Origin of the sequence: Amycolatopsis sp. NPDC057786, assembly GCF_042797905.1 — a bacterium.
Taxonomy (GTDB): Bacteria; Actinomycetota; Actinomycetes; order Mycobacteriales; family Pseudonocardiaceae; genus Amycolatopsis.
Genome location: NZ_JBHVKW010000060.1, coordinates 1 through 52,215, shown reverse-complemented (window position 1 = coordinate 52,215; position 52,215 = coordinate 1). Strand labels below are relative to the sequence as shown.

At 67.8% G+C, this 52,215-nt stretch carries 47 protein-coding genes, 2 tRNA genes and 2 pseudogenes; 25 read left to right on the top strand and 26 right to left on the bottom strand.

Annotated features, from left to right (window positions below; translation table 11 throughout):
• Positions 1 to 115: 115 nt before the first annotated feature.
• The 3 genes from ACFVM3_RS26725 to ACFVM3_RS26715 all read right to left on the bottom strand — a co-directional run bounded on the left by ACFVM3_RS26725 (position 116) and on the right by ACFVM3_RS26715 (position 3,816).
• Positions 116 to 1,474 (bottom strand): cellulose binding domain-containing protein, encoded by a 1,359-nt coding sequence (locus tag ACFVM3_RS26725; protein WP_378442728.1) that lies wholly within the window; start codon positions 1,472 to 1,474, stop codon positions 116 to 118.
• An 11-nt stretch (positions 1,475 to 1,485) separates the two neighbouring features.
• Positions 1,486 to 3,123 (bottom strand): glycosyl hydrolase family 18 protein, encoded by a 1,638-nt coding sequence (locus ACFVM3_RS26720; RefSeq protein WP_378442727.1) that lies wholly within the window; start codon positions 3,121 to 3,123, stop codon positions 1,486 to 1,488.
• Between the two features lie 261 nt (positions 3,124 to 3,384).
• Positions 3,385 to 3,816 (bottom strand): RpiB/LacA/LacB family sugar-phosphate isomerase, encoded by a 432-nt coding sequence (locus ACFVM3_RS26715; protein WP_378442726.1) that lies wholly within the window; start codon positions 3,814 to 3,816, stop codon positions 3,385 to 3,387.
• Positions 3,817 to 3,876: 60 nt separating this feature from the next.
• Between ACFVM3_RS26715 and ACFVM3_RS26710 the strand changes: the two genes are divergently transcribed.
• Complete coding sequence (locus ACFVM3_RS26710; RefSeq protein ID WP_378442725.1) at positions 3,877 to 4,506, top strand: TetR/AcrR family transcriptional regulator; 630 nt, start codon at positions 3,877 to 3,879, stop codon at positions 4,504 to 4,506.
• Here ACFVM3_RS26710 and ACFVM3_RS26705 read toward each other — a convergent pair.
• On the bottom strand, positions 4,503 to 5,048 hold the full coding sequence (locus tag ACFVM3_RS26705; protein WP_378442724.1) for a DM13 domain-containing protein: 546 nt from the start codon (positions 5,046 to 5,048) through the stop codon (positions 4,503 to 4,505). The two genes, ACFVM3_RS26710 and ACFVM3_RS26705, sit on opposite strands and share 4 nt — an antisense overlap.
• Positions 5,049 to 5,217: 169 nt before the next feature.
• Here ACFVM3_RS26705 and ACFVM3_RS26700 point away from each other — a divergent pair, with 169 nt between their 5' ends.
• Positions 5,218 to 6,084 (top strand): bile acid:sodium symporter family protein, encoded by an 867-nt coding sequence (locus tag ACFVM3_RS26700; RefSeq protein WP_378442723.1) that lies wholly within the window; start codon positions 5,218 to 5,220, stop codon positions 6,082 to 6,084.
• A gap of 14 nt (positions 6,085 to 6,098) precedes the next feature.
• Entirely contained in the window at positions 6,099 to 6,899 is an 801-nt protein-coding gene (locus ACFVM3_RS26695) for an alpha/beta fold hydrolase (protein WP_378442722.1), read from the top strand.
• 274 nt (positions 6,900 to 7,173) lie between these two features.
• Here ACFVM3_RS26695 and ACFVM3_RS26690 read toward each other — a convergent pair whose 3' ends face one another.
• Complete coding sequence (locus ACFVM3_RS26690; protein ID WP_378442721.1) at positions 7,174 to 8,502, bottom strand: aspartate aminotransferase family protein; 1,329 nt, start codon at positions 8,500 to 8,502, stop codon at positions 7,174 to 7,176.
• An 86-nt stretch (positions 8,503 to 8,588) separates the two neighbouring features.
• Between ACFVM3_RS26690 and ACFVM3_RS26685 the strand changes: the two genes are divergently transcribed.
• The gene (locus ACFVM3_RS26685) at positions 8,589 to 9,485 is read left to right on the top strand and encodes a LysR substrate-binding domain-containing protein (protein WP_378442720.1); all 897 of its coding nucleotides are present in this window, start codon (positions 8,589 to 8,591) and stop codon (positions 9,483 to 9,485) included.
• On the opposite strand, the gene ACFVM3_RS26680 is transcribed toward ACFVM3_RS26685, so the two are convergent.
• On the bottom strand, positions 9,406 to 10,632 hold the full coding sequence (locus ACFVM3_RS26680; RefSeq protein ID WP_378442719.1) for an MFS transporter: 1,227 nt from the start codon (positions 10,630 to 10,632) through the stop codon (positions 9,406 to 9,408). The two genes, ACFVM3_RS26685 and ACFVM3_RS26680, sit on opposite strands and share 80 nt — an antisense overlap.
• Before the next feature lie 64 nt (positions 10,633 to 10,696).
• Here ACFVM3_RS26680 and ACFVM3_RS26675 point away from each other — a divergent pair, with 64 nt between their 5' ends.
• Entirely contained in the window at positions 10,697 to 11,068 is a 372-nt protein-coding gene (locus tag ACFVM3_RS26675; protein WP_378442718.1) for a MerR family transcriptional regulator, read from the top strand.
• Positions 11,069 to 11,157: 89 nt separating this feature from the next.
• On the top strand, positions 11,158 to 12,297 hold the full coding sequence (locus ACFVM3_RS26670; RefSeq protein WP_378442717.1) for a Gfo/Idh/MocA family protein: 1,140 nt from the start codon (positions 11,158 to 11,160) through the stop codon (positions 12,295 to 12,297).
• Here ACFVM3_RS26670 and ACFVM3_RS26665 read toward each other — a convergent pair.
• The gene (locus tag ACFVM3_RS26665; RefSeq protein WP_378442716.1) at positions 12,294 to 13,040 is read right to left on the bottom strand and encodes a GAF and ANTAR domain-containing protein; all 747 of its coding nucleotides are present in this window, start codon (positions 13,038 to 13,040) and stop codon (positions 12,294 to 12,296) included. The two genes, ACFVM3_RS26670 and ACFVM3_RS26665, sit on opposite strands and share 4 nt — an antisense overlap.
• A gap of 55 nt (positions 13,041 to 13,095) precedes the next feature.
• Positions 13,096 to 14,967 (bottom strand): GTP-binding protein, encoded by a 1,872-nt coding sequence (locus tag ACFVM3_RS26660; protein ID WP_378442715.1) that lies wholly within the window; start codon positions 14,965 to 14,967, stop codon positions 13,096 to 13,098.
• Between the two features lie 258 nt (positions 14,968 to 15,225).
• On the opposite strand from ACFVM3_RS26660, the gene ACFVM3_RS26655 reads away from it, so the two are divergent.
• The 6 genes from ACFVM3_RS26655 (at position 15,226) to ACFVM3_RS26630 (ending at position 22,456) form a co-directional block, all read left to right on the top strand.
• Positions 15,226 to 18,792, top strand: a complete 3,567-nt coding sequence (locus tag ACFVM3_RS26655; RefSeq protein ID WP_378442714.1) for a discoidin domain-containing protein — start codon at positions 15,226 to 15,228, stop codon at positions 18,790 to 18,792.
• A gap of 88 nt (positions 18,793 to 18,880) precedes the next feature.
• Positions 18,881 to 19,807 (top strand): NAD(P)/FAD-dependent oxidoreductase, encoded by a 927-nt coding sequence (locus ACFVM3_RS26650; protein WP_378442713.1) that lies wholly within the window; start codon positions 18,881 to 18,883, stop codon positions 19,805 to 19,807.
• 29 nt (positions 19,808 to 19,836) lie between these two features.
• On the top strand, positions 19,837 to 20,436 hold the full coding sequence (locus tag ACFVM3_RS26645) for a TetR/AcrR family transcriptional regulator (RefSeq protein ID WP_125673681.1): 600 nt from the start codon (positions 19,837 to 19,839) through the stop codon (positions 20,434 to 20,436).
• Positions 20,426 to 21,307, top strand: a complete 882-nt coding sequence (locus ACFVM3_RS26640) for a crotonase/enoyl-CoA hydratase family protein (RefSeq protein ID WP_378442712.1) — start codon at positions 20,426 to 20,428, stop codon at positions 21,305 to 21,307. The genes ACFVM3_RS26645 and ACFVM3_RS26640 overlap by 11 nt, the downstream gene beginning before the upstream one ends.
• Positions 21,304 to 22,194, top strand: a complete 891-nt coding sequence (locus tag ACFVM3_RS26635; RefSeq protein WP_378442711.1) for a diiron oxygenase — start codon at positions 21,304 to 21,306, stop codon at positions 22,192 to 22,194. The genes ACFVM3_RS26640 and ACFVM3_RS26635 overlap by 4 nt, the downstream gene beginning before the upstream one ends.
• Before the next feature lie 16 nt (positions 22,195 to 22,210).
• Positions 22,211 to 22,456, top strand: a complete 246-nt coding sequence (locus ACFVM3_RS26630) for a hypothetical protein (protein WP_378442710.1) — start codon at positions 22,211 to 22,213, stop codon at positions 22,454 to 22,456.
• A gap of 588 nt (positions 22,457 to 23,044) precedes the next feature.
• On the opposite strand, the gene ACFVM3_RS26625 is transcribed toward ACFVM3_RS26630, so the two are convergent.
• From ACFVM3_RS26625 to ACFVM3_RS26615, 3 genes are all read right to left on the bottom strand, one after another.
• A complete protein-coding gene (locus tag ACFVM3_RS26625; RefSeq protein WP_378442709.1) occupies positions 23,045 to 24,454 on the bottom strand; it encodes a hypothetical protein in 1,410 nt (469 codons plus the stop codon).
• Positions 24,455 to 24,681: 227 nt separating this feature from the next.
• A complete protein-coding gene (locus tag ACFVM3_RS26620) occupies positions 24,682 to 25,734 on the bottom strand; it encodes a DUF4917 family protein (protein ID WP_378442730.1) in 1,053 nt (350 codons plus the stop codon).
• A 47-nt stretch (positions 25,735 to 25,781) separates the two neighbouring features.
• Positions 25,782 to 27,365, bottom strand: coding sequence for a DUF4041 domain-containing protein (locus tag ACFVM3_RS26615; protein ID WP_378442708.1), 1,584 nt, complete (start codon positions 27,363 to 27,365; stop codon positions 25,782 to 25,784).
• A 175-nt stretch (positions 27,366 to 27,540) separates the two neighbouring features.
• Between ACFVM3_RS26615 and ACFVM3_RS26610 the strand changes: the two are divergent.
• Positions 27,541 to 27,909: pseudogene (locus tag ACFVM3_RS26610) on the top strand (tyrosine-type recombinase/integrase); the annotation flags it as partial.
• Between the two features lie 348 nt (positions 27,910 to 28,257).
• On the opposite strand, the gene ACFVM3_RS26605 reads toward ACFVM3_RS26610, so the two are convergent.
• Positions 28,258 to 28,623 (bottom strand): hypothetical protein, encoded by a 366-nt coding sequence (locus ACFVM3_RS26605; protein ID WP_378442731.1) that lies wholly within the window; start codon positions 28,621 to 28,623, stop codon positions 28,258 to 28,260.
• Between the two features lie 32 nt (positions 28,624 to 28,655).
• Positions 28,656 to 29,123 carry a MarR family transcriptional regulator gene (locus tag ACFVM3_RS26600; protein WP_378442707.1) on the bottom strand — a complete coding sequence of 156 codons (468 nt, stop codon included), beginning with the start codon at positions 29,121 to 29,123 and terminating at the stop codon, positions 28,656 to 28,658.
• Between the two features lie 393 nt (positions 29,124 to 29,516).
• Here ACFVM3_RS26600 and ACFVM3_RS26595 point away from each other — a divergent pair.
• Positions 29,517 to 29,964, top strand: a pseudogene (locus ACFVM3_RS26595) (transposase); the annotation flags it as partial.
• A gap of 65 nt (positions 29,965 to 30,029) precedes the next feature.
• Here the strand turns inward: ACFVM3_RS26595 and ACFVM3_RS26590 are convergent.
• Entirely contained in the window at positions 30,030 to 31,034 is a 1,005-nt protein-coding gene (locus tag ACFVM3_RS26590; protein ID WP_378442706.1) for an NADP-dependent oxidoreductase, read from the bottom strand.
• Between the two features lie 129 nt (positions 31,035 to 31,163).
• On the opposite strand from ACFVM3_RS26590, the gene ACFVM3_RS26585 reads away from it, so the two are divergent.
• Positions 31,164 to 32,054: a LysR family transcriptional regulator gene (locus ACFVM3_RS26585; protein ID WP_378442705.1), complete on the top strand. Its 891-nt coding sequence runs from the start codon at positions 31,164 to 31,166 to the stop codon at positions 32,052 to 32,054.
• A 399-nt stretch (positions 32,055 to 32,453) separates the two neighbouring features.
• Here the strand turns inward: ACFVM3_RS26585 and ACFVM3_RS26580 are convergent.
• Positions 32,454 to 32,526, bottom strand: a tRNA-Lys gene (locus tag ACFVM3_RS26580).
• 195 nt (positions 32,527 to 32,721) lie between these two features.
• Here ACFVM3_RS26580 and ACFVM3_RS26575 point away from each other — a divergent pair.
• Complete coding sequence (locus ACFVM3_RS26575) at positions 32,722 to 33,942, top strand: Ig-like domain-containing protein (protein ID WP_378442704.1); 1,221 nt, start codon at positions 32,722 to 32,724, stop codon at positions 33,940 to 33,942.
• 51 nt (positions 33,943 to 33,993) lie between these two features.
• Here the strand turns inward: ACFVM3_RS26575 and ACFVM3_RS26570 are convergent, their stop codons facing one another.
• The 3 genes from ACFVM3_RS26570 to orn all read right to left on the bottom strand — a co-directional run bounded on the left by ACFVM3_RS26570 (position 33,994) and on the right by orn (position 35,266).
• Complete coding sequence (locus ACFVM3_RS26570) at positions 33,994 to 34,389, bottom strand: hypothetical protein (RefSeq protein ID WP_378442703.1); 396 nt, start codon at positions 34,387 to 34,389, stop codon at positions 33,994 to 33,996.
• A gap of 114 nt (positions 34,390 to 34,503) precedes the next feature.
• Positions 34,504 to 34,579 (bottom strand) — tRNA-His (locus ACFVM3_RS26565).
• Between the two features lie 78 nt (positions 34,580 to 34,657).
• A complete protein-coding gene (orn, locus tag ACFVM3_RS26560) occupies positions 34,658 to 35,266 on the bottom strand; it encodes an oligoribonuclease (RefSeq protein ID WP_378442702.1) in 609 nt (202 codons plus the stop codon).
• Positions 35,267 to 35,378: 112 nt separating this feature from the next.
• On the opposite strand from orn, the gene ACFVM3_RS26555 reads away from it, so the two are divergent.
• Positions 35,379 to 36,905, top strand: a complete 1,527-nt coding sequence (locus ACFVM3_RS26555; protein WP_378442701.1) for a helicase HerA-like domain-containing protein — start codon at positions 35,379 to 35,381, stop codon at positions 36,903 to 36,905.
• A 46-nt stretch (positions 36,906 to 36,951) separates the two neighbouring features.
• Positions 36,952 to 37,329: a DUF3224 domain-containing protein gene (locus ACFVM3_RS26550; RefSeq protein WP_378442700.1), complete on the top strand. Its 378-nt coding sequence runs from the start codon at positions 36,952 to 36,954 to the stop codon at positions 37,327 to 37,329.
• 86 nt (positions 37,330 to 37,415) lie between these two features.
• On the opposite strand, the gene ACFVM3_RS26545 is transcribed toward ACFVM3_RS26550, so the two are convergent.
• The 3 genes from ACFVM3_RS26545 to ACFVM3_RS26535 all read right to left on the bottom strand — a co-directional run bounded on the left by ACFVM3_RS26545 (position 37,416) and on the right by ACFVM3_RS26535 (position 40,572).
• Positions 37,416 to 38,357: a S1C family serine protease gene (locus ACFVM3_RS26545; RefSeq protein WP_378442699.1), complete on the bottom strand. Its 942-nt coding sequence runs from the start codon at positions 38,355 to 38,357 to the stop codon at positions 37,416 to 37,418.
• A gap of 119 nt (positions 38,358 to 38,476) precedes the next feature.
• Positions 38,477 to 39,805 (bottom strand): M20 family metallopeptidase, encoded by a 1,329-nt coding sequence (locus ACFVM3_RS26540; protein ID WP_378442698.1) that lies wholly within the window; start codon positions 39,803 to 39,805, stop codon positions 38,477 to 38,479.
• Positions 39,802 to 40,572 (bottom strand): class I SAM-dependent methyltransferase, encoded by a 771-nt coding sequence (locus tag ACFVM3_RS26535; protein WP_378442697.1) that lies wholly within the window; start codon positions 40,570 to 40,572, stop codon positions 39,802 to 39,804. The genes ACFVM3_RS26540 and ACFVM3_RS26535 overlap by 4 nt, the downstream gene beginning before the upstream one ends.
• 141 nt (positions 40,573 to 40,713) lie before the next feature.
• Between ACFVM3_RS26535 and ACFVM3_RS26530 the strand changes: the two genes are divergently transcribed.
• From ACFVM3_RS26530 to ACFVM3_RS26520, 3 genes are read left to right on the top strand one after another with little or no spacing between them, the layout of a single operon-like run.
• Positions 40,714 to 41,655 carry a DNA-3-methyladenine glycosylase 2 gene (locus tag ACFVM3_RS26530; RefSeq protein WP_378442696.1) on the top strand — a complete coding sequence of 314 codons (942 nt, stop codon included), beginning with the start codon at positions 40,714 to 40,716 and terminating at the stop codon, positions 41,653 to 41,655.
• A 35-nt stretch (positions 41,656 to 41,690) separates the two neighbouring features.
• Positions 41,691 to 42,404: a M50 family metallopeptidase gene (locus ACFVM3_RS26525; RefSeq protein WP_007031724.1), complete on the top strand. Its 714-nt coding sequence runs from the start codon at positions 41,691 to 41,693 to the stop codon at positions 42,402 to 42,404.
• Between the two features lie 52 nt (positions 42,405 to 42,456).
• Positions 42,457 to 43,689: an aldehyde dehydrogenase family protein gene (locus ACFVM3_RS26520; protein WP_378442695.1), complete on the top strand. Its 1,233-nt coding sequence runs from the start codon at positions 42,457 to 42,459 to the stop codon at positions 43,687 to 43,689.
• Between the two features lie 313 nt (positions 43,690 to 44,002).
• Here the strand turns inward: ACFVM3_RS26520 and ACFVM3_RS26515 are convergent, their stop codons facing one another.
• The 4 genes from ACFVM3_RS26515 to ccrA form a co-directional block, all read right to left on the bottom strand.
• On the bottom strand, positions 44,003 to 45,148 hold the full coding sequence (locus ACFVM3_RS26515; RefSeq protein ID WP_378442694.1) for an adenylate/guanylate cyclase domain-containing protein: 1,146 nt from the start codon (positions 45,146 to 45,148) through the stop codon (positions 44,003 to 44,005).
• Positions 45,148 to 45,597, bottom strand: coding sequence for a universal stress protein (locus ACFVM3_RS26510; RefSeq protein WP_007031721.1), 450 nt, complete (start codon positions 45,595 to 45,597; stop codon positions 45,148 to 45,150). The genes ACFVM3_RS26515 and ACFVM3_RS26510 overlap by 1 nt, the downstream gene beginning before the upstream one ends.
• Positions 45,598 to 45,702: 105 nt before the next feature.
• Complete coding sequence (locus ACFVM3_RS26505) at positions 45,703 to 46,812, bottom strand: chromosome segregation protein (protein ID WP_378442729.1); 1,110 nt, start codon at positions 46,810 to 46,812, stop codon at positions 45,703 to 45,705.
• A 104-nt stretch (positions 46,813 to 46,916) separates the two neighbouring features.
• Entirely contained in the window at positions 46,917 to 48,257 is a 1,341-nt protein-coding gene (gene ccrA / locus ACFVM3_RS26500; protein WP_378442693.1) for a crotonyl-CoA carboxylase/reductase, read from the bottom strand.
• A 204-nt stretch (positions 48,258 to 48,461) separates the two neighbouring features.
• Between ccrA and ACFVM3_RS26495 the strand changes: the two genes are divergently transcribed.
• Entirely contained in the window at positions 48,462 to 48,830 is a 369-nt protein-coding gene (locus ACFVM3_RS26495) for an SPW repeat protein (RefSeq protein WP_125673593.1), read from the top strand.
• A 16-nt stretch (positions 48,831 to 48,846) separates the two neighbouring features.
• Positions 48,847 to 49,410, top strand: coding sequence for a TetR/AcrR family transcriptional regulator (locus ACFVM3_RS26490; protein WP_378442692.1), 564 nt, complete (start codon positions 48,847 to 48,849; stop codon positions 49,408 to 49,410).
• Here ACFVM3_RS26490 and mce read toward each other — a convergent pair.
• Complete coding sequence (mce, locus tag ACFVM3_RS26485) at positions 49,404 to 49,853, bottom strand: methylmalonyl-CoA epimerase (protein WP_378442691.1); 450 nt, start codon at positions 49,851 to 49,853, stop codon at positions 49,404 to 49,406. The two genes, ACFVM3_RS26490 and mce, sit on opposite strands and share 7 nt — an antisense overlap.
• Before the next feature lie 131 nt (positions 49,854 to 49,984).
• Between mce and ACFVM3_RS26480 the strand changes: the two genes are divergently transcribed.
• Positions 49,985 to 51,166, top strand: coding sequence for an acetyl-CoA C-acetyltransferase (locus tag ACFVM3_RS26480; RefSeq protein ID WP_378442690.1), 1,182 nt, complete (start codon positions 49,985 to 49,987; stop codon positions 51,164 to 51,166).
• Between the two features lie 4 nt (positions 51,167 to 51,170).
• Positions 51,171 to 52,139, top strand: a complete 969-nt coding sequence (gene meaB, locus ACFVM3_RS26475) for a methylmalonyl Co-A mutase-associated GTPase MeaB (protein ID WP_378442689.1) — start codon at positions 51,171 to 51,173, stop codon at positions 52,137 to 52,139.
• Positions 52,140 to 52,215 lie beyond the last annotated feature (76 nt).

Genomic DNA, 52,215 nt, shown 5'->3' with positions numbered 1-52,215 from the left:
CTCTGGATGCGGTCCTTGCACACGCAAGGACCGCGTCCAGAGGACTGATTGCGGGAGAAAGGAGCGGGCCCGCACCGTGCAGCATCGGTGCGGGCCCGCGGTTCGAAGGGGGACGTCAGAAAGCCGCGGTGATCCGCGTGAAGTCCCAGTCGTTCTGTGCGATACCACTGCAGTTCTCGGCGACCCCGCCGTTCGGGCAGCCCCGGTCACGGTTGGTCGACCAGAACGCGAGCCTGGCGATCCTGTTCGTCCTGGACCAGTCGGTGATCCGCGTCCAGGTGTCGAGACTCGTCAGTTCCCGCTGGTCCGAAAGACCGTTCATCCCGCTGATGCCGAGGTGGCCGTACGCCGTGGCGTCGTTCCACCCGAACGTCGACTTCAGCTTGTCCCGCAGACCGTTCGCGGCCCGGATGGTGTTCCCGTACATGTCCGCGCCACCACCGAAATCGAACGGCATGATCGTGTAGACGTCGATCCCGGCGTTCAGCGCCTTCGACTGGTCGATGAGCCGGTTGCCCCAGGAGTTCGGGCCGCTGGTCGTCGTGCCGAAGGTGAGGATGGTCTGGATGCCGGGGTTGTTCGCCTTCACGATCTTCAGCGCGTTCAGCACGCGGTCCTGCACGACCGCGTTCTCGAACTCGTCGGTGTTCTCGATGTCGATGTCGATCGCCTTGAGACCGTAGGCGTCGATCACCTTCTGGTAGGCACCGGCGAGCGCTTCCGGCGTCGAGCAGTTCGGGCCGAGCTTGTTGCCGCTCCACCCGCCGAAGGACGGCACGATCTGCCCGCCCGCGGCCTTGATCTGCGCGATCGCGTTCGCGTCGACGCCGCCCTGCAGCGGACGGCTGCCGTCCCAGGCGGGGTTGCAGCCACCGGACGAAAGGATGAACGCCATCGTGAACCATTTGATCCCGGTCGCGTTCATGACCGTCTGCGGATTCGGCGGGCTGCCCCAGCCCAGGTAGAGATACGGCGCGCCACGGCCGCCGGGCAGCGGCGGGTTGCTCGTGGTCGTCGTCGGAGAAGACGTGGTGGGCGTGGTCGGCGTCGTGGTCGGACCGCCGCCGCCCGGATCGCAGGACCCGCCGTTGATCTTGCAGTTCGCCGGGGCTACGTAGCCACCGGAGTACTTGACGTTGAACCCGAAGCTGGTGGAACCGCCGTTGGACAGGTTGCCGTTCCAGGTGTTCTTCACCGTCACGTGCTGGCCGGACACCGAGTAGCTGCCGTCCCACAACGAGGCGATCGAGTGCCCCGCGGGGAGGTCGAATTCGACCGTCCACGAGGGAAGGCTCGATCCCGAGTTGTTGCTGATCGTGTACTTGCCTTCCCAGCCCGAGCCCCAATCGGAACCCTTGCTGAAGGCGGCGCCGACGCCGCCGGCCGCGGAGGCCGGCGCGATCACGAGGATCGCGCCGGCCGTTGCGGCAGCGGCGGCCAGGCCGACGGCCTGGATCCAAATCCGCTTGCCCACTGTCGGACCCCTCAGTTCAGGCCGTTGCGCATGGCCGTGACGAGTTCACCGTTGGAGGTGTCACCACTGAGCTCCCAGAAGAACGCGCCGCCGAGACCCTGGTTCTTGGTCCAGCCCATCTTTCCGTTGATGGTCGCGGGAGTGTCGTAGCTCCACCAGTTGTTGCCGCACTTCGCGTACGCGGTACCCGCGACGGTGCCGGTCGCCGGGCAGCTGTTCTTGAGGATCTTGTAGTCCTCGATGCCCGCCTCGTAGGTGCCCGGTGCCGCGCCGGTCGCGGTGCCGCCCGGGGCGTCCTGGGTGACGCCTGTCCAGCCTCGGCCGTAGAAACCGATACCCAGCAACAGTTTGCTCGCCGGGACACCCTTGGCCTTGAGCTTCTGGATGGCTTCGTCGGAGTTGAAACCCTGCTGCGGGATGCCGGGGTACGACGTCAGCGGCGAGTGCGGGGCCGTCGGTCCCTGCGCCGCCCAAGCGCCGAAGAAGTCGTACGTCATGACGTTGTACCAGTCGAAGTACGCCGACGCGGGGCCGTAGTCGGCGGCGTCGATCTTGCCACCGCTGCTGGCGTCCGCGGTGATCGCGGCGGTGACCAGGAACGAGGAGCCGAACTTGGTGCGCAGCGCCTGTGCCACGTTCTTGATCGCGGCGGGGCCGCTGGTGTCACAGGTGAGACCGCAGGCGTTCGGGTACTCCCAGTCGATGTCGATACCGTCGAAGACGTCGGCCCAGCGCGGGTCCTTGATGAGCTTGTAGCAGGATTCCGCGAACGCGGCCGGGTTCTTCGACGCCTGGCCGAAGCCGCCGGACCAGGTCCAGCCGCCGAACGACCACAGCACCTTGAGGCCAGGGTACATCTTCTTCAGCTTGCGCAGCTGGTTGAAGTTACCGCGCAGCGAACCGGCGTCCCACGAGTCCGCGACACCGTCCACACTGGACGCGGCGTCGTAGAACTTGTCGTAGTCGGCGTAGGTGTCGTCGTTCGCGGTGCAGGAACCGTTGGTGACGTTGCCGAACGCGTAGTTGATATGCGTCAGCTTGGCCGCGGAACCGGAAGTGTGGATGTTCTTCACGTGGTAGTTGCGGCCGTAGACGCCCCACTGCACGAAATAGCCGAGGTTCTTCTTCGCGCCCGGGTTCGGGTTCGAAGTCGTGGTGGTCGGCGGGTTGCTCGTGCTGGTCGACGTCGGGGGATTGGACGTCGTGGTGGTCGGTGTGGTCGGCGTCGTGGTCGGGTTACCGCCGCCAGGGTCGCAGGAGCCGCCGTTGATCTTGCAGTTGGCGGGCGCGGTGTAGGCGCCGGAGTACTTGACGTTGAACCCGAAGCTGGTGGAACCGCCGTTGGAAAGGTTGCCGTTCCAGGTGTTCTTGACGGTCACGTGCTGGCCGGAGACGGTGTAGCTGCCGTCCCACAGCGAAGCGATCGAGTGGCCCGCCGCGAGATCGAACTCGACCGTCCAGGAGCTCAGGCTGGCTCCGGAGTTGTTGGTGATCGTGTACTTGCCTTCCCAGCCGGTGCCCCAATCCGACCCCTTGGTCAGGGTGGCTCCGACGCCGCCTGCCGCGTTCGCCGGCACGGTCACCAGACCGACGGCCAGCGCCGCCACGGCCGTGAACAGGCCGACCAGATGCCATCTTTTTCTCGACATTTCACTCCTTACAACCCGGTGCAGGGAAATGATCTTGGAGATGATTTCGTCAAAGGGAAATCAGCGACATCGCGTTGCCGAGGCCGGAGCCGGGCAGGCGGGGATGCGTCTTCATCGACCACCTCCATGCGGAACGCTTTGTTGCGGGAGACGGTACGTGGTCTGGACCAATATGGGAAGCATCACTACGTAGAGTGGTGATTTTCCTGCGAACGGCCTAATACGTTCGACAGCGTTAACCGTTCACTGGTTCGGTGCCGCTTACCGGCGGAAATCGTCCATTTCGCCGAGGCGGGCGATATTCGCCGATTCGTCGGGGTCGGGCAGGACACCGGAAAGGAACACGTCGGTGATTTCGACGGCCACATCGGGGGCCAGGCGTTTGAGGCTCAGCGCCAGCACGTTGGCGTCGTTCCATTTGCGCGCGCCCGCGGCGATCCAGGTGTCCCAGGCCAGCGCCGCGCGGACCCCGGGGACCTTGTTGGCCGCGATGGCCGTCCCCGTCCCGGTCCAGCACATCACCACGCCGAAATCGGCATCGCCTTCCGCGACCGCCCTGCCGACCGCCGCGCCGAGTTCCGGCCAGACGTCCGACGTCGCGGGGCGGAGCACCTCGTGGCCCGACTCGGCGAGATAGGCCTGGACGGCGTCCGTGGTGGCGTTCCGGTCGTCGGCGGCGAAGGCGATCCTCATATCCGGATCGTAACGCCGCGTCGACAGGTGACGAACCGGAAGTCATGGGAGGATCGCGGCGTGGACTCGTCTGCGGAGGAGCACCAGGTCCAGCGTGACCAGGAGATCGCACGGACACGGATTCTCGACACCGCCGCCCGGCTGATCGGCGAGGCGGGTTTCGCCCGGCTGAAGATCGGCATGATCTGCGCCAGGACCGGCTATCCCAGTGGCGTCGTCTACCAGTTGTTCGGTTCGAAGGAGACGCTGGTGCAGCGGCTCGTCGAGTTCGCCGCGGAGAAGTTCGCCGACGTCTTCAGCGCCGCCGTCGCCACCAGGACCGGTGGGCTGACCCCGAGTCCGATGGATATGCTGCGCGCCCTGCTGGACATCTTCTTCGAACTGCTCACCGACATGCCGCCGCTGAACCGGGCGTTCGTGGTGCTCTGGACGGACGCGACCGTCGGCGATCCGGCGGTGCGGTCGGCGATGACCGAGGCCGATCGCCGGTACCGCTTCGCCATCGCGCAGACCGTCGCCGCCGGGCTCGCGGACGGTTCCATCACCGGCGTCCGCGATCCCGACGCGTACGCGGCGGCGCTGGTCGGGCAGCTGCGGGGGATCGCCGTGGCCTCGATCATCGATCCCGGCGGCATCGACCTGCGTGCCGTCCGCGCGGAGATGGAGTACGCCGTGGACCGGCTCGCTTAAACCTTGGTCAGCGCGGCCGCGCCGAACGAGACACTGAACCGTTCACACCAGATGGTCACACTCGAATAGCGCGTCAGATCGGTGCCCGCGGGCAGCGTGTAGTTCTGGCTTCCCTTGTTGCCCTTGAGTTTCCCGGCGCTCACGTACGCGCCGTCGTCGAACACGAACCAGCCACCCTTGCCGGGGATGACCGGCGCGTCGGTGAGCCAGACCCGCAGATCCGGTCCGTTGCTCGTGTCGAGGTTCTCCAGGCGCAGCACCAGTGATCCGTCGGCCGCGCGCAGGATCCGGACCTTGCCGCTGGTCGCGTGCTCGTGGCTGATCAGTTCGCCGGTGGCCACGACCGAGGGCTCTTTCGGGGCGGACGTGGCGCTTCCCGAAGTCTGGGTGGTCGGCTGAGCCGAGGGCTGGGCGACGACGGGAACGGCCTCGTCGACCGTCTCGTTGACCCAGAGCTTCCACGGCTGGAACCAGTAGAGGCCCGCGGCGGCCGCCACCACCAGTCCGGCCGCCAGTACGGCGAGCACCCGCTTGCGTTTCATGAGGACATTCAACCGCGCGAACCGTCCGGATCGCCCGGTTCGGGCGGTTACCGAACTCTTACGGCGCCGATCGGGCGGGGTCACGGCTGGGTTTCGGCACCTTGACCGCGATCACGCCGCTTGACACGATTGCCGATCTGAAAAGGGCATATCGGACGGAGGCCCCTCGATGGGTTCGGCGATGTTTTCCATCCTCCTGCCGGTAGCGCTGGCACTGGTCATGTTCGGGCTAGGGCTGACACTGACCGTCGGCGACTTCACGCGCGTACTGAAATATCCGAAGGCGGCCGTCATCGCGCTCGTGTGCCAGATGATCGTGCTGCCCGTGATCTGCGTCGGCCTCATCGTGCTGTTCGGCCTCGAAGGCGTGCTCGCGGTCGGCATGATGCTGCTCGTCGCCTCGCCGGGCGGGACCTCGGCGAACCTGTTCAGCCACCTCGCCGGTGGCGACGTCGCCCTGAACGTCACACTCACGGCGATCAACTCGGTACTGGCCGTGTTCACCCTGCCGCTGGTGGTCGGCCTGTCGATGGCCGGATTCCTCGACGGCGGCGCCTCGGTCGGGCTCCAGCCCGCGAAGTTCCTGCAGGTGTTCGCGATCGTGCTGATCCCGGTCGTGATCGGGATGGCGGTGCGGCACCGGTTCACCGGCTGGGCCGAGCGGATGCGCAAACCGGTCAAGATCGGCTCCGCCGTGGTGCTCGTCCTGGTGATCGCGGCCGCGATCGCGCAGGAGTTCCGGACGCTGGCGGACAACATCTGGACGCTCGGGCCGGTCGCGCTGGCGCTTTCCGTGCTCAGCCTCGCGATCGGGTACTACGTGCCTCGACTGTTCCGAGTGGACCGCGGGCAGTCGATCGCGTCCGCCATGGAGATCGGCGTCCACAATGCCACGCTCGCGATCGCGGTGGCGTATTCCGTGCTCGGCGACAAGGCGATGGCCGTGCCCGCCGGGGTCTACGGCGTGCTCATGTTCTTCCCCGCCGGGATCGCGGCGTACCTGTTGTCCCGCAGCAGGGAGAGCACGCCGGTCTGAGCTAATTTGAGGGAGTGCCTCGTTCTCCCATCGGCGAGTTCCTCGACGTGAACGGCGTCGCCGTCCACGTCCGGCAGGACGGTGCCGGGCCGCCGTTGGTGCTGCTGCACGGGTATTGCGGGTCGGTGCACTGGTTCGACCGGCTCACCCTCGGCCTGGCCGCGCGGCATCGGGTGATCCGGGTGGATCTGCTGGGACACGGGTGCACAGGTGGTTCTTCGGGGCTCGACGCGGCGTCGCAGGGACGCATGGTGGCCGCCGTCCTCGATGCGCTGGACGTCGAGGACGTCCTGGTCGCCGGTCACTCCTTCGGTGCGGACGTCGCCTTGGCGCTGGCCGCGATCTCCCCGCGAGTCGGTTCCGTGGTGCTGATCGGACAGGCGCCGGACTACAGCTACGCCTCCTTTCCGCCGGGCAGTTCGGTGCTGCTGCCGATGGTCGGCGCGCTCGTGCGGACGGTCGCCGATCGGCGATGGATCCGGCTCGCTTCCCGGTTCCGCCGCAGCGGCTGGTTCGACGATCCCTTGCAGGACTTGGCGGATCACGCCGTCACCGCGCCGTCGATGGCCAGGGTGGTCCTCGTGGAACGGGCGCGGCTGCTCGCGTTTCGTCCTCTCGATGCGCAAGTGGCGGCCTTGGGGTTGCCGTGCCTGGTGATTCTCGGGCGGCGGGACCGCTTTTACGACTGTGACAAGACTTTCGCGCGGTACTCGGCGGCCGGGGCCCGCGTGGAGGTCGTGGAGGACGCCGGGCACTCGCCGTTCCTGGAGCGGCCGGGCGAGGTCGCTCGGTTGCTTCGTGAGTTCCGGGCATAGCGGCCGACGCTTTCGCGTGTCTGGATGGACGACACGCGTGATCGGGCGGACGACTCGCGGCGGAACGCGGCCGCGCGTGTGTCGTCCGTCCAGTCACGCGTGTCGTCCGTCGGATCACGCGTGTCGTCCACTCAGTCACGCGAAATCGCCTTGAGCGGCGCGTGAAGGCCCCCTTCCCTCGGCTCAGCCGAGGAAGCTCGACCTTCACACCTTCCCCAGTACATAAAGGACCCCTTCCTTGCGCCTAGGTACAGGAAGGGGGCCTTCATGTACTTCAGGCGCTGACGTCCCCGATCGCCTTGTCCAGGGTGCCCAGCCCTTCCGCCAGTTCGTCCTCGGTCGCGGTCAGCGGGGGAGCGATCCGGAAGACCCCGCCCATTCCCGGCAACTGCACGATGTTCATGTGCAGCCCCAGTTCGAGGCACCGCCGCGTGACCAGCGCGCCCAGTTCGTCGGAACTCTCCTTCGTGGCCCGGTCCACGACGAGTTCCACGCCGACCAGCAGACCGCGCCCGCGGATGTCGCCGACGACGGGATGACGGGCGGCGATGTCGTCGAGACCGCGGCGGAGGAAGGCACCCAGTCCGGTGGCGCGTTCGTCGAGCCGGTCGCGGGTGAGGACGTCGAGCACGGTGTTCCCGACGGCCGCCACCAGCGGGTCCGCGACGTGCGTGGTGAAGAACAGATAGCCGCGGTCGTGCGCTTCCTGTTCGATCTCGGCGCTCGTGATCACCGCCGCGAGCGGGAGGCCGGCGCCCAGCGTCTTGGACAGGGTGAGGATGTCGGGGACGACGCCGTCGCGTTCGAACGCGTACCAGTTTCCCGTGCGGCACAAGCCGGTCTGTGCCTCGTCGAGGATCAGCAGCATCCCGCGTTCGCGACACTTCTGGTGCAGCGCGGCGAAATATCCCACCGGTGGCTCGATGATCCCGCCCGAGCTGAGGACCGGTTCGACGATGCACGCCGCGAGGCTGCCGACGGACTGGGCGTCGATCATCTCGAACCCGAAGTCCAGTTGCCGCTTCCAGTCCAGTTCCCCTTCCGGGGTGAGGAAGTCCGGCCGATACGCGTTCGGCGCGGGAATGGCGAAGTTGCCGGGCGCGGTCGGCCCGTAGCCCTTGCGGCCGGCACTGTAGGTCGCGTTCGCCGCCGCTTGCGTCATCCCGTGCCACGACCGGGCGAACGACACGATCTCGTGCTTCCCGGTGACGAGTTTCGCCATCCGGATCGCGGCCTCGTTCGACTCCGCCCCGGTGGTCAGGAGTAGCGCCTTTTCCAGCGGTGACGGCAAAGTCTCGGCCAGCCGTCGCGCGAGGTCGACGACGGGGCGGCTCAGCATCCCGCTGAACAGGTGGTCGAGCGAGCCGATCTGCCGTCGTACGGTCTCGACGATCTCGGGATGCGAATGCCCGAGGATCGCGCTCATCTGTCCCGAAGTGAAGTCGAGGATCCGCCGTCCGGACTCGGTGAACAGGTAGCTCCCGGCGGCGTGATCGATGATCTCGCGGGTGAAGTCGCCTGCCCCGGCGTAGCGCACGAGGTGCCGGTCGGCGTCGGCCCAGAAACGGTCGGCGGTGGACAGTTCGGTGATCGGAGCAGCCATGCCCTGACGGTAAATCCCCGCCGAGCGACACGTCCATCTCACGATTCCGGCTGTGCTGTTCGGCCGATCCGTACAACAATGGCGCCATGCTCAATCCGTGGAGGCTCAGCCTGCTGAGCAGACTGGACACGCTCGGCACCGTCCGCGCGGTCGCGAAAGCGGCCAACCTGAGCGCGTCCAGCGTGTCCCAGCAGCTCGCGGTCCTCGAGGCCGAGACGCGGACACACCTGCTGGAGCGCACCGGCCGCCGCGTCCGGCTGACCCCGGCCGGGCGGATGCTGGCCCGCCGCGCGAGGGAGATCCTCGACCACATGGACACCGTCGAGGCCGAGCTGCGCGGTCTCGGTGAGGGACCGGCGGGGCTCGTCCGCCTCGGCGCCTTCCAGAGTTCGATCCACACCATCGCCGTCCCCGCGGTGAACCGGCTGGCCCGCTCGCATCCGCGCCTGCAGATCGAACTGCTCGAACTCGAACCGCACGTCAGCATGCCCGCGCTCCGCGTCGGTGACGCCGACGTCATCATCACCACCACGGACTTCGTCGAACAGCCGCTGGGGCCCGACGTCGAACTCGTACCGCTCGCGACCGACCCGATCGTGCTCGTCGTCCCGCCCGGTCATCCGGCCGCGGGCCGCGGCCCTGCCGACCTCGCCGCCTACGCGAGCGAGCCATGGGCGTTCGACGTTCCCCAGTCGTACATGGCGAATCTCGCCACCCGGCTCTGCCGCGAAGCCGGTTTCGAGCCGCGCGTGATCGCCCGGTTCAGCAACTACATGATGACCTTGCAGCACGTCGAGGCCGGGCTTTCGATCGCTCTTCTGCCGGGCCTCGCCGTCGACCGGCGCTACCGCGTCGCCACCCGCGAGCTCGTGACGCCGGTCGACCGGTCGATCACCGCGGCGATCAGGCGCGGGTCCGCGCCTCGCGCCGCTGTCGACCTGGTTCTCGAGGCGATCCGGAGCCATCCGGAACTGCCGCTGTGAACCCGTGCCGTCGCGCCACCAGCACCACGGCCAGCGTCGGCACGAGCAGTACCAGGACACTCCAGGGGAACGACTCCGCGCCGAAGCCGTCGAGGAGGACCCCACCCGCGATCCCGCCGCCCGCCATCGCCGCGTTCCACAAGGTGACCAGCATGGCCTGCGCGATATCCGCCGCGCCGCCCTGGTCACCCGCCTGCGCGGCGGCGGTCTGCAGCAGGGTCGGGATGCCGCCCCAGCCGAGCCCCCACAGGGTCACCGCGAGATAGACCAGCGCCGGGCTTTCGCCCAGCAGAGCCAAAATCGTCGCTCCGGCCGCCACGAGAAGGGTGCCGGCGACGGTCAGCGGACGCAGCCGGCGGTCGATGAAGAGGCCGACGAACCAGATGCTGACCATCGACGCCAGGCCGAACACCAGCAGGATCCGATCGACCGAGCCGCCCAGCGACACGTGTTCGAGGAAGGTCGCGATGTAGGTGTAGAGGATGTTGTGCGCCAGCACGAACGTCAGTGTCACGAACAGGACGGCGGCCACGCCGGGAACGGCGAGGGTCCGGCGCACCGGGAGCCTGCCGCCCTTGTCCTGCCCGGGAAAATCGGGGACGGCCAGCGCGATCCAGGCGAGCAGGCCGAGCGCGAGCGCCGACATGAGCGAGAACGTCACCTGCCAGCCGAAGAGACCGCCCAGGAAGGTGCCGGCGGGGATGCCGAGCGAGAGCGCGAGCGGGATACCGGTCATCACGACGGCGATCGCCTTGCCCCGCACCGGTTCCGGCGCCAGCCGCCGGGCGTAACCGGCCAGCAGTGCCCAGACCACGCCCGCCGCGATCCCGGCGACGAATCGCGCGCCGAGGGTCAGCGGATAGTTCGTGGACAGCGCCGTGACCGTGTTGGCGATGGCGAAACCGGCGACTCCGGTCAGGAGCAAGCGTCTGCGGCGCCAGCCCGCGGTCGCCGCGGACAGGGGGATCGCGGTCAGCGCGGTGCCGATCGCGTACACCGTCACCAGTTGCCCTGTCGCCGCTTCGCTGACGCCGAGCCCGGCGCTCATCGCGGGCAGCACCCCCGCGGGAAGGGCTTCGGTGAGGACGGTGACGAACGCCGCCGTGGTCAGCGCGAGCAGCGCGCCGAGTGGGAGTTTCGCAGTCATGATCCGTATGCTCGAACCATCACACAGATGTGAAGGTCAAGTCGGCCGGGGTGAGGTGGCGCACATGCGGATCGGGGAACTGTCGGAGCGGACGGGGACGTCGCGCCGCCTGCTGCGGTACTACGAGGAGCAGGGTCTCATCGTCTCGGAGCGGCTGGCCAACGGCTACCGCGACTACGCCGAATCGTCGGTCGACCGGGTCATCCAGGTCCGCGGCCTGCTCGACGCCGGGCTGCCGACCAGGATCATCAAGCAGATCCTGCCGTGCCTGGACAAACCCCGGCAGATCTACTTCCCGGACGCGACCGCGGAGATGCTCGAAACCCTGGAGGCCGAACGCGACCGGATGACCCGGCGCGCCGAATGCCTGCTCCGCAACCGGGACGCCATCACCGAGTACCTCGACGCGGTCCGCGCCTACGACCCGGCGTCCTGAGCCGGGAGAGGCTTTCCTCGCATCGGCCTTGACAGGGCGAGAAAGCGCTTTCAGGATGTGGGCAGGAAAGCGCTTTCAAAGGAGAACGGATGACCACGCGGAAACTCGGCGTCGTGATGAACGGCGTCACCGGGCGGATGGGCTATCGGCAGCACCTGGTGCGCTCGGTCCTGGCGATCAGGGAGGCAGGCGGGGTCGAGCTGGCCGACGGTTCGCGGGTGCAGCTGGAACCGGTCCTGGTGGGGCGCAACGCGGACAAGCTCGAAGAGATCGCCACCCGGCACGGGCTGACCCGCTGGACCACCGACCTCGACGCCGCGCTCGGCGACGACGACCTCCCGCTCTACTTCGACGCGCAGCTGACCGCGGTCCGCGAGAAGTCGATCGTCCGTGCCATCGACGCCGGAAAGCACATCTACACCGAGAAGCCGGTGGCGGAGTCGGTCGAAGGCGCGCTCGCGCTGGCACGGCACGCCGAAGCGGCCGGGGTCAAGAACGGCGTCGTCCACGACAAGCTGTACCTGCCCGGCCTGCTCAAGCTGAAGCGCCTGATGGACAGCGGCTTCTTCGGCCAGGTGCTGTCCGTGCGCGGCGAGTTCGGTTACTGGGTGTTCGAGGGCGACTGGCAGTCGGCACAGCGTCCCAGCTGGAACTACCGCGCCGAAGACGGCGGCGGCATCGTCGTCGACATGTTCTGCCACTGGAACTACGTGCTGGAGAACCTCTTCGGCGCCGTCAACGCCGTGACCGCGAAGGCCGTCACGCATATCCCGGAGCGCGTCGACGAGAAGGGCGACCGGTACGCCGCGACGGCCGACGACTCCGCGTACGCGATCTTCGAGCTCGAAGGCGGGATAATCGCCCAGCTCAACTCGTCCTGGTGCGTGCGGGTCCACCGTGACGAACTGGTCGAGTTCCAGGTCGACGGCACCAAGGGCAGCGCCGTCGCCGGCCTGCACAAATGCGTCATCCAGCCGAGGGAGGCCACACCGAAGCCGGTGTGGAACCCGGATCTCGCCGAGACGCGGTCGTACCGTTCGCAGTGGCAGGAAGTGCCGGACAACGAGGACTTCGGCAACGGTTTCCGCGCCCAGTGGGAGCAGTTCGTCCGCCACGTCGTGGAGGACGCGCCGCATCCTTACGACTTCATGGCGGGCGTCCGCGGCATCCGGCTCGCGGAAGCCGGCCTCGAGTCCTCGCGCGAGAACCGACGGATCTCACTGGGCTAGCGGCCGAAAACCGCTCCCGGGTCTTCCGCGATCAGCACCGAGATCTCCCGGATCTTGCGGTTCGTGTGCTGTGACGCCTCGGTGAGCCAGCGGAAGGCTTCCTCGGCGTTCAGCTCCAGACGTGCCATCACGATTCCCTTCGCGGTGGCGATGGCGTCCCTGGTCTCCAGCGCGGCGACCAGGGTCTCCGCCTGCCGTTCGGCGGCGGCCCAGCGGGACGCGGTCAGGATGATCGCCGAAATGGCCGAGGTGAACATCGCGACCAGGGCCGCCTCCACCGGGTCGAAGGCGTTCTCCTCGAAGCTCCAGACGTTGAGCGCGCCGGTCAGCGGCTCGGTCTCCCGCCGCTTGAAGTGCGACTCGTCGGGGACGAACAATGGGCAGGCCAGCGCGGTCCGCACGCCGAGCTGGTCGGCTGCGGCCGCGAAATCCGGCCAGCGCGCGGTCGCGTCGGCGTCCAGGAGGGTCCGGACGATCGACCCGCTCTCGGCGGCCTTCAGGCAGGGGCCCTCGTCCGCGCTGTACTGCGCCTTGTCCAGGGGGAGCAGGGATTCGTCGGTGGCGGCGACGGTGCTCGGTTCGCCGTCGGAGTACAGCGTCACCGTGGCCGCGTCCGCGCCCGGCAGCAGCCCGATCACCTTCTTCGCCACCCGTTCCAGCAACTCGTCGCGGGGCTCGTCGAGCCGCATCGACTCGGTGAGCTCCCGCAACGCCGAAGCGGTGTCGCGAAACTGATCCATCATGGCCCTTCCCTCGGACGGCGGATTTCGCCGACCACCAAGAACGTACTCGTTCCGGCTAGGCGGGCATTGGCCGATTCGGGCTAACCCGTGGCCGGTGACCCGCCGGTTCGGTGCTCATCAGGCCTTCGCCGCGGGTGAGCCCGGGCAACCGCTGCTCGAACCGGGCGACCTCTCCCGTGGGCAGGACGCCCGTCAGCCCGGCCCGGTCGCCCCGCGCCACCGAACCGGTGACGGTGCCGCCGTGTTCGACGAGCCGGGAGAGCGTCGCGGTCACCGTGTCGGCGGGCAGTTCCACCTCGATCCGGCTGACCGGTTCGAGTACCTCCATTCCCGCCTCCCGGAGGGCCTCTGCCAGCACGAACGGGGTGATCTTGCGAAAGTCGCCCGCCGCGCTGACCGGGCTGAAGTAGCCGGTGTGGGTGACGGTCACCACGCAGTCGACGACCTCCCGGCCGGACGGGCCGCTCCGCAGTGTCGCGTCGACGGTCTCCTCGATGGCCTTGTGGAAGGCGAGCGGGAGGGAGCCGAGTTCGACGTCGAGGCCGAAGGTCGGCCCGGAACCGGGTGCGCCGGGGCCGACTCGAAGCCCGAGCGTCGCGAAGTACGGGTTCCGCTTCTCCGTGATGAACCACACCGAATGCCCGGTGCCGACCGGCCGCTCGGCGCAGACCGGACGGGTGAGACTGAACGTGACGTCGAGACCGTGCTGAGCGGCGAGCGTCTCGGCGATGATCTCCTTCTGCACCTCGCCGTAGAGGCGCACCGAGATCCGGCGCGTCACGTCGTCCTGCCGGACGGTGATCAGCGGATCCTCTTCCGCCAGTTCCCGCAAGGCCGCGAACACCGCTGGCGTCGCTGGACTGACCACGGTTTCCAAGGCGGGCGGAGGAAACCGCGCGGCGCCGTCCTCGCTGTCGGGAACGCCGATGAGGTCGCCGATCCGGATCTCCTTGAGCCCGGTGACCTTGGCGATCCGCCCGGCCCACGCCCGGCCCTCGACGGTTTCGCCGCCGAGTTCGAAGACGTGCACCGCGCTGACCTTCGCCTCCTTCGTGAGTCCACGGCGATGGAACCGGACGTGGTCCCGCGCGCCGATGTCGCCGGAGAACACTCGGACATAGGCGATCTTTTCGTGCGCGCGGCCGCGTTCGATCTTGAAGACCGTGGCGCGCAACCGGCTGTCCGGCGCGGATTTCCGCGCTCCGGAAAGGAATTCACGGATACCGGAGGTCAGCTCGGCGATCCCTTCGCCGCTGCGTGCCGAGCCGAAGAAGACGGGGGAGACGAGACCGAGCCGGGTCTGCCGGACGAGTTCGGCCCGACAGTCCTCGGCCGTCACCGTGTCTTCGAGATACGCGGCGAGGAAGGCATCGCTGTGCTCGGCCAGCCGTTCGGCCGTCCCCGACGACAGGGAGGACGGCCGGACTTTCGCGCTCCCCGTGCCGATGCCGTCGACTTCGGACATCGGCACGCAGGCGACACCGAGACGTTCGGCGAGATCGGTGAGGAGGCCGTCGTAGCGGGCGCCCGCCCGGTCGACCTTGTTGACGAAGATCAGCACGGGGAGCCGCAGGCGAGTGAGCGCGCGCATGAGCACGCGGGTCTGTGCCTGCACTCCCTCGACGGCGGAAACGACCAGAACGACGCCGTCGAGCACTCCCAGCGCGCGCTCGACCTCGGCGATGAAGTCCGGGTGGCCGGGCGTGTCGATCAGGTTGACGCGCAGGTCACCGACGCGGAAGGCCACGACGGCCGAGCGGATCGTGATCCCGCGGCGGCGTTCCGGCTCCATCGTGTCGGTGTGGGTGTCCCCGGCGTCGACGCGGCCGAGGGTGCCGATGGCGCCGGTGTGATGGAGCAGGCGCTCCGTCAGGCTCGTCTTACCGGCGTCGACGTGGGCGAGGATTCCCAGGTTCAGGTACTCCATGGATGAACGGCTCCAAGGCTGTCGAAAGGTCCATACGGCTCGGGGACTCGACAGCTCGGCGCACGCCGTTCTCCTTCTTCCGGGAAAGCACCTGGTCGCGCCGGACGTTAGCAGCGTGTTTCCGGCCGGTCACGTGATTTAGCGCCGGGCGTTGACTTGTGGCGCTCCGTGGGCTGTAATTCTTGAACATTTCAGCGCAAGAACATGACAAGAGTCAGGAAGATTCCGCTCAGTCCCCTCCCGGAACAGAGGAATGTCATGAGAACGAAGCGCCCACTGACGTGCGCGGTGGTGTTCGCCGCCCTGTCCCTTCTCCTCACTCCACCCGCCATCGCGGCGAACGACGCCCCGGCATCAGCCGCCGCCGAAGCCGCCGACGCGACCTACACCGCCAGTAGCCAGTTGGCCGGCTACGCCGTTTCGAACGTCGGGGACGGCAACCAGGCCACCTACTGGGAAAGCACGAACAACCAGTTCCCGCAATGGATCCAGGCCGACCTCGGCGCGGCCACGAACATCGCCCGGCTCGTGCTCAAACTGCCCTCGGGCTGGGAAGCCCGCACTCAGACCTTCTCGGTGCAGGGCAGCGCGAACGGCACGAGCTTCAGCGATCTCGCGCCGTCGGCAGGCCATCGGTTCGACCCGGCGACCGGCAACACGGTCACCCTCGACGTCACGGGGAACACCAGGTTCGTGCGGTTGAACATCACCGCCAACACCGGCTGGCCCGCGGCCCAGCTCTCGGAGTTCGAGGTGCGCGGTCCCGCGGGCGGGGACACGCAGCCGCCGTCCGCGCCGGGGAACCTCGCCTACACCGAACCGTCGAGCGGCAAGATCCGGCTCACGTGGTCGGCGTCGGCCGACAACACCGGAGTCACGGGCTACGACGTGTACGCCAACGGGCAGCTTCGCGGCAGCGTCGCTGGGGATGTCCTGACCTACACCGACGACCAGCCCGAGAGCGCGACGGTCGCCTATTCCGTGCGAGCCCGCGACGCGGCGGGCAATCAGTCGGCGAGCAGCGGCACGGTGACGAGGACCGGTACCCGCGCGGGGACGAATCTCGCGCTGGGCAAGCCGATCACGGCGTCTTCGGTGCAGCACTCCTACGTCGCCGCCAACGCCAACGACGACTCCCAGACCACCTACTGGGAGGGCGCGGCGTACCCGAACCTGCTCACCGTCGCGCTCGGGTCCAACGCCGACCTCGACCGGATCGTGGTCAAGCTCAACCCGGACCCCGCGTGGGCACAGCGCACGCAGACGATCGCCGTCGAAGTGCGTGATCAGGGCGCGACCGCGTTCACCACGCTGGTGCCCGCGCAGACGTACACCTTCACTCCCGCGAGCGGCAACACCGTCACGATCCCGGCCGGTGGCCGCGCCGCCGACGTCCGCCTGAGGATCACCGCCAACTCCGGTGCCCCCGGTGGACAGGCCGCGGAATTCCAGGTCTTCGGTGTTCCCGCGCCGAACCCCGACCTGACGGTCTCGGGGGTTTCGTGGTCGCCGCGGAACCCGGTGGAGACCGACGCGATCACCGTGTCGGCGACCGTCCGCAACGCCGGGACGGCGGCCTCGGGTGCGACGAACGTGAACCTCTACGTGGGCACCGCGAAGGTCGGCACAGCACCTGTCGGTGTGCTCGCGGCCGGAGCATCCACGACGGTGTCGGCGGACATCGGAACCAGGGAGACGGGCAGCCACCAGCTCACCGCGAAGGTCGACGAGGCCAACGCCGTCGTCGAACAGGACGAGGCCAACAACTCCTACACCGGTGCGACGGCCCTCGTCGTCGGCCCGGTGGCCAGCTCCGACCTCGTCGCGGCCACCGCGTGGTCGCCGAACAATCCCACGGCGGGTGACACCATCACTTTCTCCGCGACGGTACGCAATCAGGGAACGGTCGCTTCGGCGGGCGGCGCGCACGGCGTCACGGTGACGATCACCGACCAGAACGGCGCCGTCGTCAAGACGCTCACCGGCTCGTACACCGGCGCGATCGCGGCCGGGGCCACGGCACCGCCGGTGAACGTCGGCACCTGGACGGCCGGGAACGGGCGGTACACGGTCAAGACCGTCGTCGCGAACGACGCCAACGAGCTGCCCGCCAAACAGGGCAACAACACCGTCACGCAGTCGCTGTTCGTCGGCCGCGGCGCGAACATGCCCTACGACATGTACGAAGCGGAAGACGGCGTGGTCGCCGGCGGCGCGGCCGTGATCGGCCCGAACCGGAAGATCGGCGACCTCGCGGGCGAGGCGTCGGGCCGCAAGGCCGTGACGCTGAATTCGACCGGCTCCTCGGTCGAGTTCACCACCCGCGCGGCCACGAACACCCTGGTGACCCGGTTCTCGATGCCGGACGCCGCGGGTGGCGGTGGGCAGAACTCGACGCTGAACGTCTACGTCGACGGCACGTTCCTGAAGGCCATCGACCTGACCTCGCGCCACGCGTGGCTCTACGGTCCCGAAGCCTCTCCGCAGAACTCTCCGGGAGCCGGGCCCGCTCGCCACATCTACGACGAGGCCAGCATGCTGCTCGGCACGACCGTGCCCGCCGGGCACAAGATCAAGCTGCAGAAGGACGCCGGCAACGGTTTGAACTACGCGATCGACTTCGTGAACTTCGAGCTGGCCACCGCGGCCGCGAACCCCGACCCGGCGCGCTACGCCGTCCCGGCCGGGTTCACCCAGCAGGATGTGCAGGCCGCACTGGACAAGGTCCGCCAGGATCCGAACCTCACCGGTGTCTTCCTGCCGCCGGGGCAGTATCCGATGACGAGCAAGGTCACCGTCTACGGCAAACCGGTCACGGTGCTCGGCGCCGGGCCGTGGTTCACGAGGTTCACCGCGCCGAGCGGGCAGGAGAACACCGACATCGGGTTCGACGCGCAGGCGAGCGCGAGCGGTTCGACGTTCGGCGGGTTCGCCGTGTTCGGGAACTACACGTCCCGGATCGACGGCCCCGGCAAGGTCTTCAACTTCACCAACGTCACGAACATGACGATCGACGACATCTGGGTGGAGCACCAGATGTGCCTGCTGTGGGCGACCAATGTGGACAACACGACGGTGAAGAACTCGCGGATCCGCGACATGTTCGCCGACGGGCTCAACTTCACCAACGGCAGCACGGGGAACCGGGTCACCAACAACGAAGCCCGCTCGACCGGCGACGACAGTTTCGCGCTGTTCGCGGCCACGGACCTCAACGCGGGCAACCAGTACGACAACGTGTTCGAGAACCTGACCGTGCTGCTTCCGTGGCGCGCGGCCGGGCTGGCGGTGTACGGCGGGTACAGCAACACCTTCCGCAACCTCTACATCGCGGACACGCTGACGTACTCCGGGATCACGATCAGCTCGCTCGACTTCGGCTACCCGTTCCTCGGGTTCGGCCCGCGGCCGACGACCGTCCAGAACGTGTCACTGGTCCGCGCCGGTGGCCATTTCTGGGGACAGCAGACGTTCCCGGCGATCTGGATGTTCTCCGCCTCCAAGGAGTTCCGCGGTATCCGGGTGTCCGATGTGGACATCCAGAGCCCGACATACAGCGGCATCATGTTCCAGACCAAGTACACCGGGAACCGTCCGGAGAACCCGGTCGAGGACACGGTGCTGACGAACGTGTCGATCACCGGGGCGCACCGCAGCGGTGACGAGTTCGACGCGAAGTCGGGGATCGGGATCTGGGTCAACGAGCTGCCGGAACCGGGTCAGGGCCCGGCCGTCGGCTCGGCGACGTTCACCGGGCTGACCCTGAGCGACAACGCCGAGGACATCCGGAACACGACGAGCACGTTCACCATCAACCGCAACTGAGTGCGTGGCGCCCGCCGGGAGCAGGTTTCCCGGCGGGCGGCCCGGGTATGCGGGTGCTGACCCGAGTCCCGGACAGAGAGGCCATGCCGTGTGCGATGCCGGGTATGACGCGGTGATCATCGGTGCCGGACCAGCCGGGTTGAGCGCCGCGCTGGTGCTCGGCCGGTCCCGGCGCAGCGCGCTGGTGGTCGACGGAGGCGCCGGCCGTAATTCGACCGCCGCGGGCGTGCACGGGCTCTTGGCCTGCGACGGGATGGACCCGGACGCGTTGCGGGCGGCCGGCCGCGAGCAGTTGGCGGAGTATCCGGAGGTCTGCCTGCGGGAAGGCCGGGTCCGGGCCGTCGACGGCGAATGCGGCGGGTTCACGGTCGTGTTCGAGAACGGCGATCCGGTGACCGCACGGCGGATCGTGCTGGCCACCGGAGTGGTGGAGGACCTGCCAGGGATCGCGGGGCTGGCCGAGCGCTGGGGGAAGAGCGTTCTCGGCTGCCCGTATTGCCACGCCTGGGAATTCCGGGATCGGCCCTTGGCCGTCCTGGCCACCGAGGGGCGGCAGGACGCGATGTTCGCCGCCCAGCTGACCCGATGGAGCCAGGATGTCACCTTGTGCGCCAACGGTTTCCCGTTGTCCGCCGAAGATGAGGCGCTCTTGGGCGAACGTGCGGTCCACGTGCGCCGCGAGCCGGTGCGAAGTGTTGAGGGACCCGAGGACGAAGTCGAACGGGTCACCTTCCACGACGGCGACCCGGTGGAATGCGCGGCGGTGTTCCTGCACGCCAGCACGAGGCAGGCCGACCCGCTGGCCGGGGAACTGGGCTGCGTGCTTCAAGACGACGGCACCGTGCGGATCGACGACGTCGGATTCACCGGCGTGCCGGGTGTCTTCGCCGCGGGTGACCTGGCGCGGCGGGAGTCATGCCCGCCGGGCATGACGTTCGTGGTGACCGCGGCCGCCATGGGTTTCGTGACGGCCACCGCGGTGGATCACGAACTGTTTCAGGAAGAGCTGGACTGAAGAGCGGAATCCGTGCTTCACTCCTTGCCATGCCGTACCGCCGGACTCCGAAGACGCAGGCCAGGCTGGACTCGCAGCGAGGCGAGATCCTGGCCGCGGCCATCGCGTTGCTGGCCGAGACCGGGTACGCGGGCTGCTCCATGGCCGCGGTCGCCGCGCGGGCGGGCGTGGGCACCGGCAGCGTGTACCGGCAGTTCCCGTCCAAGGCCGACCTGGTCGTCGAGGTCTTCCGCGAGGTGGTCTCCCGGGAGGTCGACGCCGTCGAGGCCGCCGCGTCCCAAGGCGACGTCCGCGAACGCGTGGTCGCCGTGATCGAGACCTTCGCCGGGCGGGCGCTGAAGGCACCGAGACTCGCGTACGCGCTGCTGGCCGAACCGGTCGACGCCGTGGTGGAGGCCGAGCGCCTGGTGTTCCGCCGCGCGTTCCGCGAGGTCATCGCCAGGAACATCGCCGACGGCGTGACGAGGGGACTGCTGCCCCCGCAGGACGCGGAAGCGACCGCCGCGGCGCTGGTCGGCGCGGGCGCGGAAATGCTGGTCGGCCCCTTGGCGGGCGAAAGCGGACCGGACACGATCCCGCAGCTGGTCACGTTCACCCTTCGCGCGCTGGGAGGTTCCGATGGCGTTTGATACGCTCACCTACCGCGTAGAAGATCGGAAGGCGTACCTGACCTTGAACCGCCCCGAGCGGCTCAACGCGATCAACGACGTCATGCCACGCGAGATCCGGCAGGCCGTGGAGCTGGCGAACGAAGACGACGCGGTCCGGGTGATCGTGGTGCGCGGCGAAGGCCGGTCGTTCTGCGCCGGATACGACCTCAAACAGTTCGCCGAGGAAGACGCCGAAGGCCGCTGGAACCAGGGCCCGGTCTGGGATCCGGTCAAGGACTACCGGGTGATGAAGCGCAACACCGACGATTTCTTCAGCCTGTGGCGATCGCTGAAACCCACCCTCTGCCAGGTGCAGGGACACGCGATCGCCGGCGGGAGCGACATCGCGCTGTCGTGCGACATGCTGATCATGGCGACCGACGCGCGCATCGGTTATCCACCCGCACGGGTGTGGGGCTGCCCGACGACCGCGATGTGGGTCTACCGCGTCGGCGCCCAGCGGGCGAAACGGATGCTGCTCACCGGCGACACCATCGACGGCGTCACCGCTGCCGAATGGGGTCTCGCGCTCGAGGCGGTGGAACCCGGACGGCTCGAAGCGGCCGTCGGGGAACTGGCCGACCGGATGGCGGGCGTGCCGACGAACCAGCTGGTGATGCAGAAACTGATGATCAACCAGGCCTACGACAACATGGGCCTTTCCGGCACCCAGACCCTCGCGACGCTTTTCGATGGCATCACCCGGCACACCCCCGAAGGCCGCTGGTTCCGCGAGTTCGCCGAACGCGACGGTTTCCACGAGGCGGTGGCCTACCGCGATTCCGGCCAGGTCATCCCGGACGGCGGCGGACCGCTGCCCGAGCACAAGGATCCAAGGAGCTCTTCATGACCGCGAACACCGAAAGCGAACGCGTCGCCGAGCGCCTGCAACGCTCCTCCGCGCGGCACTCCTACGACCCGGACGTCGACGTCGACTGGCTGGCACCGCTGGTCGACGGGGCGTACGGCAAGGCGCCGGAGCGATGTTCCCTGTACGGCACGGAGTTGTGGGAACGTCTCGACGAAGACCAGCGCGCCGAGCTGAGCCGCCAGGAGGCCGCGGCCGCGGCGGCGTCGGGTATCTGGTTCGAGCTGATCCTCATGCAGGGCCTCGTGCGCCACGTCTACAACAGCGACCCGACGACGCACAACGCCCAGTACGCGCTCACCGAGATCGCCGACGAATGCCGTCACAGCACCATGTTCGCGCGCTCGATCGCGAAGAGCGGCGGCGTCGTCCGGCGCCCCAGCCGCTCGGCGCACCGCGCGGGCAAGGTGTTCGGCGCGATCTGCGGCCCGGCCCTGCTGTTCGCCGGCGCCATCTACGTCGAAGAACTCGCCGATGGCATGCAACGCGAGATGATGCGCGACGACAGCCTGCAGCCGATGATCCGGATGATCTCGCGTATCCACGTCATCGAAGAAGCACGCCACATCAGCTTCGCGAAGGACGAACTGAGCCGGGCCTGGGCGCGCCACGGCCGCGTCGGCCGCGAACTGATCCGCTGGGCGATCGCAGGGATGGCCTACGTCGCGACGTCGGAATTGTTGCACCCCAAGGCATACACCTCTGTCGGCCTCGACCCCCGCGAGGCCCGCCAGGCCGCCGCCACGAACCCGCACTGGCGCCGGACCAAGGCGGCGTGGGCGGCCAAGGCCGTCGAACACTTCACCGAGATAGGCCTCATCGGCGGCCCGAGCCGCCGGCTCTGGCGCCGCGCCGGCGTCCTCGACTGAACAAGGAAGGCACTCCATGTCCAAGCTTCTCGGCCTCGGTATCGCCGCGACCGGCCTCGCCCACTTCGCCGCCCCGGCGGCCTTCGAACCCGTGACGAAGATGGCGTTCGCCGACGACGTCCGCAACTGGACCTACCGCAACGGTGCCACCGAACTCGCCATCGGCCTGGCGATCGCGGCGGGCCCCACGCGGAAGGCCGGGTTCGCGGGACTGGCCGTCTACGCGGGCTGGCTGGGCAAGCGCGTCCTCGCCCGGCGTTAGGTGTCTGCGTTGATCTTGACCGAAATACGGCGCCGATCCCGCGTGCGCACGTTTCGCGGACGACCGACGCGACGCGGCGACTCGCCGTGATCGCCCGAAGCCACAAAGGACGGTGAGCACAGTCCGGGCAACACAAAACCCCACGCCTTCGTCAACCGAAAACGTGGGGTCTGGGTGTGCGCCATCAGGGACTCGAACCCCGAACCCGCTGGTTAAGAGCCGGAACTTGGGCGTGTCAGACGGTGTCGAGTGATGCCGGACAAGACCTTTTCGTCTGGTCGGAGGCTGTCCGCAGTGTCGTGGTGTGTCGCCTGGTGTCGGACTGTTTCGGACCTCTCGGGCGCGTCTCGGGCTCGCCTATGCCGGATTCTGTCGCCTGTCTTGGTCTGACGCCTTGGGCGGCCGCGTTGCCGGTTGGTGTGGATGATGACGGTGGGGGACCGGCGCGATCCGGTTGTGTCGGCTGTGAGCGCGATGGTGGGGGCCGTGGTCGGTGCGACGTTTCGGATCTCTGGTGATCGCGGTAAGTAGTGGGGCTGGGGAAGGCCACCTTGCGGGTATCCACTCCCGAGAGGTGGCGTTTGCGCTTCATGCGGGTCCTTCCTGCGGTTCGGGGATCGCTTCGAGCGGTCGCCCTTCGCTCCGCAATATGCGGAGCGCCATGACCGCTCCATCGCCATCCATGGTTATGATTCCCGTCCAGTCCCGCTGTACCGCCGCCCAGCGCCTCTTGCACTCGGCGACCACCTCCGGCATCGTCTCCGCGTAGGCCTGGGCGCCGTTACCCGTCTTGAGGATCTCGTGGAGTTCTTTCGGCATCGCCGAGAAGACCTCGACTCGCTCACGTGCGAATCGGAAGACGTGGTCGGTTCCGACGAATGCGATCCCGCCGAGTTCGATACCGACGTCACATTCCGCGTTGACCGCCTGCGGAGAGTGATCGGCGCCCAGTCGCCGTTGCTGTCGCACGGTCAGGTACTTGTACGCGTTGTCGCGATCACCGACGAAAGTCAGGAGCGCTGCAGCGCTTGCGCGGACCAACACCCGGGAGAACCACTCGAACCTGTCCGATGTGATGTGGAAACCGGGACGGCTCGAGGTCTGGCCCTGTGCGTCGACGGTCTGGATGTCCGGGAAGAAGTTCTCTTCCTGCGCCGGGCCGTACGGGTCGGGAGGGGGCTTGCCTGGTTCGGCGAGTACACCGCCGCCCACGGGATCGAGCAGGCGTATCTCGATCCCGCCTTCCGCGACGAACGCCGTCGACATCAGCAGGCTCGGCAGCGGATCGGCACCGCCGCGCCCATCGCCGAGTGCGATCGCTTGGACCCGCTCGGCCGAGGCCATCAGCTGACTGTGCTGCGCGCTGGGCTGACCGTGTGACCCACGTCCGTCGACCAGCGCGATGCGCAAGGGCTCACCGGCTTTCCTGCCAACGAGAAAATGCCCAGGTCTACTCCGTCGTGTGCCCTTCGCTTCCGCACCTTGACCCCGCAGTGCCCAGCCTGCGTCGAGTGCGAGGTCCACATCGACGGGCTCGAAACGGTACCCAGGATGCCTTCGCTGCAAGATCTCCCGTGCCGCAGTCAGCGCGAACGCTGCACCGAGTTCCTGCGCTTGCACGCCCTTGCGGTGATACCTCGGGTCATGTCCGTCGGGTGAGAGTGCCAGCCGGCCGCGATGAGCTTCCAGCGTGGTGAGGTAGCGCAAGCAGTTCCAATGCTGGGAGAGGCCGCGCGATGGGTTCTGCCCGGACAGCGTGGTCGCGCGGCCGAACGTCTGCAGTAACTCCCATGGCGTGATCGTGAAGCCGTTTCGGTGTTCGGCCGGAGGGACGGGCCCGATTTCAGGCTTGCGCAGCACCTCCGGTTTTTCGTCTTTGGAACGCTTCTCGTCTTGTTTCGCGATGTAGCGGGTTACGGCTCCGGACAGCTCTGCGGTGGAGTGGATCGCCACATGAGAGCTCTGCAAGAGCTTTTCCAACGCGTCTCTGAGCTCCATGGTCTTCCCGTCCCCTCGTGCGTCCGCCGTGATGCACCGCTTTCCAACTCACCGGATTTTCCGGAGTTTGTCTGCCGCCTGGAGGATGACGATCCGCGCAGGGCAGTTGACGCTGCGTATGCCTTGCTTGGTGAACAGCGGAAACCGTCCACTCAGCTGCCTTCCACACCACTCGTTCGGCCCAGCGGTACTACCGACCCGGGTGAGTCCCCTTGTAGGACGGCAGCTCAGTTCCACAGTCGGACGGATTGTGCGTCGAAGAAGGCGATCTCCAAGCCGACCTTCGCGTACGACGTCGCTCGACGTGATTGCATGTCCTGTACGGCCTTAATCGTCGCTTCGTTTGACGGCGAGGTGACGTCGCCGAAGAGGGATACGACCAGTCGGGTGATCTTCGAGTGGACGATGGCGTCCATGATGTGTGCGTCGTTCTTGCTGAACGACATCCCGTACGACAGCAAACCGCCGCTGATCGCTGCGAGTGACCGAAGTGCGCGACCGAGATAGTCACTGGTGCCGATACGGGCCAGCTTCTCGATGCTCGTCCCTTCTGCCACGTATAGAGGGAATGAGTCCGCTTCGAGCTGGGCGCGGATCTGGTCGATCAGCGGTTCGTTGGTCCGGCGCCACGTCAGCTTCTTCAAACCACCCTCGCTGCGGTACAGGTGAAGGGCTCCGTGGAGGTAAAATACGTTCTGTGAATGGGGATCCAGGTGGTTCCACACGACGTAGTCGGTAGCCTCCCCGGGATCTCGAAAGCCGTCGTCCGCCTGCCTTGCCTGCAGGTTTTCCTCGGGAAAGTCTTGCATGAAAGTCCAGTAGAGCAAGAGGTCGTAGTTCGCGGTGTAGATACGGTCGAACTTTTCCAGGAACCTGCGGACTCGTAAGTAGACTTCGGCGTCGATCTCGTACGGCCGTCCAGGGTGAAGCGCCGCGAGGATGTGAGCCAGGGCATCTTTGAGCTTCGAGGCTTCCTCGTCAAGTGTCGCGGCTTCCGCCGAGTACTTCGTTGCATCGAGCGCGTAGAGCCCGATAGCGGCGTCCTCGAGCGTCTTGATGACAATCTCGAAATCCTGAGTGTCCAACTTCTGGAAGAGGTGCTGGGCAGTAGCGCTGAGCATGCCTTGCGCCTCGGCATGGGATCGCAAAGCCGAGTATGAGAACCTGGCGGGGTCGAAGGCGATGCTGAACCCGTTTCCCAGTATCAGTCGGATAGGCGACGCTCTGCCCTTGGAGTTTGTCGGTTCGCTCAGCCAGGCGATGGCCCCGTCGTAGTCCATGAGGTCCACTGGTCCACCTCAAATCCGTTTCTGCAGCGAGTCCAGGCTTATGTGCCGTGGGCCAACTGCTGGCTGGAGCGCCATTCCTGTGCTTCCGGCTCTTCGACGTAGTCGAGGAGATTGTCCTTCAGGCCCATGTCTTCGAGGATCGTGAGGATCTCGGCTGGAGTGGCGTAGAAGAACTCGCGCCTGAGATTGACCCGGTTGACGCGCCGGTCGGCGAGATGCTGGTGTAATCGCGTCTCCAGGCTCACGGCATCGGCGTCGAAAATCTTGGCGTGGACGTCGAACCTGAATGGAACCGAGGCGTCGCCGAGTTCACGAACGCGTTCGAGTGGGTCGAGCCGCCGGGTCAATCCGACCTTGACGATGCTGTCGCCGAAGGATCCGACATTGGAGATCACGTAGACCCATCCAGTGCGGATGTTCGCTTCGCGCTCCTCGACGCCTCTGATTGCGTCTCCGATCTCGTCCAGCTTTGCCTGTGCAGCCGCGGCTTGCTGCTCGTCGCCAGATGTGGCCCACTTCTGCAGGGCGTTCCGCCAGTGTGCTTCTTCCTTGGCCAGCCTGGCTTTCTCGCGTTCGAACTCTCGTTGAGCTTGCTGCTCGTCCCGTTGCCGCTCCCGTTCGGCTCGGATGCGTTCCTTGTCCTCTTCGACCTTCGCGAGATGGTCGGCGGTTAGTTCAAGTTCTTCGAGGCGCAGCCTGTGGTAGCTGGGGGAGATGTTGATGTTCATGGTTTTGCCGAGGCGAGAGATGACCTCACGGGTCTTGGTCAGTCGATCTTTGGCCGATTCAAGGCGATAGGGGCGCATGGATCTCACGCAGTTGTCCGCCTCGGCGTTGTAGGCGCGAAGCATGAGCTTGGAAAAGTCTCTCACCATGCGCTGGCCCTCGACGGTGGAACCGTTCACGGTCCAGTCTGTGGTTGCGGTGATCGCATGGTTGTTCTTCGCGGAGATCTTAATGGAATCCTTGAGACGCTGCAGGGCGGCCTTGTAGGCGACGGCGTCGGCCAGCCGGTGCCGGAACTCGTAGATTCCGGCCTCCTGGAGCAGCGTGATCTCTTCAGTCTCGACCACTTGGTCGTGCAGTGACTTGAGCTTCACGGCTGCTTCATCGATCTGCCGTCGAACCGTGGCCAGTTGTGCCTCGGCGTCCTTAAGGCTCTGTGCCTGTGCGTCTTGTACTTGCCGCGCCTCTTGCCCGAGCTCGGCGATAGTCTGGCGCATCTGCCGGATTTCTCGCTCAGCTTCCAGCGCGTCCTTGCCTCTGAGCTCGGTGTACTTGGCCTTGAGATCTACTAGTTGCGCACTCAACGTAGCGTTGTGTGCGTTGACTTCCCGAAGCTGAGATGCTGCTTGTAGGAACTTGGTTGTTTCCGTGCCGAGTTCGGCTTCGAGTTCTCGAACCCGTTTCCGAGCGCCGAACAACCCAGGCTTGCCCGATGCTGCGGAACCAGGCCCTGCTTGGAAGGGTGCCATTTGCGGCTGCGGCTCGGGATCATGGGTCCACAGTTGCCAGAACTTCGGTGGCGCGGGCCAGTCGGCTGGTGGCTGCCAGCCCGGCGGAGGCGTCCATCCGGCGGGGACAGCCGGCCAGTTCGGTGGCGGATTGAATCTATACCCCATACCACTACCCTCCGCTGATCCTGATCACAGCAGAAGTCGCGGCTTCGTGAGAGTGCGTTACACGGTCATCCGCACGAGTTCGGCGGCCGTTCCGAGCGCGACCGCGAGGGCGACGTAGGTCCTTGGCCTGCGCTGGTGCGATCTCGATCTCGATCTCGACGAGGCGACTTTGACGGTGACTCATCAGGTTCAAGAGCGGGACGGCCAAGCGGTGGTGTGCCTGCCGAAGACCACGGCCAGTGGCCGCACGGTTTCCTTGGATCGAGGCACGGTAGCCCTGTTGACTCGGCTGCGTGCCTGTCAACTCCAGATGGGCGGAGGCGCTCCGGGCGGTTGGGTCTTCGCGCATGAGAATGGGCAGCATTGGAGCCCAAGTTACGTATCGCATTCGTTCCGTCGGCTGATCACCAAGTCTGGGTTGCCGCCGGTACGGTTCCACGACCTCCGGCACGGCGCGGCGACGTTGTCGCTGGCCGCGGGGAACGACCTGAAGACGGTGCAAGCACTGCTGGGCCACGCAAGCATCGTCCTGACGGCCGACACCTACACCAGCGTGCTCCCGTCCCTCGCCCATGCGAGCGCCGAAGCGACCGCGAGCCTGGTTCGTCGGCCGGCTACGAACGGGGTCAGAAAATCCGCAGGTCGCGCGCCACTCGTGGTCGACAACAACGAGGTCAGGGCGGCGGCCGAGGTCCGCGCCTCATTCATCGTGGAGGGGCCCTTGGCGGGGCTCACGGTGGCCCCACCTCGGGCTCACACATCAACAAAGCCCACCGACGGCACCCCTGAATCAAGGGATAATCGTTGGTGGGCTTTGGTTTCTTGCTGTGCGCCAGCAGGGACTCGAACCCGAACCCGCTGGTTAAGTGCGCGGTGGTCGTGGGGGCGGTCATCACGTGCACGGTCGCCTCGGTCGTCGGCTTGCGCCCAGGGACGTCCGGGAGATCCACAACACGGCGCGACCGGTGGCGCGCGACCGGTCGAGAAGCTGCTGCCCGTTGCGGCGGGGCGTGTCGCGGATCTTCCCGTCGGACACGATGATCAGCAACCGTGCGGCACCGGGGGCGCGACAGTCCGAGCGCATCCGAAGGTGACCGGGCGGAATCGGCGAGGTCGTCTTCGTCGCCACCCGGTCACGCACCCCGGCGGTGGTCAACGCGCGCCCGAGCACCCGCGCGGCGGTGCGATCGCCCGTGGTCGGCGGGCGCGTGCCGATCGTTTCGGTACGCCCGTCGCGGGGACCACCGACCGTGAACACGGTGCGGGCGGCGTCATCGACCCCTCGGTCTGTCAGGCGACGATCCCGCCAGTGTTGCGGATCAGTTGCTGGAGCACCTTCAGTGTGGTGACGTAGTCCGCGTCGTCGATGCCCTCGTGGAGGGCGGCACGGATCGCGGGGGCGTTGCGTGCGAGGTCGACGCGGGCCTGTTCCCCCTCCTTGGTGAGCCACAGCCGGTCCTCGGCGTCCTGGGTCAGCCAGCCTCGATTCAGGAGCACCTCGGCCGCCGCCTTCAAATCGTCCTCGGGCCGGAGATAGGAGGTCATGGCCTCTCGAAGTTCCGGCAGGGTCATCCCCTCGCCGTCAGGTGAGATGTCGTTCGCCGACAGGTTGCGCAGCAGCCAGAACTGTGGCTGGGTGTATCCCTTTTCGGCCTGCTGGGCCCGGGTGTATGCGATGAGCGCCTCGTAGGCGACACCGGTCCAGTACGCGGCGGGCTGTCCGGCGAGCTCTGCGTCGGAGATCTGCTGGGTCGTCATGGATGTCCTTTCCGGGTAGGCCTCCGTAAGACCTGCAGGCAGTGCAGATCATACGGAGACCGTAGAACCTCAAGTAAGGTTGAAGTCAAGCGAGTGATCTTCAGGACGATTCGCCGTCCGTGGTGAGCGCCCAGCCGGGCTGCGTGCGGTTTGGGGACAAGACGTATTTGTTCCACTGCGACGGCTGACCGTCGTCAATCAGCTGGGTTGCATTTCGGTCCTGACCGGATGAACAAGTGCCGCGCGTCAACGCTGATGGCGTTCAGCTGCGCTGGTCGGAACGGTCGACGCCCCATTCGCGCCTCATCGACGCCGCACGCACGCTCTGGATGACGATGAAAAGCGGCAGCGTCGGCTGGGCAGTGTGGACGAGATCGTGCAGATGTGTGTGGGCATTTGCTGCGGGATGATTTCCGGCTCGCGTCGAAACGGGACTGGGATGCGTTGAAGAGGGATGCGAAACCGATCTACACGGCACGAAAGAGGCTGCGGCCGCGTTGGATGAGCTGCAGGAGGAGTGGAGTGGTAAATATGGCGCGATAATCCGGTTGTGGAATAACGCATGGGAAGGGTTCATCCCTTTTTTTGATCATGATGTGGAGATTCGTCGCGTGTTGTCTTCCAAGAGTGCGATCGAGTCGCTGAATTCAAGGTATCGTCGCGCGGCGGGCACGTGGTCATTTCCCGACGGAACAAGCTGCGTTAAAGTGCTTGTATCTGGTCACCCGGGGTCTGGACCCGGCCGGCACTGGACAGGCCCGGTGGACGATGCGATGGAACCCGCATTGAACGCTTTTTGATCACCTTCAGTGACCGCCGGCCGGGCGCCGAGGCCTACTGACAACCACGGCCGGAAACACCGATCGCGTTACAGTCCCGACGGCTGGGCGACGGATCCCTGGTGGGTCATTCCCGTGTGGCGCGGACAAGCATCTTGCCGGTGTTTTCGCCGCGTAGCATGCCGAGGAACGCGTCGACGATGGTGTCGAAGCCGTCGGTCACGGTCTCGTCGACCTTGATCCCGCCGCGCCGCACGTGCGGGATCAGGAACTGTTCGAACTCCTCGCGCGCGTCCATGTGGTCGCGCACGAGGAAACCTTCCAACCGGATGCTTTTGCCGACGATGTCGAAGAGGTTGTACGGCGCGGCGGGCGGATCATCCAGGCTGTTGTACTGGGCGACCGCACCGCACCAGGCGATCCTCCCGTGATCGCGCAGCGCGTCGATAGCAGCCGCGAGGTGGTCGCCTCCGACGTTGTCGAAGTAGACGTCGATGCCTTCCGGCGCCGCTGTCGCGAGTGAGTCGGGGATCGGGCCAGCGTGATAGTCGAACGCGGTGTCGAAGCCGAGCCGCGTGGTCAGGTGCTCGACCTTGGCCGCAGACCCCGCGCTACCGACGATCCGGCCCGCGTGCAGCAATCGCGCGATCTGTCCTGCCGCGCTGCCGACGGCACCGGCCGCTGCCGATATGAACAGGTTCTCGCCGGGCTGTAACCGGGCGATGCGGGTGAGGCCGACGTACGCGGTCAGCCCGGTTCCGCCGAGGATGCCGAGGAAAGCGCTGAGCGGAACGCCGTCCACTGGGGTGACCACCCGAACGTCGGCCTCGGCGAGTGCGGCGTGCGTGCACCAGCCGTGCCGGTGGAAGACGATGGTTCCCACCGGGAGAGCCGTCACCCTCGACTCGATCACCCGACCCAGCGTGCGGCCTTCGAGCCCGGCTCCCTTTTCCCAGCCGCCAAAGTCCATCAGCTCCCGCATGTACGGGTCGACGGACAGATAGATGTTTTCGACGAGGACCTGTCCATCGCCGGGACCGGCCAACGGTTCGGTGATGAACGCGAAGTCCTCCCTGCGCGGCTCGCCCTGCGGACGACGGACTTGGCGGACGGCGCTGACACTGCGGGTCACGGGGATCTCCTTCGCGGATACGGGCCTGGTGATCACCGTAAGCGGGAGGCGGACGACCGGGCAGACCGCCGCGTTGGTGGACCGCTTGTTTCCATGAGTCGAGTTCATGGAATCGGCTAGCCTGGTCCGGTGAGCGCCACAGATCTGAGCCCTGGTGAGCTACGCCTCCTTCTCGCTGTCGCGCGCACCGGCAGTTTCACTGCCGCGGCCGAGGACCGGGGACTGACCCAGTCTGCGGTGTCCCACGCGGTGCGGGTCTGCGAACGGAAGGTCGGGGCCGTCCTGTTCGAACGCGGCAGGACGGGCGCGCGGGCGACCAAGGCCGGACATCGCGTCCTCGTGCACGCACGTCAGATCCTGCGCCAGCTCGACCTGCTCGTCGCCGAGGCGCGCGGCGCGGCCGCGGGAACGTTGACCGGGCCACTGCGCATCGCGGCGTTCCGCAGCGCCGCGGCGCACCTGCTGCCCGCCGCGCTCGGTCGGCTGACTGCGGAGCATCCCGAGTTGAGCCCCAGGGTGCTGATCGTGCCGGAACTCGGCAGAGGCACCGCGGGTGAGGTCGCCGACGGCCGCGCGGACCTCGCCATCGCCACGCTCGCCGAGGACTCGCGGCCACCGAACGGGCTCGTTGTGGGCGAACTGCTACGGGAGCCGTATCTGCTGGTACACCCGGCCAGGCACCGGGAGCCACGAGGCTTGCCGTTGATCGACTGGGCGGAAAACTGTTCCTCCTACACGCGAGCGTGGTGGGCCCGCCAGGACTGGCTGCCGAAGGCGACACTCGACGTCGCCGACGACGGCGTCGCCCTGTCGATGGTCGCGCAGGGTATCGGCATGACCATCCTGCCCAAGCTCAGCCTCATGACCACACCCCCACGGGTCACCATCACCTCTCTCGGCGACAACGCCCCAACCCGCCGAATCGTGTACGTGACCACCCACGCCACCGCCCAGTCCCTGGCGGTACGACAACTGGTCACCGAACTACGCGCAACGGCAAAACCCCACGCGATGGCTTGACCGCACAAACACCACGCGGCGAACGGCAGGAACGCACATACACCGCACACCACCAGATGTGAGCAAGTAGTACGGACACCAACCGCCTGACGGGTGTTCATGCCACGCGGAAATACCAGGTCGCACGTTGCACGAGCTGCGGCACGGCGCCGCCAGCCTGCCGCTGGCCGCAGGCGGCGACCTCAAAGCGCCGCGGAAGCAACGGCGGAGCTGGTACTGGGAGCGGCCCGTAAAACTGCGACCTCACTGCGAGGCCGGAGCCGAGGCAAGAAGGCCAAGAAATAAAGGGTGGTCGGTGCGGCCTCATTCGGCCTCACGCCGGTCCCATCCAAGATCGAAGCCCACCGGCAAGATCCTCTTTGGGGAGAAATCCTGCAGGTGGGCTTAGATTCACTACTGTGCGCCATCAGGGACTCGAACCCCGAACCCGCTGGTTAAGAGCCAGCTGCTCTGCCAATTGAGCTAATGGCGCCTGCTTGTTCCGCCGCTTTGGTGTTCCCCTCGGCGACGTGGAAAACATTAACACAGGGTTGCTGAGGCCCGTTTCAGGGGGGTCCCCTAACGACGGGCCGGGACGTATTCGGCCATCCGGCCGCGAGCGTTGCGGCCGGTCAGGCAGACTATAGCCACACATTGGGGTTGGTACCACGCGAAACGGGCGGTGTGCATGAGGGTCTGGGGAGCGACGGGGCGGTCGCGGGTGGCTGTGGCGGCTTTGGTGGCCGGGTTCACACTGGCGGCGTGCAGCAGTACACCGTCGGGTGAATCGCCGTCGCAGGGTGGTGCTCCTGGGGGTTCCCAGCAGAGCGCGGCGCCCGCGCCGGAGCCGAAGCCGGCCGTGGTGACGCTGACCCCGGCGCAGGGTGCGGCGAACGTGGCGCCCGGCGAGCCGGTCACGGTGGCCGTGGCCGACGGCAAGGTGGGTGAGGTCAAGCTGACCGGTGCCGACGGCAAAGTCGTCGCGGGCAAGCCGAAGGAAGACGGTTCGGGCTGGGAGTCGGCGGAGCCGCTCGGCTACGGCAAGACCTACACCGTCACCGCGGCCGCGACCGGCACCGACGGCAAGCCGGTCACCTCGACCTCGACGTTCTCCACGGCCAAGCCCGGCCGCCAGATCGGCGTCTCGATCAACCTGGTCGAAGGCGAGACGGTCGGCGTCGGCCTGCCGTTGATCTTCACCTTCACCGGCAACGTGCCGGACAAGGCGGCGACCGAGAAGGCGCTGAAGATCGTCACCGAGCCGCAGGCCGAGGGCGCGTTCCACTGGTTCGGCGAGAAGACCGTGATGTGGCGGCCCAAGGAGTACTTCAAGCCGGGCACGAAGATCTCGGTCAACGCGGCGATCTACGGGAAGAACCTCGGCAACAACACCTTCGGCCGCGAGGACAAGCCCGCCAAGGTGGTCGTCGGGGACAAGCTGGTCGCGACCGCGGACGGCGCCACGCACCAGATGAAGGTGGTGGTGAACGACCAAGAGGTCAAGCAGATGCCGATCTCCATGGGCAAGCCGTCGAGCAGCACCCCGGCCGGGACCTACACCGTGATGAGCGAGCACAACGGGTACACGATGGACTCCAGCACGTATGGCGTCCCGACGGACAGCAAGGCCGGCTACCGGACGTTCGTGAAGTACGCGGTGCGGATGTCGAACAGCGGCATCTTCTACCACTCGGCACCGTGGTCGGTCGGTTCGCAGGGCAAGTGGAACGTGAGCCACGGCTGCATCAACCTGTCGACCGAGAACGCGAAGTGGCTGATGGACACTTCGAAGAAGGGTGACATCATCACGGTCACCAACTCGGGCCCGCAGGTGCTGGAGCCGACCGACGGCTGGTCGGTGTGGCAGATGTCGTGGGACGACTGGAAGACCGGCGGCGACCGGAACTGACCTGTTCTTCATGAGGGTCCTGTGAGGACGGTTTTCGTCCTCACAGGACCCTCATGGCGTTCCGGGCGGCAGGGGGCCGTAGAGGTGCTCCCACTGCACCTCGCCGCTGGTCTTGTAGCGGCACTTCTGCATGCCGGTGTCCCAGATCTTCTCTGGATCACGAAGACACTTCTGGTATTCGAGTTCGGCGAGGTACTTCTGAGACTGGGCCTTCGTGCAGTTCGGATAGCCGGGTTCGCAGCGCCACGGTGACTTCTTGACCGACGAAGTGGTCGGCTTGGGCGGGCTCACCGTCACGGTCACCGGCGGCGGTACCGAAGTGGACGGCATCGCGGTCACGGTCGTGACCGGGGTCGACGTGATCGCCGGTGCGGGCACTGGGTTCGGTGGAGACGTCGTGCAGGCTCCGGCCGCCACGAAGACTCCCAAGACCAGCCAACGTCTCATGGCATCCTCCGCGCGAGTTACTTCCTGAACTCGCGCGAGGGCCACGCCGCGTTACCGATATCCGGAAAAAGCGAAACCCCAGCCTGCCGGAAGAACCGGCCGAACTGGGGCTGATGGGGTGAGCGACGGGTTTCGAACCCGCGACCTCCTGGACCACAACCAGGTGCTCTACCAGCTGAGCTACGCCCACCATCGCCGGGCTCGGGAAGCTTCCCCATCACCTCGGCCGCACTATATTAGCGTGCCCGTTTCGGGGGCTCGCAACGGGTTACCGTTCGTGGCGTTCCTGCACTTCAGCGGCCGCGGCCTTGGCCTGTTCGGTGGTCGGGCCGGGCTGCGGGACGAAGGCGGCGCGGCGGTAGTAGTCGAGCTCCCAGATGGATTCCTTGATGTCGGCGAGCGCGCGGTGCGCGAGGCCCTTCTCGGGCTTGGCGTAGTAGATCCGCGGGTACCAGCGCCGTACGAGTTCCTTCACCGACGAGACGTCGACCATGCGGTAGTGCAGGTGCGCGTCGAGAAGGGGCATGTCGCGGGTGATGAAGCCGCGGTCGGTGGCGATGGAGTTGCCGGCGAGCGGGGCGACGTTGGGCTCGGGCACGTGCGCGCGGATGTACTCGAGCACGCGCTGCTCGGCCTCTTCCATGGTCACGGTGGAGCGCCGGACCTCTTCGGTGAGCCCGGAGCGGGCGTGCATTTCGCGGACGACCTCCGGCATGCCGCCGAGGGCTTCGTCGTCGGCGTGGATGACGATGTCGACGCCTTCGCCGAGGACGTTGAGCTCGGCGTCGGTCACCAGCGCGGCTATTTCGATCAACGCGTCCTTGCCGAGGTCGAGCCCCGTCATCTCGCAGTCGATCCAGACTAGGCGGTCGTTCACCCCGAAACCCTAACCCGACCCGGGGATTCGTGACGCGCGACGTGCGGGTTCGGCGCGTTGCTGGCAGCGTGTGCATCCTCAGGTGAGTCATGTCACAGACCAGGGAGCGACAGTGGTCGAACAAGGTCCAGCCCAGGAGATCGCGCAGGGGTACGTGAGCGAGGGTGCGGCGGTCGAGCTCGGCGCTGTCGTGATCGACGGCAAGGCCGACGCTGCGGCGGCGGTCCGCCTGCCGCTGGCGACGCTGAACCGGCACGGGCTGGTCGCGGGCGCGACCGGTACCGGCAAGACGAAGACCCTGCAGCTGATCGCCGAACAGCTCTCGGCCGCGGGAGTGCCCGTGGTACTGGCGGACGTGAAGGGCGACCTGTCCGGGCTCGCCGCCCAGGGCGAGAGCAACGACAAGATCGCCAAACGCGCGGAAGAACTCGGCGACTCCTGGGAGCCCGCCGCGTTCCCCGTGCAGTTCCTGTCGCTGGGCACGGGTGGCAAGGGGTCGCCGATCCGGGCGACGATCACCAGTTTCGGTCCGATCCTGTTGTCGAAGGTGCTGGGGCTCAACGAAACCCAGGAGTCGACGCTCGGCCTGATCTTCCACTGGGCCGATCAGCGCGGGCTGGCGCTGCTGGACACGAAGGACCTCCGCTCGGTCATCACGCACCTGACGAGTGACGAGGGCAAGGAGGACCTCAAGGGCATCGGCGGCGTCTCGGCCGCGACGGCCGGGGTGATCCTCCGCGCGCTGTCCAATCTGGAGGCTCAGGGCGGTGAGGACTTCTTCGGCGAGCCCGAGCTGGACGTCCACGACCTGATGCGCGAGGTCGACGGCAAGGCGATGGTGACCTTGCTGGAGCTGGACAACCTCCAGTCGAAACCCGCCCTGTTCTCGACCTTTCTCATGTGGCTCCTTGCCGAGTTGTTCGAGGAGCTGCCCGAGGAGGGCGACCTCGACAAGCCGAAGCTGGTGTTCTTCTTCGACGAGGCGCACCTGCTGTTCAACGACGCGTCGAAGGCGTTCCTGGAGCGCATCGAGCAGACCGTGAAGCTGATCCGATCGAAGGGCGTCGGCGTGTTCTTCTGCACGCAGCTGCCGACGGACATCCCGAACAACGTCCTGTCCCAGCTGGGCGCGCGGGTGCAGCACGCGTTGCGCGCGTTCACGCCCGAGGATCAGGCGGCGCTGACGAAGACGGTGAAGACGTATCCGAAGACGAAGCACTACGAGCTGGACTCGGCGCTGACGTCGCTCGGTATCGGCGAAGCGATCGTCACCGTCCTTTCCGAGCGGGGCGCGCCGACGCCGGTCGCGTGGACCCGCCTGCGTGCACCGCGTTCGAAGATGGGATCGATCGGCGCCGAAGCCATCTCCGCGGCGACGACGTCTTCGGACCTGCACGCGAAGTACTCCGAGACGATCGACCGTGAGTCGGCTTACGAGAAGCTCGCCGCGAAGGTGGCCGCGCCGCCCGCCGGCGAGGCGCCGCCGCCCGCGGCCCCCGCTCCGAAGCCGGAGAAGCAAGAGCCTGGGATGGTCGAGCAGGCGATGAAGAACCCGGCGGTGAAGTCGTTCCTCCGCTCCGCGGCGAGTGCGCTGGGACGGGAGATCACCCGCGGCCTGTTCGGGAACCGGAGGCGGTGAGGAAACCTGACGTGATCTGTCAGGTATCTCCGGCAAGCTCGGCGGTATGACCAACACCGCGACAGCGTCGTTCACCGTGGACGGCTGGGATCCGCAAGCCACCGAGAAGGCCGAAGGCACCGAGTTCTCACGGGTGCTGCTGACCAAGACGTTCACCGGTGACGTCGAGGGGAGCAGCGCCGTCGAGATGCTGACGGCGGTGAACGAGACGTCGTCAGCGTACGTCGCCTTCGAGCGGCTGGCCGTCTCTGTCGACGGGCGTAAGGGCGGCTTCGTCCTGCATCACTCGGCGGGGGAGAACGGGCATCACCTGATCGTCTTGCCGGGCTCCGGGCACGGTGAGCTGGCAGGCATCATCGGAACGGCGGAGATCGTCAAGGACGACGAGGGCAACCACACCTTCACGCTCACGTACGAACTCTGAACGCGCGTGAAGGACTCCTTCCCCCGGAGGAGTCCTTCACGCGCGCACCGGCTGGGCCGCCCCCTGACGCGGTCCAGACGGCCGGATCAGCCGACGATCTGCTCGACGATCTTCTTCGCGTCGTTGATGGGGATCGCGAACCCGATGCCGATGCTGCCGGTCGAGGCCGGGTTGTACAGCGCCGAGTTGATACCGATGACGTTCCCCTGCGAGTCCACCAGCGCCCCGCCCGAGTTGCCCTGGTTGATCGGGGCGTCGGTCTGGATCGCGGTGTAGCTCGGCCCGGCTTCGTTCGTGGCCCGGCTGTAGGGCGAGCGTCGCTGCTGGCCGCTGCTCAGCTCGTCGAGCTTGCGGTTCAGCGCGCTCACGATCCCGGTGGTCACGGTGTTCTGCAGCCCGCCGGGGGAGCCGATCGCGACGACCTGCTGGCCGACGACGAGCTTGCTCGAGTCGCCGAGCGAGGCCGGCGTCAGACCACTCGCGTCCTTCGCCTGGAGCACGGCGATGTCGGCCTTCGTGTCGGCGCCGACCACGCTGGCCTTGTACTGCTTGCCGTCCGACAACGTGACGGTCACGTCGCCCTCGGCGTCCGCGACGACGTGGGCGTTGGTGAGGATGCGCCCGTCCGCCGTCAGGATGACGCCGGAGCCGACCGCCTCACCCTGCGCGGTGGTCACGTTCACCTGGACGACACTCGGCGTCACCTTCGCGGCGACCCCGCTGACGTCACCCGAGGTGTTGTTCCCGACCAGTTGCCCGTTGGCGACCGCGGACGAACCCGTGCCCGACGCCGACGACGTGGAGCCGAGCCCTGAGATCGCCGCTCCGCCGACACCACCGACGAGCGCGGCGGCGAGCGCCGTCGCGCTGACGAGGACGGCGACCCGGCCGCCCTTCTTGCGTGGTGGCGGGGCGACGAGCGGATTCGGCGCGGCCTGCCAAGTGGTGTAACCGGGGTACTGCTGCTGATGCGGCGGCTGGTGCCCACCGGTTGAGGCGGGGCCTGGCCGACTCTCGTTCTCGGTCATGGACCAAGATTCGCGCCCGTACTTGTGAACCGCCTGTGGAATCCCCCTGTGCTTTCCTGAGAAGAATCAGCTGAGACTCCGCCCCATGCGCTCTCAGCGGGAAAGAGCACTTCGAGCGGTCAGTCGAAGAACGCCGGTACGTCCAGCGCTCCGCCCGACGCCTCGAACTCCTCGTGCACCGCGGCGCGGAGTTTCGCGTCGGCCAGGTAGTCGACGGCGGTCAGCGCCAGCCCCAGCGCGCCGTCGACGACCGCGCGATCGCCGTCCGGCGAACCGGCCGCGGCCGCGAACTCCTTGGTGTGCAAGGCGGTCGTCGGTCCGGCGATGGCGATCATCGGGTGGATCGCCGGCATCCGGTAGGAGAGGTTGCCGAGATCCGTCGAGCCGGTGAGGAATTCGGGCACGATCCCGGGCGGGAGCGGTTTGCGGCCGGTGTCGACCTGGTGCACCGACCAGCGTCCGGCGAGGGTGGTGTTGAACCGGATCGGCAGATACGCGGGCTGGGCGTCCCACAGCAGCTCGACTCCGCAGCCGGTCATTTCCGCCGCGCCGCGCGCGACCGCCGAAACCCGCTCGGCGAGGTCGCGCAGTGTGTCCGGCTGCGCGGAGCGGAGATAAAACAGCAGAGCCGCGCGTTCGGGGACGACGTTCGGCCGCGCGCCGCCGTCGGTGAAGACCCCGTGGACGCGGTCGCTGGAGGGCAGATGCTGCCGAAGCGCCGCGACTCCCTGGTACGCGGCGACGGCGGCGTCGAGCGCGTTGCGTCCCATGAACGGCTGAGCCGAGGCGTGCGCGCCGACACCGTGGAAGACCATTTCCAGCTGCCGCCTGCCGAGGAAAGGGTGCATGGCGATGTCGTGGCTGAACGGGTGCAGCATGAGCACGGCGTCGACGTCGTCGAAAACGCCCGCGCGGGCCATCGTCTCCTTGCCGCCACCGCCTTCCTCCGCCGGCGTGCCGATCAGCGACACCCGGCCGCCCAGCCGTTCGGCGACCGCCGCCGCGCCGAGGAAACCGCCCGCGCCCGCCGTGCAGATGACGTTGTGACCGCAGCCGTGGCCCAGCCCGGGAAGGGCGTCGTATTCGGAGAGCACGGCGATATGCGGCCCGCTGCCGGGAGTGGTCGCGACCAGGGCGGTGTCGAGCCCGCCCGCGCCGATCGTCACCTCGTGGCCGTGCCGCTCGAGCAGGTCGCCGAGCGCCCGGACCGAGCGGTGCTCGGCGAAACCCTCTTCGGGATGAGCGTGCAGGTCTTGGCTCAGCCCCACCAAATCCGCCTCCAGCGCGCGGATCTCGGCGCTGACGGCGTCTCGTGTGGCGGCGTCCGCGCCGTCATGGGGCGAACCGAGGGGCTCGGCCGCGGCGACGGCGTCCGCGGTCGCGTCGACCAGCGAGCGGAGGTAGCTGTCGTCGGGCGGGATCGGCGAAGCGTGCTCAGAGCGGATCATTTCCGGATGTTAACTCCTAGCTCGCCCGTGACGATCTGCGTGACACCGGAGTACCGCTCGCCGACGTGGTCGAAGCCGCGCCGGGACAGCTTCGCCCCGATCTCGCCGCGGTCGAACATCCGCTGCCCGCTCAGCCTGCCGAGGACGGTGTCCGCGAGCCGCATCGGCTGATCGCTGTGCCGGGCGCTGGTCAGCATCACCAGCGAGCCACCGGGTTTCAGCACGCGGGCGAACGAATCCAGCGCCGCGTCCGGATCGGCGAACATGTGCAGCGCGGCGAAACAGCAGACGGCGTCCACAGTGGAATCGTCTAGCGGCAGGTCGACGGCGTCGGCACGCAGATAGGTCACCGCAGGGGGATTGGCCGCGGCGAGCGCCTTCTCCAACATGGTGATCGAACCGTCGAGCCCGATGGACAACCCGTCCGGCCCGACCGCTTCACCGAAGGCACGGGTGAACCTGCCGGTGCCACAGGCGACGTCCAGCGCGACCTGTCCGGGGCGCAGGCCGAGCGCTTCGAGCGCGATCCGGACCTCGCCCGCCATGGTCGGGCCGTTCAGTCCTTTCGCGACCCTGCCCAGCGTCGGGCGCCAGTACCGCTCGTAGATCATCGGCACGGCGGAGGTGCGCATCAGCCGCTGGGCGAGTCCGGTGGGCGGCCCCGCCTGCGGGATTTCTCCCAGCAGATCAAGGAAACCCTTTCCGGTGGCGGTGGGCGCGGTGCCCGGCCGCAGCAGGCTTTCGAGACGTTCGCGATGGTCCGGCATGGCTGCTCCCTCCACGGTCCTCACCGGAGAATCTGCCATGACCGGCCCGTTCGCGACATTCCCGCCGTCGCGACCCGAAACTGTCGGTGGCCGTCTCTACCGTCGGAGGGAGTCGCCGTTCCCCAGCCGAAGGAGCCCGAAATGACCGGCTCGATCCTGCAGCACACCGCAACGACCACGCTCCGCATCCCGGTGCGCGGCCCGTTCGATCTCGACAAGTCCATTCGTTTCCTGACCGTTTTCCCGCCGGCGTGCCGCGCGGACGCGGCCACCGAACCCGGCACTCTGCGCTTCGCCTTTCCCGCCGAAGCGGGCTGGGAGCACGTCGGTGCGGCCGTCAGACAGAGATCGCCCGGTTCGATCGAGGTGGAGGTCTTCGCCGAAGAGCGGCTCGCCGTCGAAGTCGGCGCCCAGGTCCGGCGGATCCTGTCGGTGGACGTCGACGGTGTCGGATTCGCCAAGGTCGGCACGGCGGATCCCGTGGTGCGCCGCCTTCAGCAGGCGCATCCCGGTCTGAGGCCGGTGCTGTTCCATTCGCCCTACGAAGCGGCCTGCTGGGCGATCCTGAGCCATCGGTCGCGGATGTCCCAGGCGGCCACGGTGAAACGACGGCTCGCCGAGGAGTTCGGCAGGCCGGTGGACGTCGGCGGGAAGGTCCTCAGGTCGTTCCCGGCGCCGGACGTACTGGCCGGGCCGGAGGCCGGGCGCGGCCTGCCGGAGGTAAAGGCCGAGCGGTTGCGCGCGGTGGCCAACGCCGCCAAGGACGGTCTGCTCGACGCCGCGTACCTGCGCGCGATGCCGGTGCCGGACGCGTTGCTCTGGTTACAGCGGTTGCCGGGGATCGGCCCGTTCTCGGCACAGCTGATCCTGATCCGGGGCGCCGGGCATCCGGATGTCTTCCCCAGTGGCGAGCCCCGGTTGCAGGAGGCCATGCGGGCCGCGTACGACCTGCCGGAGGCGCCACCCGAGGAGCTGGAGGAGCTGTCCGCGGTGTGGCGGCCGTTCCGGAGCTGGGTGGCTTTCGCCCTGCGCAACGACGGGGAGTTTCGCACGCGCGGGATCGGGGGTTCGATGACCGCCTGACACGGGACATATCCGGCGTGTGGTGAGCTGATGAGGTGAGCTCGTCTCCCGCCGAAACGGTTTCCGACATCGCCCAGTCCACCCCGCCCGGCACGATCACCCTGGTCACCGGTGGTCTCGCGCTGCTCGTGGTGCTCTCAGGCAGGCCTTGGCGGATCGCCCGCAACCTGATCACGCTCGTCCACGAGGCGGGGCACGCGCTGGCCGCGGTGCTGGTCGGCCGTCGGCTGCAGGGCATCAAGCTGCACTCGGACACCTCCGGCGTCACGGTCTCCCGTGGCAAACCGGAGGGCCCGGGGATGGCGTTCACCGCGCTGGCCGGATACCCGGCGGCCGCCGTGCTCGGGCTGGTGTTCGCGGGGCTGCTCTCGTCGGACCTGATCACCGTCGTGCTGATCATGATGGCGTTGATGCTGCTGGGTGTGCTGGTGATGGTGCGCAACACCTACGGCGTGTTCACCGTGGTCGCCAGCTCGGTGGTGCTCGGGCTGGTCGCGCTGGTGGCGCCCTCGTGGTTCCAGGCGATCTTCGTCTACCTGCTGACCTGGTTCCTGCTGTTCGGTGGTGTCCGGCCGGTGGTCGAGCTGCAGATCAAGCGGCGCCGGGGAGCGGCCCGGGATTCCGACGCCGATCAGCTCGGCAGGCTCACCGGGATGCCCGCGGTGCTGTGGGTGCTGGTGATGGCCGTGCTGACGGTGAGCTGTCTCTTCGCGGGCGGGTTGTGGCTGCTGGAGCCGACCGTCGCCTGACCGGGGCAGTACGGCAGACTGATGGCTCGTTCCGCGCGGAAGGAGTCAGCAGATGGATGAGGTCGCCAAGGCCGTCGAGGAATGCGCTCGATCGGCGAAACGGGCCGCGCCGTCACTGGCCGCCGCGACCGCGGAGGCGATCGACGCCGCGCTGAACGCCATGGCGGACAAGCTGGTCGAGCACGCCGACGTCGTGCTCGAAGCGAACCAGGCCGACATCGCCAAGGCACGCGAGGACGGCATGAGCGCGGGCCTGCTCGACCGGCTCACCATCACGCCCGAGCGGCTGACCGGAATGGCCGAGCAGCTCCGTCTCCTGGCGGGCGCGCCGCATCAGGAGCGCTCCGTCGATGTGTCCACTTTGGACGGAGGGCTGCGGCTGGTGGAACGCCGCCGCCCGGTCGGCGTGATCGGCGCGAACTACGAGGCGCGCCCGAACGTCACGGTGGACGTCGCCTCGCAGCTGGTGAAGTCGCGCAACGGTGGCGTGCTCCGCACGGGATCCGCCGCGCTCGGCTCGGCCCAGCGCCTGCGCGAGACCGTGATCGCGCCCGCGCTCTCCGAGGCGGGTATCGACCCGGACGTCATCCAGCTGGTGCCGCGCGCCGAGCGTGAAGCGGCGTCCGCGCTGGTCCGTTTCCCCACGCTCGTGCCGCTGGTCATCCTGCGCGGCAGCGGCGACAGCACCCGGGCGCTGGCCACCGAAGCGGCCGTCCACGGCGTCCGCACGCTGGCGCACGCCGACGGCGGCGGCGTGCTGTACGTCGACGAAGCCGCCGACACCGACAAGGTGCGAGACCTGGTCTTCAACAGCCTCGACCGGCTCGGCGTCTGCAACCGGCTGAACCTGCTGCTGATCCACGAGGACGCCCACGACCGCGTCTGGCCCGGCATCTCCGGCGCGCTGGCCGAACGCGGCGTCACGCCCTCGCTCGCCCCGCACGAGCACGCCATCGGCTACGAATGGGCGCTCGACTCCGACCGCGAAGCGACCGTCACCGTCGCGAAGGTCTCCGGCCTGCCCGAAGCGGCGGAGATCGCCAACGAACGGACCTCGGGCCTAGCCGCCGGCATCGCCACCGAAAGCAGCGAAGCCGCCGACGCGTTCTTCGACGCGTACACCGGCACCGGCGTCTTCTGGAACGCCCCGACCCGGCTGCTCGACGGCTTCAAGCTCCTCGCCGTCCCCGAGACCGGCATCAACCTGGACAAGGTCCCCGGCCCGCGCGGTCCGGTCACCTACACCGATCTCTACGTGCGGCAGTACGCCGTGCTGCCCGCCTGACGCGCCTCGCTCCGCGGTTTTGAGTGGCGATTCGGGTTAGCGGGTCAGGGCGAAGTCGATGTGTTGCGAAAGCCACTTTCGCAACCTACAACGTTGTGAAAGTGGCTTTCGCAACGTCGTTGTCGGCGGCGGGGAAGGCGTTTGGGACCTCGCGGGCGGCAAAGGCCGAAGGGGACTTTCGCCGCATCAGACGCAGCGAAGGGCGCCTTCAGCCCAGCCCACCTTGACACTCGGCTCAAGAACCCCGATTCGCCACTCGCGACCACCTTCGGCAGAAGCGGTAGCAAAGGTCCCTTGCTCTCCCGGCAGGGGATCAGCGCCGCCGGCGCCTCGGTCGAGGCCGAGGCGGCAACGAGTCCGCGGTGGCGTCCTCGACTTCCTCCGGAGCGGGCGCGGGGGGAGGAGTGGCGTCGGCCAGCCCCAGCATCTCCGCGGCGAGCTGCTGCGAAGACGCGAACATGCCCGAAGGCCGGTCCCGTGCCCGGCGGAGGGACGAAGGCCGCAGCCGGTTGTATCCCCGCACGGAAACGGGCCGCCGCGACCGGACCTCGTACTGCGGGAAGCCCGAAAGCTCGGCGGCGAGTTCCTTGTCGACCAGGATGGTGCCCGGCCGCGCGGTCGAGGTGAGGCGGGCGGCGAGGTTCACGACCGAGCCGTAGACATCGCCGAACCGGCTGAGGATCCGGCCGGAAGCCAGCCCGGCGCGCACGGAGGGCAGGGTCTCGTCGGCGTCGGCGCGTTCGGACAGGGCGAGGGCGATCTCGGCCCCGTCGACGGCGGAATCGGCGACGAACAGGACCTCGTCGCCGATCATCTTCACGATCCGCCCGTGGTGATCGGCGACGACCTCGGTGGCGACGGATTCGAACCGGTCGAGGATGTCGGTCAGCTCTTCTTCGTCGACCTGCCTGGTCAGCCGGGTGTAGCCGACCATGTCGACGAAGCCGACCACCTCGGTCCTCGCTTCGAGGTCTTCCTCCGGCATGGCCAGCGCCCGGCCGGCGTAGGCGGCCAGGTGGCGGCGCCAGACGAATTCCTGCACCTTCTCCAGCTCGGGCAGCAGCCGCTCGACGAGGCGCCCGATCTGGCGTTCGCTGCTGCCGATCTCCTTGTTCTCGGTGATCATCGTCCACAGCATGTGGACCTGCCATTCCGCGAGCCGCGAAAGGTGCTGGCCCAGCGCGCGCGTCACGGCCAGTTCGATGCTCGGGTCGATCAGCCCCGAGTTCATCAGTTGATCGGCCGTGCGGATCGCTTCGATGTCGGCGTCGGTGAAGACGACCTCGTCGTCGTCGACCGTCGCGAAGCCCAGCGCACGCCAAAGTCGCCGAGAGCGTTCCTCGGGAACGCCTGCCTTCTCGGCGACTTCGAGCCGGGTGTACTTGCGCCTTCCACCGAGCAGGATCCGTTCGAGGCGCTGTTGCAGCGCGTCGGGCGAGATCTCGCCGGGTTCGGGCATCAGGTGGTGTGGACGATGAGCACGTCCACCCCGGACTTCCGCGCGACCTCGGACGGCACGGAGCCCAGGATGCGGCCGGCGAGCGTGTTCAGCCCCCGGTTGCCGACCACCAGCAGGTCCGCGGAGCGCTCCGCGACGACCTTGCGGAGCGAGTCGACCGGATCGCCCACGACCGCGGCGGTCTCGATGGTCTTCGCGCCGGCCTTCGCCGCCCGGTCGCGGGCGGACAGGAGGGTGTCCTCGGCCGGCGCCGAGCCGACGACCTGGTACGCCTCGTCACCGAGGACGTCCTGCGCCTTCTCCACGTCGCCCTTGTTGGCGGGGTAGTAGGCGCACACGATGACCAGGGTCGCTCCGGAGTCCCCGGCGACACCCGCCGCCCGGTCGACCGCGGCGAACGAGGAATCCGATCCGTCCGTGCCCACGACAACGGTCCGATATGCAGCCATCCGCAACCTCCACCGATCTGACAGCCCGCACCTGCGCGCGAGCAGCGACGATAACCGCTCGTCGGCGGCCTCGCAGGCCGCCGCGAGCACGGTCGGGTGAAAAGGTTACTCGCCAGTCGGTTTCTGCGCTGCCGCAGGTCGCGGTGAAGGCTTCGCGCCGGATGTGGCCTTCGGCACATCGGCCGTCCGGAGCTGCACGGTGGCTTCCGAGTCGGGCGACGGCTTCGGCTTCAGGTCCGCCGGGACATGCGGCTCGTCGCCCAGCACGTGCGTCGCCTCGGCGAGCGCGGTCCGCGCGGAGCGGACCTGCTCGGCCAGGCTGGAGCGCACCTTGCGGAGCGCTTCGACCCGTTCGGTGGCCTGCGTGATCCGCCGGTTGGACTCTTCGGTGGCCTGCCGGACGCGGCGGCGTGCCTCGTCGGCCGCCTCGGCGAGCCGGGCGTTGGCCTCGGTGATCGAGTCCTGCTTGCGCTTGTTGGCGTCGGCGACGGACTCGCGCTGACGGCGTTCGATGTCGGCCTTGGCCGCCGTCTCCTCTTCGAGCACCTTCGCGCGGATGGCGGCGGCGTCCTCGGTGGCCTCGCGGACACGACGGGCGGCCTCGGCCTTGCTCGCGGCCTCCTGCTCGGCCAGCGCGTGCATGGCCTCGGTGCGCCGCGACGCCATCGCGATCTCGAAGTCCTCTTCGACCTGCGTGCGGCGCTGCTGCGACTCGGCGTCGAGCTTGTCGCGCTCGGCCTTCGCCTTGTCGATGATCTCCTTCGCCTCGGCGCGCGCCTTCTCGAGCACGCCGCGGTGCTCGGCCTCCATCTCCTTGCGACGGAGGTCGAGCTCGTTGAGCAGCTGCTCGTAGCGGGCGCGCATGGCGCTCGCGTCGGTCTCCGCCTTCGCGCGGATGTGCCCGGCTTCGGCTTCCGCGCGCGCCTTGGTGTCGGCGGCCTCGTCCTGCGCGAGCCGCAACATCCGCTGCAGGCGCTCGGAAAGGCCTTCGACGCTCGTCGGCGGCTGGGCGAGCCGGTCGACCTGCCCGCGCAGGTCCGCGATCTCGCCGCGCGCGATCTCCAGCTGCCGTGCCAGGTCGCCGGCCTGTCCGATGGCGGCATCGCGATCGGCGGTGAGCATCTTCAGATCGGCGTCCAGCCGTTCGAGATGTTCGTCGACCTGCGCACGGCTGTAACCGCGCTTCGCCACGTCGAAGCCGGCTCCCAGCGGCACTAGCTCCCGTTCCTCGCCAAGGCTCATTCTTCTACCGTAGTCGAGCTGGAGTCACGGAAGGGTGAGCACCCACGCAACGCGCGGCGAAAGCACGTTCCGGCGCGCTAAACGTTCCGGAAGGCGTTGATCCCGTCGATGTGCTTTTCGCGCAGCTCGTGGTTCCGGACACCCAGACCTTCTTCCGGCGCAAGGGCGAGCACGCCGACCTTGCCCTGATGCGCGTTGCGGTGGACGTCCAGCGCGGCCTGCCCGGTCTCTTCGAGCGAGTAGGTCTTCGACAGCGTCGGGTGGATCAGACCTTTCGCGATCAGCCGGTTCGCTTCCCACGATTCGCGGTAGTTCGCGAAGTGGCTGCCGATGATCCGCTTGAGGTTCATCCACAGGTAGCGGTTGTCGAACTGGTGCATGTAGCCGGAAGTCGACGCGCACGTGACGATCGTGCCGCCCTTGCGCGCGGCATAGACGGACGCGCCGAAGGTTTCGCGGCCCGGGTGCTCGAAGACGATGTCCGGGTCCTCGCCGCCGGTCAGCTCGCGGATCTTCTTGCCGAACCGCTGCCACTCCTTCGGGTCCTGGTTGTTGTCGTCCTTCCAGAACTTGTAGCCCTCGGCGTTGCGGTCGATGATCAGCTCCGCGCCCAGCTTCCGGCAGATCTCCGCCTTTTCGGGGCTGGAGACCACGCACACCGGGATCGCGCCGCCGTTGAGCGCGTACTGCGTCGCGTAGGAGCCGAGGCCGCCCGAAGCGCCCCAGATCAGCACGACGTCGCCCTGCTTCATGTCGGCGCCGTTACGCGACACGAGCTGGCGGTAGGCCGTGGAATTCACCAGGCCGGGGGAGGCGGCTTCCTCCCAGGTGAGGTGTCCCGGCTTCGGCATCAACTGGTTCGCCTTCACGAGGGCGATCTCGGCGAGCCCGCCGAAGTTCGTCTCGAAACCCCAGATCCGCTGCTCGGTGTCGAGCATCGTGTCGTTGTGCCCGTCCGGGCCCTCGAGTTCGACGTTGAGGCAGTGCGCGACGACCTCGTCGCCCGGCTTCCAGTTGTGCACGCCGGGCCCGGTGCGCAGCACGACGCCGGACAGGTCCGAGCCGACCACGTGATAGGGCAGGTCGTGGCGCTTCGACAGTGGCGAAAGCCGCCCGTAGCGCTCCAGGAACTTGAACGTGGAGACCGGTTCGAAGATCGAGGTCCAGACGGTGTTGTAGTTGATCGCGCTCGCCATGACCGCGACCAGCGCCTCGCCGGGGCCGAGTTCCGGCGTCGGGACCTCGTCGACGTGCAGCGACTTGCGCGGGTCCTTGTCCCGGCTTTCGAGGCCTTCGAACATGCCGGCCTCGTCCTTGTGCACGGTCACCCCGCGATAGGACTCCGGCACGTCGAGCGACGCCACGGCGCCGAGGTCATCGTTCAGAATGGCCTGCTGGATCTCGCCGAGCTGCGACATCGGAACCTCCGCGAATGGGGGGACGGCGTTTGGCGCCCTAAATTACTCATGGGTAACCAGGTTCACAACTGTACGAGACGTGGAGCACGTACACATCCCGAAGCGTTATCGACCGGTCTTGACCGGCCGGCCAACCAAGCGGACCATGGGCGGTGGAGATCTCTCCGACCTGCAGGTTCAGCCGATTTTCGGAGGTGAGCACGCATGAACGAACCCACGACGCGCCCTTGGACCCGTCCCCATGACTGGGCGGAGGTGGTCATCGGTGTCGTGGTCGCGCTTTCACCCCTCTGGATGACTACGGACAACACCGCCATGTGGACGCTCGTCATTCTCGGCGCGCTGGTCGCCCTCGACGGTCTCGCGTCGCTTGCGATGCCTGGCATGGTCTACGGCGAAGGCATTCAGATCGTCCTGGGCGCGCTGTTGTTCATTTCGCCATGGGTGATGGGATACGCCGACTTCATGGGCGCGTCCTGGACCGCTTGGATCGGTGGCGTCCTGACCGTGGTGGCCGGGGCGGCGGCGATGCCGATCGCCCAGGCGACGCACCGGACGGCGGGGCAGCACTGACCCAGGAGGAAACGGCGTGAAAGAGGATTCGGCGAAACAGCGCATCCTGCGGGCCGCGGAGGCGCTCTTCGCCGAATCCGGTTTCGACGCCACCCCCACTTCGCGGATCGCGGAGCGGGCGGGCGTGCCGAAAGGCCTGGTGCACTACTACTTCCGGCGTAAGTCGGATCTGCTGGCCGCGCTGGTCGCCGAACTGCCCGACGCCCGGATCGAGCCGGCCGTCGTGGTCGTCCCAGGCGACCTGGCGGGCAGTCTTCGCGGCCTCGTCGTCGAGCTCGACAGGCGGTTCAACCGGTCCTTGGCGCTGTCACACCTGTTGTGGCGCGAGGCCGACACGCACCGCGCTGTCCGCGACGCGCTGGCCGAACGCTTCCAGCAGCTCGTCCGGCAGGTGAAGGCGGTGATCGTCGCCGCGACGGGCGGCAAGGTCGCGATCGCCGACGTCGATTCGGCGTCGGGACTGCTCGCGCGGGCGGTCAGCCACCGCCACGCGACAGCACGGCACACCGAGGACGGGGACCCCGCCGAGATCGACCGCGAGGTCCTCTTCATCGCCTCGGCGTTGACGCGGGATCAGTGACCGTCTTTGGCGGGCTCGACCAACTCGACGAGCACACCGCCGGCGTCCTTGGGGTGCACGAAGTTCACCCGGCTGTTGGACGTTCCCCGCTTCGCCTCTTCGTACAGCAGCCGCAGCCCCTGCGCGCGCAGTGCCGCGGCGGCCGCGTCCACATCGGACACTCGATACGCCAGCTGCTGCAGCCCGGGGCCGCTCTTCGCGAGGAACTTGCCGATCGCGGAATCGTCGCGCAGCGGCGCGAGGAGCTGGATCGCGGTCTCGGTCCCCGAGGTGCCCGGCGCGCGCAGCATCGCCTCGCGGACACCCTGCTCCTCGTTGACCTCCTCGTGCGCGACCTCCAGGCCGAAATGCTCGGTGTGGAAGGCGATCGCGGCGTCGAGGTCGGGTACCGCGATGCCGACGTGGTCGATGGCGGTCACGAACGGTTTCAGCGCCTGGTTCATGCAGAGCAGGATAGGTGCGCGGGCGGGTGGACCGGCGTGCGCCGCCTCACACTGGCTCCATCAAGAGACCCGCGACCCGGGTATGGTCGCGAAGACCCCCTTTGCCCTTGCGCCGATGCTTGGAGGACGCCGTGTCCGGTTCCGTGATCCTGGGTGCCGCCCGTACACCGATCGGGCGATTGCTCGGTTCCCTGAAGGATTTCTCGGGCGCGCAACTCGGCGGATTCGCCATCAAGGCGGCGCTGGAGCAGGCCGGTGTCTCGCCGGACGCGGTCCAGTACACGATCATGGGTCAGGTGCTCACCGCGGGCGCGGGCCAGATCCCTGCCCGGCAGGCCGCGGTCGCCGCCGGTATCCCGATGAGCGTTCCGGCGCTGACCATCAACAAGGTCTGCCTCTCTGGCCTCGACGCCATCGCGCTGGCCGACCAGCTCATCCGCGCGGGTGAGTTCGACCTGATCGTGGCCGGCGGCCAGGAGTCGATGACCCAGTCGCCGCATCTGCTGCCGAAGTCCCGCGCGGGCTTCAAGTACGGCGACACCACGCTCGTCGACCACATGGCCTACGACGGTCTCTTCTGCGCCTTCGACCAGGTCGCCATGGGCTCCTCGACGGAGAAGTACAACAGCCGCTACGGCCTCACGCGTGAGCAGCAGGACGAGTTCTCCGCGCGGTCGCACCAGCGTGCCGCCGCGGCCATCGCCGAGGGCCGGTTCGACGCCGAGATCGCGCCGGTGTCGATCCCGCAGCGCAAGGGCGACCCGGTCGTCTTCTCGCAGGACGAGGGCGTTCGCGCCGACACCACCGCCGAAGGCCTCGCGAAGCTGCGTCCCGCCTTCGCCTCCGACGGCACCATCACCGCCGGCTCGGCGTCGCAGATCTCCGACGGCGCGGCCGCGGTCATCGTCGCGAGCAAGGCCAAGGCCGAGGAACTGGGCCTGACCCCGCTCGCCGAGATCGGCGCGCACGGCGTGGTCGCCGGTCCGGACGCCAGCCTGCACGAGCAGCCGTCGAACGCGATCCTGGCCGCGCTGGCCAAGGAGAAGCTGACCGCGGACGCGCTCGACCTCGTCGAGATCAACGAGGCGTTCGCCGCCGTCGGGCTGGTCTCGGCCGACAAGCTCGGCCTCGACCCGGAGAAGGTCAACGTCGACGGCGGCGCCATCGCGCTCGGTCACCCGATCGGCGCGTCCGGCGCCCGGCTCGCCGTGCACCTGGTCCACGAACTCCGCCGTCGCGGCGGCGGGCTCGGCGCGGCCGCCCTCTGCGGCGGTGGCGGCCAGGGCGACGCGCTGCTGATCCGCGTTCCGTAAACCCTTGCCGGTACAGCTGGACATCGACGAACTGGTCGGTCGCGCGCGGGACGGTGTCCCCCGCGCGATCGCCCGGTTGCTGTCGCTGGTCGAGGACGCTCATCCACGGTTGCCCGAGGTCGCGGCGAAGCTGACGCCGCATACCGGCAACGCGCGGGTCGTCGGCCTGACCGGTCCGCCGGGTGTCGGCAAGTCGACATCGACGTCCGCGCTGCTCACGGCCCTGCGGGCGCGGGGCCTGCGGGTCGGGGTGCTGGCGATCGACCCGTCGTCGCCGTTCTCCGGCGGCGCGCTGCTCGGCGACCGGATCCGGATGACCGAACACGCCACCGATCCGGGCGTCTTCATCCGGTCGATGGCCACGCGCGGTCATCTCGGCGGGCTGTCGTGGGCGACGCCGCAGGCGGTCCGGGTCCTCGACGCGGCCGGGTTCGACGTCGTGCTGATCGAGACCGTCGGCGTCGGACAGTCCGAAGTGGACGTCGTGAAACTGGCCGACACCACGGTGGTCCTGCTCGCGCCGGGGATGGGCGACGGGATCCAGGCGGCCAAGGCGGGCGTGCTGGAGATCGCGGACGTGTTCGTGGTCAACAAGGCCGACCGCGAGGGCGCGGACGCGACCGTGCACGACCTCAAGCAGATGATCTCCTTGGTGCGCCGGGAAATCCGCGGTCCGAGCTGGCGTCAGCCGATCGTGCGGACGGTGGCCTCACGCGGCGAGGGCGTCGAGGACGTCGTCCGCGCGCTCGACGAGCACCACGACTGGCTGGTCCGGCGCGACGAACTGCCCCGCCGTCGTGCGGCGCGGGCGCGGGACGAGGTCGAGGCGATCGCCGTGCAGCGGTTGCGCGCGGAAATCGTCGACCTGCGCTCCGGAGACCGGCTCACCGAATTGGCCGAACGCGTGGTCGCGCGGAAACTCGACCCGTTCGCGGCGGCCGAAGAACTCATCGCGGACCTTCGCGACTCGTGAGCTTGCCCGCTTGAGGTACATGAAGGACCCCTTCCTTGCGCCTGGCGCAAGGAAGGGGTCCTTCATGTACTGGGGC

What these genes read in the sequence shown, in the direction of transcription:
- ACFVM3_RS26720 (WP_378442727.1), bottom strand. Translation starts at nt 3,123, where the DNA reads ATGTCGAGAAAAAGATGGCATCTGGTCGGCCTGTTCACGGCCGTGGCG.
- ACFVM3_RS26715 (WP_378442726.1), bottom strand. Translation starts at nt 3,816, where the DNA reads ATGAGGATCGCCTTCGCCGCCGACGACCGGAACGCCACCACGGACGCC.
- ACFVM3_RS26705 (WP_378442724.1), bottom strand. Translation starts at nt 5,048, where the DNA reads ATGAAACGCAAGCGGGTGCTCGCCGTACTGGCGGCCGGACTGGTGGTG.
- ACFVM3_RS26700 (WP_378442723.1), top strand. Translation starts at nt 5,218, where the DNA reads ATGGGTTCGGCGATGTTTTCCATCCTCCTGCCGGTAGCGCTGGCACTG.
- ACFVM3_RS26690 (WP_378442721.1), bottom strand. Translation starts at nt 8,502, where the DNA reads ATGGCTGCTCCGATCACCGAACTGTCCACCGCCGACCGTTTCTGGGCC.
- ACFVM3_RS26685 (WP_378442720.1), top strand. Translation starts at nt 8,589, where the DNA reads ATGCTCAATCCGTGGAGGCTCAGCCTGCTGAGCAGACTGGACACGCTC.
- ACFVM3_RS26680 (WP_378442719.1), bottom strand. Translation starts at nt 10,632, where the DNA reads ATGACTGCGAAACTCCCACTCGGCGCGCTGCTCGCGCTGACCACGGCG.
- ACFVM3_RS26675 (WP_378442718.1), top strand. Translation starts at nt 10,697, where the DNA reads ATGCGGATCGGGGAACTGTCGGAGCGGACGGGGACGTCGCGCCGCCTG.
- ACFVM3_RS26670 (WP_378442717.1), top strand. Translation starts at nt 11,158, where the DNA reads ATGACCACGCGGAAACTCGGCGTCGTGATGAACGGCGTCACCGGGCGG.
- ACFVM3_RS26665 (WP_378442716.1), bottom strand. Translation starts at nt 13,040, where the DNA reads ATGATGGATCAGTTTCGCGACACCGCTTCGGCGTTGCGGGAGCTCACC.
- ACFVM3_RS26660 (WP_378442715.1), bottom strand. Translation starts at nt 14,967, where the DNA reads ATGGAGTACCTGAACCTGGGAATCCTCGCCCACGTCGACGCCGGTAAG.
- ACFVM3_RS26655 (WP_378442714.1), top strand. Translation starts at nt 15,226, where the DNA reads ATGAGAACGAAGCGCCCACTGACGTGCGCGGTGGTGTTCGCCGCCCTG.
- ACFVM3_RS26645 (WP_125673681.1), top strand. Translation starts at nt 19,837, where the DNA reads ATGCCGTACCGCCGGACTCCGAAGACGCAGGCCAGGCTGGACTCGCAG.
- ACFVM3_RS26640 (WP_378442712.1), top strand. Translation starts at nt 20,426, where the DNA reads ATGGCGTTTGATACGCTCACCTACCGCGTAGAAGATCGGAAGGCGTAC.
- ACFVM3_RS26635 (WP_378442711.1), top strand. Translation starts at nt 21,304, where the DNA reads ATGACCGCGAACACCGAAAGCGAACGCGTCGCCGAGCGCCTGCAACGC.
- ACFVM3_RS26630 (WP_378442710.1), top strand. Translation starts at nt 22,211, where the DNA reads ATGTCCAAGCTTCTCGGCCTCGGTATCGCCGCGACCGGCCTCGCCCAC.
- ACFVM3_RS26625 (WP_378442709.1), bottom strand. Translation starts at nt 24,454, where the DNA reads ATGGAGCTCAGAGACGCGTTGGAAAAGCTCTTGCAGAGCTCTCATGTG.
- ACFVM3_RS26620 (WP_378442730.1), bottom strand. Translation starts at nt 25,734, where the DNA reads ATGGACTACGACGGGGCCATCGCCTGGCTGAGCGAACCGACAAACTCC.
- ACFVM3_RS26615 (WP_378442708.1), bottom strand. Translation starts at nt 27,365, where the DNA reads ATGGGGTATAGATTCAATCCGCCACCGAACTGGCCGGCTGTCCCCGCC.
- ACFVM3_RS26600 (WP_378442707.1), bottom strand. Translation starts at nt 29,123, where the DNA reads ATGACGACCCAGCAGATCTCCGACGCAGAGCTCGCCGGACAGCCCGCC.
- ACFVM3_RS26575 (WP_378442704.1), top strand. Translation starts at nt 32,722, where the DNA reads ATGAGGGTCTGGGGAGCGACGGGGCGGTCGCGGGTGGCTGTGGCGGCT.
- ACFVM3_RS26570 (WP_378442703.1), bottom strand. Translation starts at nt 34,389, where the DNA reads ATGAGACGTTGGCTGGTCTTGGGAGTCTTCGTGGCGGCCGGAGCCTGC.
- ACFVM3_RS26550 (WP_378442700.1), top strand. Translation starts at nt 36,952, where the DNA reads ATGACCAACACCGCGACAGCGTCGTTCACCGTGGACGGCTGGGATCCG.
- ACFVM3_RS26545 (WP_378442699.1), bottom strand. Translation starts at nt 38,357, where the DNA reads ATGACCGAGAACGAGAGTCGGCCAGGCCCCGCCTCAACCGGTGGGCAC.
- ACFVM3_RS26540 (WP_378442698.1), bottom strand. Translation starts at nt 39,805, where the DNA reads ATGATCCGCTCTGAGCACGCTTCGCCGATCCCGCCCGACGACAGCTAC.
- ACFVM3_RS26535 (WP_378442697.1), bottom strand. Translation starts at nt 40,572, where the DNA reads ATGCCGGACCATCGCGAACGTCTCGAAAGCCTGCTGCGGCCGGGCACC.
- ACFVM3_RS26530 (WP_378442696.1), top strand. Translation starts at nt 40,714, where the DNA reads ATGACCGGCTCGATCCTGCAGCACACCGCAACGACCACGCTCCGCATC.
- ACFVM3_RS26520 (WP_378442695.1), top strand. Translation starts at nt 42,457, where the DNA reads ATGGATGAGGTCGCCAAGGCCGTCGAGGAATGCGCTCGATCGGCGAAA.
- ACFVM3_RS26515 (WP_378442694.1), bottom strand. Translation starts at nt 45,148, where the DNA reads ATGCCCGAACCCGGCGAGATCTCGCCCGACGCGCTGCAACAGCGCCTC.
- ACFVM3_RS26510 (WP_007031721.1), bottom strand. Translation starts at nt 45,597, where the DNA reads ATGGCTGCATATCGGACCGTTGTCGTGGGCACGGACGGATCGGATTCC.
- ccrA (WP_378442693.1), bottom strand. Translation starts at nt 48,257, where the DNA reads ATGTCGCAGCTCGGCGAGATCCAGCAGGCCATTCTGAACGATGACCTC.
- ACFVM3_RS26495 (WP_125673593.1), top strand. Translation starts at nt 48,462, where the DNA reads ATGAACGAACCCACGACGCGCCCTTGGACCCGTCCCCATGACTGGGCG.
- mce (WP_378442691.1), bottom strand. Translation starts at nt 49,853, where the DNA reads ATGAACCAGGCGCTGAAACCGTTCGTGACCGCCATCGACCACGTCGGC.